The organism is Pseudofrankia coriaricola, from assembly GCF_001854805.1.
Classification (GTDB): Bacteria; Actinomycetota; Actinomycetes; order Frankiales; family Frankiaceae; genus Pseudofrankia.
This window is the reverse complement of sequence record NZ_MBLO01000033.1, coordinates 1-57,671: the sequence shown is the minus strand read 5'-3', so window position 1 is coordinate 57,671 and position 57,671 is coordinate 1. Positions and strand designations below refer to the sequence as shown.

The following is a 57,671-nucleotide window of genomic DNA, read 5'->3' as shown; positions in this document are numbered from 1 at the left end:
CCCCCACTCGCCGTGGGGGGAGTGGTGTCGATAACTCGATAGTGTTTCGGTGGTTTTGGCGGAGAGGGTACGCCCGGTCCCATTCCGAACCCGGAAGCTAAGTTCTCCAGCGCCGATGGTACTGCTCGGGAGGCCGGGTGGGAGAGTAGGTCACCGCCGAACAATCATTGACGGAAGGCCCGTCGTCCCCCAGAGAACACTCTGGCGCGGACGACGGGCCTTCCGCATATCCACACCCCCCACACCCGCGACCACACCGCCGGCCACCGGCCCACACACCTCCAGACCCGGCCCCGACACACCACCCGGCCCACCCCGACCAGCCCGCCCGGCGACCTGCGCCCACGGACCTGCCCGAACGCGCACCACCCCACAGCGCAACAGCGACCCACCCGCCTCCGGCACAGGCCGCCCCGCCACCAACCGAGGACGCCCCAGCACCCGACCGCGTACCGCGGAACCGTGTGGATCTCCGCGTTCCGCGGAACCGTGTGGATCTCGGCTTGTGTGGGCTCAACTTGGGGCTTGCGGTGGAGCTCAGCCTGGGCTTGGTCGATCAGGGGTGGCGCTGGGCGGCCAGGGAAGGTCCCATCGGCCGCCTAAACGCCACGGCTTATCCGCCAGACGATGAGTCCCGGCTCTAGTGGGCTCGGGGCTGGCCGGACGTTTCGTGCCTCTGGTGGAACCGCCGCGGTCATGCTCTCGTCCAAGACGAAGAGATCGGGCTCGACGGGTGGAGGTGGCCGATGATGGGCTCCCGAGGCCGGCGGATGGCGGCATTTCTCGTGGGAGGGGCTCCGCTCGTACTGCTCCTGACGGCGGGGTGCTCCGGAGACACAGCGGCATCGCCGGCGGGCCGTTCCGTCGCGCCGTCTGTGACAGCGACACCAGCGATACCGCCCCCGACGGTCCCGTCGACCGCCCTTTCGCCCGGCGGACCCGCTCGACCTGAGGGGACGGTCTCGTCAACACCTGCTGGCACGCCGAGTCCACCGGCTCGATCCACTCCGCGGACAGACCCGACGGGTGGTGAGTTCACGCTCGCGCCAGGCGAGACCTGGCGGGCGTCCGACGGCGGGCTGACGCTGACTTTCGTCAGCGTGAGGCAGGACAGCCGGTGCCCGGCATCGGAGCGTCTGCAGTGCGTCTGGGCGGGCGATGCGGTAGTGGCCCTTTCGGCGGCCGTTCCCGGCCAGGCGGCGATGACGATCGAGCTGCATACCCATCCGAGCTCCGCTACGACCGCTACGGTTGCCGGCTGCGAGGTCAGGCTTGTCCGACTCGGGCCTGACAACAGCGTCGAGGGGCCCGACCCGGGCGACTACCGGGCTTCCCTTCGTGTACGCCGGCCCTGAGAACGCTCTCGGCGGTCTCGGCTCTGCGTTTCTGTTCCCCGAAACGATGGGCGGAGCGGAGGTGACTTCTGGACAGCAATGACGGCGCGTGCCGCTGGCACCGTTGGACCGGGCCCCGACGCCACCCAAGTGTCGGCGCTTTCCCCGGTGCTCGATCGGGGGGTGCCGAAGGACAGCATCCCAGGTCGGCCAGTCCGGGCATCGGTGCCTCTGATCGATCATTTTGATGCTCTGCCCGCTCGTCCGCGACGGTCTCCGCGCTCCGCGGACTGCGCGCGGTGAGCAGGCGGCATCCCGCCGTCCCGCCATCCACCACTACGGGCTCAGTGCCTCTCGCCTGTCGCCCTTCGTCCCCGGTGCCCGACCTGCGCCCGACGATGATCTCCGCGTTCCGCGGAACGCGCGCGGTGAGCGGCCCGCCCTGAGGCCCGCATATTCCAGCCGGCGCGGCCCGCCTGACAGCGGTCGCAGGTGACGTGGTCGAGGCGTGACGGTGGTCCCGCGGGCGCGCGGTGTCCGGGTTGCTGTCGAAGACGGTCTCCCGTTCCGCGGAACGCATGCAGCCGGCGGGCGTTCGCACCATCGCGGATCGGCGAGCGCGGACAGGTGCGGCCCGTTCGGCTGAGGCAGCCTGCCGCACGTGACCTGGCATCCGTAGCCGGGGGCGGTGGCCTTTGCGTTGCGGGGAGACCGCGTTAGTCGCATCGCGTTGAGCCGAGCCGGCGATCGCGCGGCGCGGGCGTACCGCCTCCGAGCGGACGGGCTCGTACCATGCCGTCGCCCTGGATCCGCGAGTGCGCCTGAACGGGGCACGCAGAGGCGACGGGAGGGGGATGGTGGGAAGAGGCCGCCGCTGTGTCAACGTCACGTGGAGGAATTGATGAGCCAGCTGACCACTACGAGCACGCGGGTCTCGCCGATGACCAGGCGGGCGTCCTTCCGGGCGATGACCGAAGGCACCGTGCAGGACTGGCGAATCATCGAGGAGGCCAGCGAAGAGCTGGAACGCGGCCTGCCCGATCGGGTTATCGCCCATTTGGGGTTGTTGGGCGGCGAGCATGGCGGCTTCGCGGTGGACCGGCTGACCCACAGCCTGCAGGCGGCGACCAGGGCGGAACGGGCTGGCCGCGACGATGACTACGTGCTCTGTGCGCTCCTGCACGACATTGGCGACACCCTCGCCCCGTACAACCACGCCGACATCGCTGCCGCCATCGTGAAGCCGTTCGTGTCGCCCGAACTGCACTGGATGGTTCGGTACCACACCGAGTTCCAGGGCTACTACTACTTTCAGCATTTCGGGCTCGATCGGAACTTTCGGGACAGGCATCGCGGCAACCCGAACTTCGACCTCACCGCCGAGTTCTGCGCCGAATACGACCAGACCTCGTTCGACCCCGGCTACCCGACCAACCCGGTGGAGCACTACGAGCCGCTCATCCGCGATCTGATGGCGGCCCCGCGCCGATCCAGCTCCACGGCCGTCGACTGAGCCGGGCCGGGTCAGGGAGGCCGGGCCGTGGGGAACTCGCCCAGCCGATGGCCATCGGCCGATCGCCGACGATCGGGCGGCCCGACAACTGGACCGCTGACGGCCCGACGGCCGTCGGGCCAGGCGGCCGTCGGGCCTGACAGTCGGCCGGCTCGACAAGTTCTCGGCCGCCCGACGAGCGGTCCAGCGGTCGCGCCACGGGTTCTCGGGCGAGCCGCTCAGCGCTCGTTCGCGCCGGGTACTCGATGCGGCACGGCCTCCGCGGCCAGGCATAGGTCGTGTGACGGGTGGTCTGGCGCACGGGTGTTGGATGAACATGCGAAGGCATGTATAGAATTGCGGGCGCAGGTGCGGGTCAGGTCATAGCGTCCGGGGCGGGGCGCGGGCTGCTGGCCAGGCAGGCTGTAATCCGTCGCTTGGCCCTGGTGAGGGTCACTGAGCGGCGGGACGCCGGGAACCGCCGTCGTGATGCGGCGGAACGCGGGAGACTTGGGCATCCGGAGCCGCCGATGGCGGCCGGCCTGATGCTGGCTGGTCACGGATCCAACTGGCCCATCGGACGGGAGCGGGACGACATGGAGATCAAGGACCTCAAGGGCGAGAGCGTCGCCTTCTTCGCGTCGGGTGGGCTTGACAGCTGCACGGTCACCCACTGGCTGACCTCGCACGGTGTCAAGGTCATCTGCTTCACCGCGGACCTCGGCCAGCCGGACGAGAGCGAGGGCCTCGACGTCGTCGCCGAGCGGATGAAGGCCTGCGGCGCGGTCGAGGCTGTCGTCGTCCCGCTGCGTACCGAGATGGGCGAGGCCGGCATTCAGGCTGTCCAGGGCCTCACCCGGTATGAGGGCCGGTACTGGAACACGACCCCGCTGGGCCGGTACGTCACGATCCGCGGAATGCTTCCGCACATTCTCGAGCGTGGCATCAAGATCCTCAGTCACGGTGCGACCGGCCGGGGCAACGACCAGGCCCGGTTCCAGCTCGTCCCGAACATGCTGGCGCCCAGCGTCTCTGTCTACGCGCCCTGGCGCGACCAGGCTTTCCTCGACACCTTCGGCGGGCGCGAGGAGATGATCGACTACTGCGAGAAGCACGGCCTACCGATCCGGGCCACCCGCACGTCTCCATACTCCACCGACGCCAACCTGCTCGGCCTGACGCACGAAGCCGGCGTGCTCGAGTCGTTGACCACCGGCGCCAACTTCGTCAACCCGATCATGGGTGTCCGCCCGGTTGACGCCCCTGACCAGCCGGAACTGGTCACGGTCGTGTTCGAGAAGGGCCGTCCAGTCTCGATCGCCGGCCAGGCGATCTCGGACGCGGCGGAGGTCCTTGAGCTTGCCAACCAGATCGGTGGCCGGCACAGCGTCGGCATCAACCTGCACCTGGTTGAGAATCGTTTCGTCGGAGTGAAGTCCCGCGGTGTCTATGAGGCACCCGGCATGGAGCTGTTGGGCAGCGCCTACGAGTACCTGCTGCAGACGATCCTCGACCGCCGGGCCAGGAAGATCTTCGAGTTCGCGTCGGACTTCCTCGGCGAGCAGCTGTATCAGGCCTATGGCGAGGACCTTGGCTCGCAGCTCGCGCGCAAGGTCGTCTCCGAGGTCGCCCAGCTCGCCACCGGCTCGATCACGCTTGAGCTCTACCGGGGCACCGTCAACTTCGCCGGCGCGGCGGACATCCCGCACTCGCTCTACAGCGAAGAGGACGCGTCGATGAGCCGGGTCGGCGCCTTCGACCACAAGGACTCCGAGGGCTTTCTGCAGGTGCTCGGCGTCGGCGCGCGGACGGCGTCCCGTGCCGGCCAGGTCCAGGGACTCCTTGAGACCGAGTAGCGCGAACCCGCTCGCGTCCCGCCCAGAGGCGGAGATCGGGCGGTTTCCCGCGGAGGGTCCTCGGCCCGACGGGCTCGCCACCGTCACCCGACGCTGACCAACGATTCCTCCCCCACCGGTGCCTTGCCGCAGCCCTCCACCCCCACCAGCGCATGACGCGACTTCGGACGACGGACGTTGGAACGGCGGACCGAGCCGGAGATCCCCCTTCTCGGACCGACTGCCGAGGCGGCCCGGGGCGGACATCCCGCGACAAAGGGTGCTCTAATACCGTCTCGGGTGCTGGGCGGCTGATGGGATGGTGAGCGGTGCGCGGCTACCTGGCGGAGCCCGTCGAGATCGAGGCGGCGCTGCTCGGCGCCGAGAACGTCTCCGACGCGGTGGTGGTGACCGACCGGGCGACTGAGCCGCCCCGGCTCGTCGCCTACGTGGTGCCGGCACCCGGCGGCGAGCCGTCGCCGGCGGCCGTCCGCCGCTCGCTGCTGGCGGCCGGGCTGCCCCAGTCCGCGGTTCCGGCGACGGTCGTGGTCGTGCCCGGGCTGCCGCGCACTGTCCTGGGCGATGCCGACCGGACCGCGCTGCCGTCGGCCCCGCCGCCCCTGGCTGGCGACGAGCCGCGCAACGACTGGGAGGAGGCCGTCGCCGGGGTGTGGGCGCGGGCGCTGGGCCTGCGGACCGTGGGCATCCACGACGACTTCCGGGCGCTGGGCGGAGACGATCCGCTCGTCCAGGAGATCGCAGCGCGGATCGAGTCCGAGCTCCGGGTGCCGCTGCCGTTCTCGGCGGTCGCGCAGGCCAACACGGTCGCCGAACTCGCCCGACTGGTCGCGCAGGCCGACGCCGACATCGACACATTGCGCCACCATGACGTGCTCCCGCTGCGCACCGACGGCGCGGGCACGCCGCTGTTCTGCTTCGTGGGCGCGGGAGGCTATGCCGTCGTCATGGCGGGGATCGCGACCCATTTCGCCGGCGAGCGGCCGGTCTACGCGATGCAGGCACACGGGCTGTCGCACCGTGCCGTCCCGGACTGGTCGGTCGCGGCGATCGCGCGTCGGCACGCGCGCACGATCCGGCTCCTTCGGCCTCGCGGGCCCTACCTGTTGCTCGGGCACTCGTTCGGCGGCGTGATCGCGCTTGAGGTGGCCCAGCAGCTCACCGCGATCGGCGAGGAGGTGGCCCTGCTCACGATCGTCGACAGTTTCCCACCCACGAAGGTGAAGCTCACGTTGTCCGGGTCGTTCGTCGAGTCGCACGGCGAGGCCCCGCCCCCACCGACACCCTCGCTGGCCGCCGAGGCCGAGCCTGACGCGGATGGCGACGGCGGCGCGGCCCGGAAGCTGCGCGTCATGCTCGACCGGGCCGCACAGCTGGCCCGCCTGCCGCTGACCGGCATCGTCCAGTTGCCGGACACCTGGCACACCGACAACTTCCTCAACCAGTCCCGGTTCCTGATGATGGCCTACAAGCCGCGGCCCTACCTGGGACGCGCCCTGCTGTGGGATGCCCGCGATACCGAGACGGGCCTCCGGCCGGTCGAGGGCCCCTGGGGCGAGATCCTTACCGGCGACGCGGTGGCCCGCACCGTCGTCGGCGACCACAACAGCGTGCTGCGCGAGCCGCTCTTCGGCCGGCTGGTCGACGACATGCGCGCCATGCTCGCCAGCGCGCCGGATCGGGATCTGGCGGCCTCGCCCGGCTCGCCGACCGCTGGTTGGCGGTAGGCAGCCGGCCGGCCGGCCGGGGCTTTGCCCGGACCCCAGACAGGGATGCCGCGTCGGGTCCCAGCCTGTGCCTCGTCTGGGCGTCCTCGGCCGCCGGCACCGCCCGTCGCCGCTCCGGTCGCCGCGGTGGGTGCCCACGACACCCGTGAAGCTCGCGGATACGCCGGGCCTACGGGCGTCCGTGAGCACACTGGCCACGGCCTGCCCGAGCGGAGGACTACCGTAGAGGACAGCGCATCGCCAGCGCCGCCTGAGGTGCACTTGCCTGGGTGGGTGTCCGGCGGTGATGTGTCATATCAGCGACCCGCCCGTCAGGTGATTTCGCCTGTCAGTGCTGGTGGCCGGTCGCCGGGGCCGCCCGGGTCTCGGCATCGGCGTTTCATCCGGCACGGTGCCGGCCATGCTCACAGGCTCTCAACCGATTCACCGAGGCCCATTCTCCGAGGGCCATGCCGGTCCCGCCGATCCGCGGCGAGCCACCGGCCGCCGCCGGCCCACCGCGGCTGGCGGAGGGGCCCGTGCGGGCAGCCGCGTCGGGACCTGTGCGCCACCGCCCGCCTCCGGGTGGGATGTGTGGGCGAGGTGCCCCAGCGGGGCGCGGTCACGAAGCTAGACGAACGTAACCAGAAGTCAACAGTGGAACCCACGATGGCGTGGGCCGATCGGAAGCGATGACGATGTCGAGCTCTGCAGTCCCTCCGTCTCCCACAGGTGGGGAGCCAGCACGTCCGTCGGCTTCCCGAGGGTCCACCCCCGCCCCGCGCCGCGCTGGCCGCGCCGGTGGCGGGCACGGCGGCGCCGGTGGCTGGTCCCGCTCGGCCGGTGGCGGCGCGGGCGGGCGGCGCGCGGCCGGCGGCCAGGCGCGGGGGGCAGCGGGCGCGGGCGCCCAGCGGCCACATCGGCCCTCGGCGGCCGGTGGCCCGAACCGGGCCGGGGGATACCGGCGCGACGAGGCTCCCGGACATGGTGAGGCGACCGGATGGTCGCGCGGGCGACCTGCCGAGGCCGGAGGGCCGGGCGACGACCGGCGTCGGGATGGCTTCCGCGGTGACCGAGGCTCCGGCGGGGCGGCGGGCCGCGGCGCCGGCGGCCCGGCGACCCGATGGGGCGGCGGTGAGCGTCCCCGCGGTGGTGCCGGTGGTGCCCGGCCGGACCGGCCCGCGGCAGCGCGTGAAGGTTCCTATCGCCGCGACGGCGACGAGCGGGGCGACCGCCGGCCGTACGCGGGCGCCGGCGGTGCCGACCGGTCCGGCACGCGTGGTGGAGACGGCTTCCGCGGCGGCGACAACGCCCGTGGCGGAGCCAACGCCCGCGGCGGAGAAGGGTTCCGCGGAGGTAACCGCCCGGCCGGCGATGGTCCGTCCGGCGGACGGGGTGGCTCCGGCTGGCGCGAGCGGTCCGGTGGCGCCGGGCCGTCCGCCCGTGGCGGGCAGGGGGACCGCAGGGGAGGGCATGACGCGGCCGGTGGCCGGCCTTCTGGCGCCCGCCAGACCGGCTGGAGCACGGCGGGCCGTGCCGGCGGTGACAGCCGTGCCGAGCGTCCCGGCGGCCGGCCGGAGCGCCACTGGTCCGCGGATGCGAACGGATCGGGGGAGCGCCCGCGTCGCTTCGGCCAGGCAGCTGGTCCGGCCGATCGGGGCCACCGTCCTGGCCCGGCGCGTGACGGCCACGGCAGCGACCGTCCGGCGGGGCCGGGCCGTCCATGGCGGGAGCGCGACGAACGGGGCGGCGAGCGGAGCGATCGGCGGGACGACCGTCCGGCCAGCCGTGGCGGAAGCGGACAGGGGCACGCCGGCCGCGACGGCTCCGCCGGTCGCGGCGGTTCCGGCCGGCCTGGTCAGTCCGGTCAGTCCGGTGGCTGGGGGCGCGGAGACGGGCAGCGTTCCGAGCGTCCCGCCTGGAGCGGGCGCTCCGATCGGGCCCCGGGCGCTGGCCGGCCGGACCGGGCGGACGATCATCGGGCCGAGCGCCCCAGCCGGCCGGCCTGGTCCGACCGGCCGGGCCAGGCAGACCGGAGGGGAACAGGAACGGACCGCCCCGAGCGGCCGGACCGCGGCGGTGACCGCACAGGTGGTTCCGGCCACGGCGGTGACCGGGCGGGCGGTTCCGGCCACGGCGGTGACCGCACAGGCGGTTCCAGCTATCGGGGCGACCGCGCAGGCGGTTCGAACTATGGCGGTACTCGCACAGGCGGTTCCAGCTACGGCGGTGACCGCACAGGTGGTTCCGACCGCGGCGGTAGCCGCCCAGGCGGTTCCAGCTACAGCGGTGACCGTGCGGGTGGCTCTGGCTACCGCGGTGACCGGACGGGCGGTTCCAGCGGTAACCGTCCCAGTGGATCCGGTGGCTATCGGAATGACCGCGCGGGCGGATCCAGCGGCTCTGGTGGATCCACCGGATCCACCGGATCCGGTGGATCCGGTGGCTCTGGTGGTTACCGGGGTGACCGTGCGGCCGGTTCCAGCTACCGGAGTGACCGTCCCGGTGGTTCCGGTGGCTATCGGAGTGACCGCGCGGGTGGATCCGGCGGCTACGGCGCGGCCCGCGCCGGCGATGCCCGTGACCGGGCGGGCGACGCCCGGGATGGTCGGACGCCCCACCGCCCGCCGCGGCCCGAGCAGGGGCCTCGAGACGGCCAGCGGTACGACCGGCCAACAGGGCGCCCGGACCGCCCCGCCGGCGGGGCGGACCGTGGCCGCCGGGACGATCGTCGTCATGGGGGGGAAAGCGGGCACGGCGACAGCCGGGGCGCCCGCTACGACCGTGATCGTGGCGAGCGTCGCCCGGCCGGTCCGCCGTCCTGGGCGCTGCCGGCCGAGGGCGCGGCGCCCGTAGCCCGCGAGGCCACAGCGGTCGAGCCCGCTGCCGGCCGCACGCCGCCAGCAGGGCCGGGCACGACCGTGCTGGCGGCGTCGCCGGCCACCGCGGCCGGCCCGGCAACGGCGAGCCAGAACGACACGGCGGCGTCCGCGCCGGCCGGAGGCGGCACGGCGGGCCATGGCACCTCCGGTGAGACGGGTGGCGGCGGGGCCTCTGCCCGGCCGGCGTCCATGGACGGCCATCGCGAGGCGGGCGCCTCGCGTGGTGATGCGGCCGGTGCGGCGAGAGGGCCCAGGCGCGAGGGTGGCTGGGGGACGTCGCCGCGCGGCCAGGGTGGGCCGCGGGCCGGTGACCGGGGACCGCGAGGCGGTGCCGCGGCGCGGCCGGGTGCTCCCGGACGCGGGGCGCGCGGGCACGAGGGCGAGTCGGGCCGGCCGGTCCGGCGCGCCGGGCGGGCCACGGACCGTCGGGCCGGGCCGGGAGAGCACGGCCAGGGGCCGGCGTTGACCACCCGGCCGCGCGTCGAGGCGCCGCTGCTGCCGGACGAGGCGCAACCCGAGCTGCTCGACCTGGAGGTCCGCAAGGAGCTGCGCAGCCTGCCGACCGGTCTCGCCGAGGTGGTGGCGCGCCACCTGGTCGCCGCCGCGATGTTCCTCGACGACGACCCGGCGCTCGCTCTCGCGCACGGCCGCGCGGCCGCGAGCCTCGCGGCCCGGCTGCCCGCGACCAGGGAGGCCGCCGGCATAGCGGCCTACCACGCGGGGGAGTACGCGACGGCGCTGGTCGAGCTGCGCACGGCCCGCCGGATGGACGGCTCGCCGCGTTACCTGCCCATGATCGCGGATGCCGAGCGCGGACTTGGCCGCCCGGAGCGGGCCATCGCCTACCTCAGCGACCCGTCGATCGAGACGCTCGACCCGGCTGGGCACGCCGAGCTGCTGATGGTCGGCTCCGGCGCGCGCCGTGACCTCGGCCAACCGGAGGCCGCGGTCGTCCTGCTCCATGACGAGGCGACCCGGCCCGGCGAGCCGCGGCCGTGGACGGCCCGGCTGCGCTACGCCTACGCCGAGGCGCTGCTCGACGCGGGCCGGCCGGGGGATGCGCTGCGGGCGTTCGAGGCGGCGGCGGCGATCGACGAAGAGGACGAGACCGACGCCAACGAGCGCGCCTATGAGCTCATGACCCAGCTCGCCGCCCAGGACGCCCAGGAGGCCACATCCGCGGACGAGCCGGTCGCCGCCAGGACGCCGGCGTCCGGAGCGGCGGCCTCCTCGGCCGACGAGACTGACTCGGGTGGCGTGGCGCCCTCGGGTGACGTGGCGCCCGGCGGCGCGGGCACGCCGAGCCAGGACGCCGCCGGTGGCGACGTGGTAGCCGGTGGCCCGGACGTGGCGATCAGCGATGAGGCCTCGGCGGCGGTCAGCGGCGAGGCATCAGCGGTGGTGGGCGGTGAGCCCTCCGCGGAGGGCGACCCGGGCCCGGGCGACTCCCAGGAGGCAAACGGCGCGAAGGGCGTCGCACCGGTGCTGTTCGACGACGGGAGCTCGTCGCTCGCGCTTCTCGGCACCGGTGAGCCGGCCGCCGCTGAGGCCGAGCCGGCCCGACGCGAGGCCGCCCGTCCCGGTGGCCTGCCGGACCTGAGCGTGCTGTTCAGCGGCCTGGGACTGCGCGAGATCCCGGCCGCCGAGCGCCTGCCGCTGGGTCAGGAGGCCTCCGCCGAGGCGAAGGCCGAGGGCCCCGCCGACGACGGGCAGGTGGACGACTAGCGGACGACAGGCTGCCATCGGCATGTCTCCCGCCTGAGTAACGGGAGCCCCCGGCGCCGGCCCTCGTCGCGCTTCTGCGGGGCGGTGACGGGTGGTGCGGTGGCGGGTGGTGCGGTGGCGGGTGTGGTGGCCAGGCCGGCGGGTCTGGCCACCACACCCGCTCAGGACTCGTCGAGGAGGCGGATGAGCAGGCCGGTGCGGGGCTTGGGGGTGAAAAGGGTCGACTTGCGCGGCATGCGCTCACCGGCCCCGGCGACCGCCGTCACGCCGGCGACCGGGGTGGGGTTGAGCAGCAGCGCGGTGCCGGCGCCGCCCGCCGCCGCGGCGATCGCGGCCGGGGCGTCGTGGAAGTAGTCGACGACGCCGACCTTGTCCTCCTGGCCCCAGACGTCGCTGATCAGCGTTAGGTGCGCGACCGTGACGTCCAGGCCGCGGAAGGCCGCCGAGCGGTCCGCCGGCAGGCTGCGGGCCAGTACCTCGGCGCTTGGCTCGGTCAGCAGGTAGGCGTCGCGGCCGTCGGTGATGGCGAACGCGTGCCCGGCCTGGCCGGCCTTGGCCAGCTCGTCGAGCAGCAGCGCGACGTCGGCGGAGCCCGCCGCGCCCGCCGTGGTCAGGTGGCGCACGGCGAACGCACCTTCGGCCCGGCGAGCGGCCTCGGCGACGGACAGGCCGCGCACGGCCCGGTGGATCGGGTGCACCTGCGGGCCGGAGACGGTCGCGTCGACGAGGAAGGTCAGACCGAAGTCCCACGGGCCGGGGCCGTCGTCGGCGGCGTGCCGTTCGGCCTGGTAGTGCCGGTAGGTCGCATAGCGGTGGTGGCCGTCGGCGATCACGGCGCGGCGCGGCAGCAGGTCGGCGGCGATCGTGACGAGCGTGGCCGGCTCGGTCAGCGCCCAGATCCGGTGCGCGACACAACCTCCCGAATCGCCTTCGCCGATTTGGGAGGGATCCCGGTCATCGGTGACCGTGGCGAGCAGCGGCTCGGTGGCGACGGTCTCCGCGACAATCCGACTGGTCTCGCCGCCGCCCTCGTAGAGCAGGAAGATCGGTTCGAGGTTGGCCCGCGTCGCCTGCTGCAGCGCCAGCCGGTCGGAGACCGGGCCGGCCATGGTGTTCTCGTGCGGCAGGATGATCCCGGCGTCCGGGTCGGCGAGCGCGACGGCGCCGACGAGGCCGCGCTGGCGGTGACCGTCCTGCTCCTCCTCGTAGACATAGAGCGCCGGCGCGTCGTCGCGCGCCAGGATGCCGGAGCCCAGCCAGTCGGCCAGGGTCTCGGCCGCGCGCGCGTAGCGGCTGCCGGGCTCGCCGGCCGAGCGGTCCTTGGGCAGGATCAGCCGGACCACGTTGTGCGGGTCGGCTGCCTCCAGCGCCGTCACCCCCGCGTCATCGATCACGTCGTACGGCGGGGACGTCAGCGCCGCCAGGTTCTCGGCGGCCCCGGCGGCGGCGGTGAACCTGGCCGCGCGGAACGGCGCGAGCACCAGGCCGGCGGGGGTGGGCACGTCGGTAGCGGCGGCAGCGGCGGCGTCGTCAACCATGGCCCGCATCGTAGGGGCCGCCGGCGGCCGCGCGATCGTGGAGCTTCGCCGGCGCGGCTGTGAAGCGACCTAGGTCACATGGCCGAGGCGCCGGTGCGCCCCTGCGCGAGCCCTGTCCCCGGCGGGACCGAACGACCCCTGACGGGGCGGTTCGCGGCTGGAGGTCCCACCGTCGACGCCTGGCCGGGCCCGGTATCCCCGTCCTGCCGGAGGGGGGAGAGCGTGCGGGGAGGCGCCGGCCGCCTGACCGCCAGGCGGTCAGGACCGCCCGGGCCGAGAGCTGGGCACGGGTGGCGTGCACGGGAGCGGGGCAGGGAAGCGGGGCAGGGAAGCGGGGCACAGACGGCCAAGGCGGGTCTGGGGCATGAGAAGCGACGAAGGGACGTACGCGGCGCGTCTGAGCGGAGACACTGGACGACGGGCAAGGTCCTCCACCCGGGCCCGGGTGGAGGACCTCGGCGGGTCCGCGCTGGGCGCGGATGGGCTGACGGGCGGGTGGGCGAGGGGCGTGACCGGCGGCGGCCGGAGACGCCCACCAGGCGGATGACGGTCTACCGGTTTGGCGTTGCAGGTCTTTGGGAGGCGCTGATGTCCGAGCAGTTCGACGAGGGCGCGCGGCAGTCCGGCCCGGCGGGCTCGCCCGCCGGGAGCGTGTACGACTGGTACACCCGCGGTGTCGCGCTGCACGGAGACGGCAACGCCAACGCGGCGGTCCAGCTGCTGGCGCACGCCTGCGCCGCCGAGCCGGAGTCACGCAGCGCGCGCGAGGCGCTCGCCCGTGCCCAGTTCGATGCCGGGCAGTACGACGCGGCGCTGGAGACGTTCGCCTGGATCGTGGACCAGGACCCGACCGACGACTATGCCCAGTTCGGCCTGGGGATGGCGGCCCGCCGCACCGGCGACCTGCCTACCGCGATCGAGCACCTGGCGCTGGCCGCGGCGATGCGTCCGGAGATCCAGCACTATGGCCGGGAGCTGCGGGGGGCCCGCGCGCTCCTGAACCGGGCCCGCTCCGTATGACCGACGAGGACGGCCGCCCAGAGCGGCCATTCCGTCGCCCACCAGGACGGATGCCTCCCACCCTGACGCCGGCGGACGACGCGCGCTGGCCGGCGGCCCGCGGCGCGGCGCGGTGACCGTGGCCGGAGAGCGGACACTCACCCGTGGCCAGGGGATCGACCCGGCCTACGGGCCGCCCCTGGGCGGCTCGGCGGCCGCGCCGGCGGAGCGGTTCGACGTCGCCCTGCTCGACCTCGACGGCGTGGTCTACCGGGGAGACGGGGCCGTGCCGCACGCCGCCGAGGCGATCGCGGCGGCCGGGGGGCGCGGGATGCGTTCGGCCTACGTGACGAACAACGCGCTGCGTACCCCGGAGGGGGTCGCGGCCCGGCTCACCGCGTTTGGCGTGCCGGCCCGCCCGGATGAGGTCATCACGTCGGCGCAGGCGGCGGCGCACGTGCTCGCCGAGCGGCTGCCGGCGGGCGCGGCGGTACTGGTCGTCGGCGGGGAGGGGCTGCGCGCCGCGGTCGCGGCCGAGGGGCTCACCCCGGTGACGTCGGCGGGTGACCAGCCGCTGGCCGTCGTCCAGGGGTTCGATCCCGAGCTGACCTACCAGCGGCTGAGCGAGGCGGCGCTCGCGGTGCGCGCCGGGGCGCTGTGGGTCGCGAGCAACGCGGACCTGACCGTGCCGACGGAGCGTGGCCTCGCGCCGGGCAACGGCGCCCTGGTCGCGATGGTCCGGGCGGCGACCGGCGCCGAGCCTTTGGTGACCGGCAAACCGGAGCCGGCGATGCACGCCGAGTCGGTGCGCCGCTCCGGCGCCCGCCGGCCGGTCATCGTCGGTGACCGGCTCGACACCGACATCGAGGCCGGCGCCCGCACAGGCACGCCGACGCTGCTGGTGCTCACCGGCGTCGCGACCCCGGTTGAGCTGCTCGCGACCGGGCCCATGCACCGTCCGACCCTGCTCGCCGACGACCTGCGCGGCCTGCTGCGCCCGCACCCGCCGGCCCGTCTCACCCCCGATGGCCGTGCCCGCTGCGGCGCCTGGGAGTGCCAGGTGGACGACGCCGGCACCCTCCGCTGGCACGAGCGGGCCGCCGGCCCGTCGGGCGCGCACGGCGGCGCCCTGGAGGGCGGCGCGCGGGGTCGCGGCGCGGACACCGCCGCCGGCGGCACGCACGGCGACGCGGGGGGTGGTGACGGGGCCGATGGTCGCGCCCGCGTGCCGGATGACGGCCTGGACGCGTTGCGAGCCGCCTGCCTCGCCGCCTGGGCGGCCTCCGACGCCGGTCGCCCGCCGCGCCGAGTAGCCAGCGACCGTCCCCGTGGCTGCGCGGACCTTGCCGTCCCGGCCTGACGGCCGTCGCGCCGCCGTGGCCCGACGACCGTCCGTGGCCCGACGACCGTCCCGGGATCGACGGCTGTCCCGGGACAGCCGGCTGTCGCCGGCCAGGCGGCCGGGCCCGCGCCTGCTGGCGGCGGTCCGCGACGGTCTGGTTTCCACTGCGGGAAGGGTCCTTCCCGTCGGTGACCGGGCGAGGACGCACTGGCGCCTCGCGCGGCCGGCCTCAGAGGAGGGAACGGACGCGGAGGAGGTCGCGCACGCTGGCCTCGACCCGAAGGCGGCCGCTTGCCCAGGCCGAGGTCACCGAGAGCTGGCCATCCGTGATCGCGATCAGGTCGTCGCTGCTCAGCGTGAAGGTGATCTGGGAGGCGTGGGCGCCCTCGGCGATGCCGCGCAGGCAGCCGCCCCGCAGCTCGGCGACGTAGGACGTGCCGAGGTCGGGCAGCCGGCACATGAGCGTCCGGTTGGGCGCGCGCGGCGGGCGGCTGTCGCGCGCGGCGAGCTGGTCAAGGCGGGCGGCAAGCCCGCGCAGTGCGGTCTCGCACTGCTCCCGGTCCGCCACGGTCACCGTCCTCTCGAGCCCTGCTGGACATCCGGGTGGCCGCGCCCGGCCGGCGAAACGCGCCTCCACCGTCCTACCTGCTCAGGGCCGTCCTCGCCCGCCAGGCGCGGGTGGTGGCGGCCGTCCGGGCGCGTCGTGTCCCGGGGAGCGGCGGATCTGGGGTGTTTTGTCGGCGGCGGCCGTGGCCCGGACCTGCCGGCGCACTCCCGGCGGACCTGCCGGGCCGGCGGCCTACCAGATCGTCGATTTGCCAGGAACCGGGTCGTCAGTCCAGCAGGGTCCCGGGGCTTCGCCGATCCGGCAGGTACCCGGGTAGTCCGGGGAGCTCGAGGTGTGGCTCGGTGAACGGCGCGATGCCGCCGAGCGAGGGCGCGCCGTATGGCCGGAGCCGCGCCGTTTGGTTGGTCACGCACGGGTGGGTTTGGGGCGACACGAGTTCCGGGCGGCCGTAGGCGACACTAGTTTTAGGGACGGCCGGAGCTTTGGGGACGGCCGGACGCGGCCCGTCGATCCAGGCCCCGCGTGGACATCCCAGAACATGCCAGTGCGACCGGACATCGACCGCGGGAGGCTGGACAGGTGATCACCGAGCCGGGAACACCCGGTCCGGACCCGGCACCGCCTGACGAGACCGTGGCCGGGCGGGCCGGCGACGAGGGCGTGCGGGCGGCGTCCGCCGGGCTCGCGGCGCTGCCCGGGCTACCGGTCGCCGAGCACGTCGCCGTCTTCGAGGAGGTCAACCGGCTGCTCGTCGGCACCCTCGCCGAACTGGACGCGTCGGAGGACGCCGAGCAAGGGGGCGCCGCCTCCGCCCGCCCCGGCGGGCCGGCGCGGCCGGGCGAGCCCGCACGTCCCGGCCCGGCAGGTGCCCCGGGGCGGCCAGGCGGCCAGCCCAGGGCCATCCCCGGCGGCCTCCCACGTCCCGGCCCCCCACGTCCTGGTCCGCCGGTGCCCGGGCCCGGGCACCGGTGAGAGAGCGATAGCCGTGGCACGCAGGATGCGACTCGACGGCGAGCTCGTCCGCCGCGGCCTTGCCCGTTCACGGGAACAGGCCACCGAGGTGATCGCCGCCGGGCGCGTGCTCGTCGCCGGGCGGGTCGCGACCAAGGCGGCGACGATCGTCGACGCCACCACCTCGATCGCCGTCACCGGCGGCGACGACCCTGGCTTCGCCTCACGCGGCGCCCACAAGCTGCTTGGCGCCTTCGCCGCCTTCGGCGTCCCCCCGCTGGACGCCCCAGCACGGAACCCGACCGGCCAGGCGGCCGCGGCCCTGCCGCCCCCGGCCGCGTCGGGGCCGGCCGGGCCGGCAGCCGCCTCCGAGCGGGACGAGACCGCGCCGGGGGCCTCCGCGCCACCGCGAGGGCCGGGCGATCTGGACGGGCCGGGCGATCTGGACAGGCCGGCGGGCCGGGAGACGCCGGCCGCCACGTCGGGCCCGGGCGGGGGACCCGCGCTGCGCGTCGCCGGGCGGCGGGCGATGGACATCGGCGCGTCGACCGGCGGGTTCACCGACGTGCTGCTGCGCGCCGGGGCGGCGTCGGTGGTCGCCGTGGACGTGGGCTACGGGCAGCTCGACTGGCGGCTGCGCACCGATCCGCGCGTCCAGGTACTCGACCGGACCAACGCCCGGCACCTGACCCTTGAGGCCATCGGCGCGCCGGTAGACCTGATCGTCGGCGACCTCTCGTTCATCTCGCTGCGGCTGGTGCTGCCTGCGCTCGTCGCCTGCGCCGCCCGCGGCGCCGACTTCGTCCTGCTCGTCAAGCCGCAGTTCGAGGTCGGGCGCGAGCGGCTCGGCGCCGGCGGGGTGGTCCGCGACGTCGCGCTGCACGCCGAGGCCGTCGAGGGGATCGCCCACGCGGCTGGCGGTCTTGGGCTCGGCGTGCGGGGGGTGGTCGCGAGCCCGCTGCCAGGGCCGGCCGGCAACGTCGAGTACCTGCTGTGGCTGGCCGCCGGCGCGCCCGCGCTGAACCCGGCGGCGCTCGCCGAGGCGATCGAGGCCGGTCCGGCCGGCCAGGCCGCCCGCGCCGCCCGGGCCGCCGCCGCGGTGGGCGGGGGGACGTCGCGATGAGCCGGGAGATCCTCGTCCTCACCCACCCGCGTCGCGACGGGATGGCCCGGCGCGCCCGGTGGGTGCTCGACCGGCTCGCCGCCGCCGGGATCGCGCCCCGGATGCTCGCCGACGAGGCGGAGTTCCTGGACCTGACCCTGCCGAGCACCGTCCCACGTGACGAGAGCGCGGCGGTCGGGGTCGAGCTCGTGCTCGTGCTCGGTGGCGACGGCACGCTGCTTCGCGGCGCCGAGCTCGCCCGCTCGGCCGACATCCCGCTGCTCGGCGTCAACCTCGGCCATGTCGGCTTCCTCGCCGAAGCCGAGCCCGACGCGCTCGAGGCGGCCGTCGACGCCGTCATCCGCAAGGACTACCACGTCGATGAACGGATGACGGTCGACGTCACGGTCCGCTACCGCGGCGAGGTCGCCTACTCCGGATGGGCGCTCAACGAGATGTCCCTGGAGAAGGCCGAGCGCGCCAAGATGCTGGAGTGCGTGCTCGGCATCGACGGCCGGCCGCTGTCGCGCTGGGGCTGCGACGGGGTGATCTGCTCGACGCCGACCGGCTCCACCGCCTACGCGTTCTCCGTCGGCGGGCCGGTGATGTGGCCCGGCGTGGACGCGCTGCTGGTGGCCCCGATCAGCGCGCACGCGCTGTTCGCCCGGCCGCTGGTGCTCTCCCCGACGTCGACGGTGGCGATCGAGGTGCTGCCGCCCGTGCCGGGGGTGATCTACTGCGACGGGCGCCGCTCGGTGCCGGTGGCGCCGCACTCGCGGGTCGAGGTCGTGCGGGGGCGCCGGCCGGTCCGGCTCGCGGTCGTGCATGCCCGGCCGTTCACCGACCGGCTGGTGGCGAAGTTCCACCTGCCCGTCGAGGGCTGGCGTGGCCGTGCCGCCCGCGAGAACGGTTTGTCCGAGCCCATCGACGACTTCACACTCGACGACTAACGCCGGACCGGACACGCGGGAGACGGCTCGCTCGTGAGTGCTGAGCGCCGCTCAGCCAAGCTCTGTAGCCCACCGACGACGGGCCCGACGGTGCACCGGGACCCCGAACCACGTCGGCCGGGCGCGGAGTGTCCGGCATGCTTCTGGTGGGCCGGCTCGCTCGCTTCGCGAGCCGGCCCACCAGAAGCGACACGCGCAAGGTGTGCCCAAGATGTCCCTTCGTGCCGGGTGTCTCGCTGATGCCCTAGAGTTCGGGGCGTGCTCGAGGAGATTCGGCTGCGTGGCCTCGGGGTCATCGATGACGCTGTCCTCGATCTCGCGCCGGGCCTCACGGTGGTCACCGGTGAGACCGGCGCCGGCAAGACGATGATTGTTCAGGGTCTTGGGCTGCTCACCGGCGGACGGGCCGACTACGGCCTGATCCGCCCCGGCTATGACCGCGCCTTCGTCGAGGGCCGCCTGACCATCCCGCCGGGCTCGCCCACGGCCGCGCGGGTGCGCGACGCCGGCGGCGAGCTCGACGAGGACGGCGTCCTCGTCATCGGCCGGACGCTGATCGCCGACGGCCGGTCCCGGGTCCAGGTCGGCGGCCGCGCCGCCCCGGCGAGCCTGCTCGCCGAGCTCGCCGAGGACCTCGTCGCTGTGCACGGCCAGTCCGAGGCGCAGCGGCTGCTCAAGACGTCCACCCAGCGCGCCGCGCTCGACCGGTTCGCCGGTGAGACGGTCGCGAAGCCACTCGCCCGCTACGGCGAGCGGTACACACGCCTGGCCGCGGTGCGCGCGAAGCTCACCGACCTCACCGAGCGTTCCCGTGAGCGGGCCGCCGAGGCGGATTCGCTGCGCTCCCGGCTCGCCGACGTCGAGCGGGTCGCCCCGGCGCCCGGCGAGGACGTCGCGCTGGACGGCGAGCTGCGCCGTCTGGAGCACGCCGAGGCGCTGGTCCGCGCCGCCGAGACCGCGCACTCCGCCCTCGTCGCCGACCCGGCCGCCGGCGACGGCTCGCCGGGCGCGGTCGACCTGGTCTCCGCGGCGCGCCGGGCCGTCACCGCCGAGGCCGACGTCGACCCGGAGCTCGCCGACCTCGGTGGCCGGATCCGCGAGGCCGCGGTGCTGCTCGCCGACGTGGCCGCCGACCTCGCCTCCTACGCCGCCGGTATCGACGCCGACCCGGCGCGTCTCGCCGCCGCGCAGGAGCGCCGCGCCGACCTCGCCGCCCTCACCCGCGCGCACGGCACCGACGTCGACGGCGTGCTGGCCTGGGCCGAGCAGGCCGGCCGCCGCCTGCTGGAGCTCGACGGCGGCGCCGACTCGGCCGAGGCGCTCACCGCCGAGCGCGACGCCCTGCTCGACGAGCTCGCCGACCTCGCCGGCCAGGCGTCGGCGGCCCGCTCCCGGGCCGCGCACGAGTTCGGCGAGAAGGTCGCCGCCGAGCTCGCGGGCCTCGCCATGCCGCGTGCCCGCGTGGTCGCGGTCGTCTCTCAGCGCGACGACCCGAACGGCCTGCCGATGTTCGGCCGGAGGATCGCGTTCGGTCCCGGCGGCGTCGACGACGTCGAGCTGCGCCTCGTCCCGCACCCCGGCGCTCCCGCCCGGCCGGTGCACAGGGGCGCCTCGGGCGGTGAGCTGTCGCGGGTGATGCTCGCGATCGAGGTGGTGCTCGCCGCGGACGACGCCGGGGTGACGATGGTGTTCGACGAGGTCGACGCCGGCGTCGGGGGGCGGGCTGCGGTCGAGATCGGCCGGCGGCTCGCGAAGCTCGCCCGTACCAACCAGGTCATCTGCATCACCCACCTGCCGCAGGTCGCCGCGTTCGCCGACCGGCACCTGGTGGTCAGCAAGGCGTCCGACGGCTCGGTCACCCGCAGCGGCGTCTCCGCCCTCGACGACGCCGGCCGGGTCCGCGAGCTGTCCCGCATGCTCGCCGGCCAGGAGGACTCGACCCTGGCCCGTGGCCACGCCGAGGAGCTGCTCGCCGCCGCCGCCGCTGACAAGGCCGCCCCCTGAGACTGTGTTGATGGTTCGCTCCGTGCGGGCGGCGCGCTCCGGCCCCGTACTCGCTTCGCTCCCACGGGACCTCCGCGCGCCGTCCTCCTGCGCTCAGGGGCGCTCCGGCGACCTCGCTGCGGCCCGACCACTTCGCTTCGCTCGTGGCCGGGCCTCCGCGAGGCGCGCCTCCGCGCCCAGCGCGGTTGCTTGCCGCTGTCACGTCACCAAACCGAAACCGCGGTGCTCGTAGGGGTACTTCGCTTCGCGCGGAGGCGCACCTCGGCGGAGGCGCGCCTCCGCGCCGCACGGTCGCCCGCCGCTGAACGTCACCAATCCGCGGCCGCTTGGTTCGGAGGGGCACTTCGCGTCGCTCATGGAGTGCTGATCGGGATGGAGGCCACGGTGTGGGAGGAACGGGGCAGGTCAGCTGGCGTGTTACTGTGAAGTCCCGTGGACCGGCTGGGAAATGCCGGCTGGACATGGTCCATAGCGGATCCCACAAAGGGAGCCGGGACCCGAACCACGGGAGCGTGCGTGGCGCAGGTACGCAGCAGCAAACACATCTTCGTCACCGGTGGGGTGGCGTCCAGCCTGGGCAAGGGGTTGACGGCCTCCAGCCTTGGGCGGCTGCTCAAGGCCCGGGGCCTGCGGGTGACCATGCAGAAGCTGGACCCGTATCTCAACGTCGACCCCGGCACGATGGACCCGTTCCAGCACGGTGAGGTCTTCGTCACCGACGACGGCGCCGAGACCGACCTGGACGTCGGCCATTACGAGCGCTTCCTCGACGTCGACCTCGACGGCAGTGCCAACGTCACCACCGGGCAGGTCTACTCGGCCGTCATCGCCCGCGAGCGGCGCGGTGACTACCTGGGCCAGACCGTGCAGGTCGTCCCGCACATCACCGACGAGATCAAGGACCGGATCCGCCGGCTCGCGACCCCGGACGTCGACGTCGTCATCACCGAGGTCGGCGGCACGGTCGGCGACATCGAGTCGCTGCCGTACCTGGAGGCGATCCGCCAGGTCCGCCACGAGATCGGCCGGGACAACGCGCTGACCGTCCATGTCAGCCTCGTCCCCTATCTCGCCCCGTCGGGCGAGCTGAAGACCAAGCCGACCCAGCACTCCGTCGCCGCGCTGCGCAGCATCGGCCTGCAGCCCGACGCCCTGGTCTGCCGCTCCGACCGGCCGATGCCGGAGGCGCTGAAGAGGAAGATCGCGCTGATGTGCGACGTCGACGACGAGGCCGTCGTCGGGGCGCCGGACGCGTCGTCGATCTACATGATCCCGAAGGTGCTGCACCAGGAGGGCCTCGACGCCTACGTCGTGCGCCGGCTCGGCCTCTCGTTCCGGGACGTCGACTGGTCGGAATGGGACACCCTGCTGCGCCGGGTCAACCAGCCCACCCACCGGATCACGGTCGCGATGGTCGGCAAGTACATCGACCTGCCGGACGCCTACCTGTCGGTCACGGAGGCGCTGCGCGCCGGCGGGTTCGCGGTGGACGCCGGGGTCGACGTCCGCTGGGTCGCCTCGGACGAGTGCTCGTCACCCGAGGCCACCGCCGCGCTGCTGGACGGCATCGACGGGATGATCATCCCGGGTGGGTTCGGTGTCCGCGGCATCGAGGGGAAGATCAACGCCTTGCGGCACACGCGGGAGCACGGCATCCCGACGCTGGGGATCTGCCTGGGCCTGCAGTGCATGGTGATCGAGGCGGCCCGCGGTCTCGCGGGCCTGGACCGGGCGAACTCCACCGAGTTCGACGAGGCCACGCCGCACCCGGTGATCGCCACTATGGCCGACCAGCGCGACGTCGTCGCCGGCAAGCGCGACATGGGCGGCACGATGCGGCTCGGGCTCTACCCGTGCAAGCTCGCACCCGGCACGGTCGCGCGCCGGGAGTACGGCGTGCCCGAGGTTCCCGAGCGGCACCGCCACCGGTACGAGGTCAACAACGACTACCGGGACCGGCTCACCGCCGCCGGGCTGGTGTTCTCCGGTACCTCTCCGGACGGCCGGCTGGTCGAGGTCGTCGAGCTGCGCCCCGACGTGCACCCGTTCTACGTCGGCACCCAGGCGCACCCCGAGTTCCGCTCCCGGCCGACCAGGGCGCACCCGCTGTTCCGCGGGCTCGCCTCGGCCGCCGTCGCCTACGCCGACCGCCGCCGCGGCGTGCTGCCGGTGGACCTCGCCGCCGGGCCGGAAGGCCAGGCCCCCTCGAGCCTCGGTGGCCTCGGTGGCGGCGCCGCGCTGGTGACCTCGTGACCCCGGCCTCCCGGACGGCCGACCTCCCGGATCGGCCAAGCCGATCCGGCGGGAACCGCGCCGCCGATGCGGCGGGAGCCCCGGGGCAGGGCTCCCGCGAGGCCGCCGCCGTCGGCACGGGCGCGCACCGCTACGAGGTCGTCGAGAGCGGTACCGCCTACCAGGGACGGATCATCGCGATCCGCCGCGACCTGGTGCGGATGCCCGACGGCGACGTCTCCCAGCGCGACGTCGTCGTCCACCCCGGTGCCGTCGGCGTGGTCGCGCTCGACGACGCCGAGCGGGTCGTGATGGTCCGCCAGTACCGGCACCCGGTGCGCGGGCCGCTCTGGGAGCTGCCCGCGGGGATCCTCGACCTGCCCGGCGAGCCCGCGTCGACAGCCGCGGCGCGGGAGCTCGCCGAGGAGGCCGCGCTGCGGGCCGAGCAGTGGGCGGTGCTCGCCGACGTCTGGGCCTCGCCGGGAATGACCGACGAGGCATACCGGGTGTTCCTCGCGAGGGGCCTGTCGGAGATCCCCGCCACCGAGCGGTACGCCGGGGTGCACGAGGAGGCCGAGATGTCGGTCGCCCGGGTGCCGCTGGACGAGGCGGTGACGCGGGTACTCGAGGGCGACATCACCAACGCGATGGCCGTCGTCGGGATCCTCGCGGCCGCGCGGGCCCGCGACATCGGCTTCGCCACCCTCCGCTCACCCGACGCCCCCTGGCCCGCCCGCCCCGGAAACCAGGGGTAAGGGGCTGTCGTGCGCCTCGCCTCGCGTTGGTGACATCAAGCGGTAGGTGACCGTGCTGGGCGCGGAGGCGCGCCTCGCGGAGGCCCGGCCCCGGAGCGAAGCGATCGGGGTTGGGCCGCAGCGAGGTCGCCGGAGCGCCCGTGAGCGGAGGAGGACGCGGCGCGGAGGTCCCTTCCCGCCGCGAAGCAAGGGAAGGGGCCGGAGCGCCGCGCCCGCACGGAGCGAACCAGAAACTCAGTCGTTGCCGGTCAGGACGCCGGCGGCCTCCTCGACGTTCACCGGTGCCGTTGCCGTCAGGGTCACCGCGTCGAGGGGGAACGCCTGTGCCACGCCTGGGACGGTGAATGTGCCGTCCCAGGTGACCGTCAGCGTGATCTGGTAGGTGCCGGGGCGGCGGTACTCGTGGGTGACATAGGCGTCGGGATGGTCGCGGGGCGAGATCGCCGGGTCGTAGGGCCGGCCGGGCGAGTTCGGCCCGGTCCCGCCGTCGCCGAAGTCCCAGCGGTAGGTCGGGACGGCGCTGATCGTCGCGATGACCGGCTGGTTGACGTTGAAGGTGTACGCCGGCGGGACGGGGGTGTAGACGATCGTCGCGAGCCCGGCGATGCTGTGCCCGCTCGGCTGGACGGTCAGGAGCGGCTTCGGCAGCAGCTGTTCGCGCAGGTAGTCGGCCAGCTGGGCGCGCACGGTGGCGAGCGGGATGCCGTTGGGGTCGGCGAGCCAGGTCTGGCAGTTCGCGACCGCCTGGTTGTAGTCGGTCAGCTCCTGTGCGGTCATGTCCGGGCTCGGGCCGACGGCGAGCAGCAGGTCGCAGACGGCGGCCGGGTCGGGTGGGCAGGTCGCGCCGCAGCCGGCGCGGCCCCGCCCCGACCCGCCGATGGGGACCGGGATGAGCTGGCCGCCGCGATAGCGGTACTGGTAGCCGCCGTCGGTCGCCCGGGTGTCACAGCTGGCCCACACCACGTCCCCGCAGGGAACCGTCACGGACGGCGCCGTCGGCGTGCCCTGCGCGCCGCCCGCCGTCAGCAGCCAGGCCGCGGCCATCCAGCAGGCCATCAGGACGGCCGTGACCAGCAGGCGCGGCGCGCGCCGTCGCGGTGTCGCGAAGCGTGATCGTGGCGGCGTCATGGCTACCTCCGCGCGTAGCGGATCGTCTGGATGAGCCAGCCGCCGCCGGTGAGCGCGAGCTCCGCGGTGCCGGCGCGCGCCGGTACGCCGGCCGCCGCGTCGACCCGGCGGCCCGCCTGGTCGAGCAGGTCGACGGTCCGGGCCGTGGCGGTGAACGTCACCGTGACCACGACGCCCTGCCGTGGCTGGGCGGTGACCTCGGTGATCTCGTAGGGGTCGGCGTCGGCGCGCAGGCCGCGCTGCTGGAAGCCGCGGGTGACGCCGACGTCGAGGGCGCACGCCTGGCAGCCGGGCAGCGCCGTCGCGGTCACGTCGGCGACCCGGCTGGCCCGACTGGCGCTGTTGATCTCCGCGAAGTACGCGGTGACGACGCCGGCGGCAGCCGCCTGCGAGTCGCTCGCCGGCCCGGACGCGCCGCCGCCGGGTGATGCCGTGGCCGTCTGGCCCGGCGAGCTGGCCGGGCCACCCGCCTGGCCGGAGCCCGGGGCGGGATCGCCCCTCGCCGGCGCCGCGGCGCCGGCCGGCTCGTCGTGGGAACCGCAGCCGGTCAACGCGAGCGCGAGGCCGACGACGAGGCCCGTCACGACGCGGGGCGTCGGATTCCGGGAGGGCCCGCGGCCGGCGGCCGGCGTGTCGGCCGGCGCGAGGGCCACTCGGCGTACGGCGATCATGATGGGCCGCCTTGTCGGGCGAACGCGTGCCCCGCCGACCGGGCGCGGCGGGCGGCGGGCGCCCCCGTGGGCGGGGGCGAAGCCGTCGCTCTGGGAAGACGCCCCGGCTGGCCGCGAGGTTGCGCGCGCCGCTGCGCCTGTCGTGGAAAACCGGATGTGTGCGGCGTAACGTGACGTTACGAATGCTGTCCGCACAATCCGTCAGAATAGCGCCGGGAGAACGCTGCGCGGACTTCTCCTGTCAAGAACTGTCGGTGGCAGGTCCTACTATTCGGGTTGATGATGAAGGCCGAGGTCCGCGATCTCAACACGACCGACCCCAGCGCGTCCGGCCCCGACATGGCCGCCCTCCCGGCGGGCGGTGCCAGCGCCGTCGGTGTCCGCTCGCCCGGAGGCGGCGCCGGGCCCGGGCCCGGCCGATGGAGCGTCGGTTGGCCGTGGACGTGACCTGCCCGGCGGATCCGGGTGAGCTGGCCGCTCGCTACCTCCATCACCTGGCGGGGGAGCGCGGCCTCGCCCGCAACTCGGTGCTGGCCTACCAGCGAGACCTGCGCCGCTATCAGGAGTACCTGACCGCCCGCGGTGTGCGCTCGCTGACCGACGTCGACGAGGCGACGCTGGGCGAGTTCGCCTCGGCGCTGCGCAACGGCAGCGACGAGCACCCGCCGCTGGCGGCGGCGTCGGTCGCCCGGATGCTGGTCGCCGTCCGCTCGCTGCACCGGTTCGCGACGCGGGAGGGCGACGTCGCCGAGGACGTCTCGCAACCAATCCGCCCGCCCGCCCCGCCGAGGCGGCTGCCGAAGGCGCTCACCGTTGACCAGGTGCTGGCCGTGCTGGCCGCGGCCGCCGGCGGCGCCGCCACCGACGCGGACCGCGACGAGGAGGCCGGCGAGTCCCGCGAGTCCGGGCAGGCGCGTGGGGCCGGCGCCGACGACGGGCTGGAGGACATGGTCGCGGTCAGGGATGCCGGGGATCCCGCGGAGATGGTGCGGCGGCTGCGCTCGACGGCGCTGTTGGAGCTGCTGTACGGCACCGGGGCGCGGATCTCGGAGGCCGTCGGGCTCGACGTCGACGACCTTGACCTGGACCCGGTGGCCGCGGCGGTGCGGCTGCACGGCAAGGGCGGCCGGGACCGGGTGGTGCCACTCGGTCGGTGCGCGGTCGCGGCGCTGTCGGCCTACATCAGCCGGGGCCGGCCCACGCTGGTGACACCGGCGTCCGGCGCGGCGGTGTTCCTGTCCCGGCGCGGCGGCCGGCTGTCCCGGCAGAGCGCCTGGTCGGCCCTGCGGGCGGCGGCCGTCACCGCCGGGATCGAGGGGGTGTCGCCACATGTGCTGCGGCACTCGTTCGCGACGCACCTGCTCGACGGCGGTGCGGACGTCCGCGTCGTGCAGGAGCTGCTCGGCCACGCGTCGGTGCGCACGACGCAGATCTACACGCTGGTGACCGTGGACCGGCTGCGGGAGGTGTACGCGGCGGCGCATCCGCGGGCGCTGGACGACGGGGACCCTCGCCGCGAGGCCGCCTCGTCGGCCGTGCCGGGCGTTCGGCCGGCGCTGCCGCCCCAGTCCGGTCTCCACCATCTCGGGGCGAGCCCAGGCCAGCTGGTCTGAGCCGCTGCCCGGGGCGGCCGGCCTGCCCGCCGCCGTGCGCCGCCGGTCCGGGCGGGAGGTCGGACCGGCGGCGATCAGGCTCGCGGGGGAGGAGCGGCCGGACCGGCGGGCTCGGTGATGGCTGCCTCACAACGGGCGATCACATCGCCCGGCACAGCCGAGATGCTTGCCCGCCGACGAGGGAGGGCGCCGAGGACGACGCCCCCGGCCGCAATCGTCATGCCGAGGGGGCCTCCCCAGGAATCGGCATGCAGAGCTTCCTGGACCCTGCCGCGACGATCACGAGGCGTCGCGCGGCGGCCAGGAGGCTCGAGGGTTGTCAGGACGGCGAGTACGGGCCGAGACTCGGCATGCCGTTCGCGGACTGCGGCGAAGGCACGACGCCACCCACTCCCGGCGGTCCGCTGCGCTCGGCCAAGGTCTCGCCGACCTTGCGTGCGATCGCCTCCATCAGGCGTAGCGCCTGCGGAAGCGACAGGTTGAGGACCACTTCGCTGTCGTTTGTCATCGCGAAGCGAACCGACACGTCCGCCATTGCCCGACCTCTCCCGCCTGATTCCGAAGATCCAGTTGGTGTATGTGAACCCGAACGGTACGGCCCATCTTCACCCGCCGCGCGCGGGGGGTTGGACGCGATACGCGGCATGTCACGTATCGTTATCGCCCCGCTGCTGACGGTCGCCCTTCCCGGCAGGATCGCTTCGCGCTCCCGCCGGGTCCCCTGGGGTGTCGACGGAAACGTGATCGTCACTGACTGTCACTCCTCTGTGCGGGCTCGTCCGGTCGCCGAGGCCCGTGAAACCCGCCCGACACGCGCGAAAGAACGCTGTTCAACGGCGTAGCTGTTGTGTTGATGCTGCTATGTTCGCTCATCGGACTTTGCCGCCGGTAGCCGGGTCCCCCGCGTCCGCCGGTTGGCCGGTGGAGGCGCGCCGCGCGCTCCCGTGCTCGGTGACCACACGTCGGCGGCCCCAGCCGGGGCGCACGGAGGCAGCACGGCGTGGGCGGTGACGGGGCGTGACGTCGGTCGCTTCGCTTCGCCTCGCCGTGTCGGCGGCCTCGGCGACTTGCCGAGCGTCCGCGGCGACGATCCACGGGACCGCGCGCGGGCCGTGCCACGCGGGGATCGGACTTGGTCCCACCCGGTGGCACAGTCCACACTGGCTGGCCAGCGGGCCTGGGGCACGTGCGAGCTGGTTCGGGCACGATGGGTTCGTGAGCGCATCCGAAGACGTGCAGGACCTCTCTTCCCTGTCCATCGGGATCCTCGGTGGCTCCGGGCCGCAGGGCGGCGGCCTGGCCATTCGGTTCGCCGCGGCCGGCCACAAGGTGGTCATCGGCTCGCGGTCCGCCGAGCGGGGCGAGGAGGCGGCCGCCAAGCTGTCCACGCCCGGCCGGACGGTCGAGGGCACCGACAACGCGAGCACCGCCGGGCAGGCGGACATCGTGATCGTGGCGGTGCCCTGGGAGGGCCACGGCGACCTGCTCGCGAGCCTGCGCAAGGAGCTCGCCGGCAAGATCGTGATCGACTGTGTGAACCCGCTCGGCTTCGACAAGGGCGGCGCCTACCCGCTGCCGGTCGCCGAGGGCAGCGCCGCGCAGCAGGCCGCCGCGCTGCTGCCCGACAGCACCGTCGTCGCAGCCTTCCACCACGTCTCCGCGGTGCTGCTGGCCGACGAGTCGATCGCCGAGGTCGACACCGACATCCTCGTGCTCGGCGACGACCGCGCGGCCACCGACCTGGTCCAGGCTCTCGCCGAACGCATCCCGGGCATGCGTGGCATCTACGCCGGCAAGCTGCGCAACGCCGGCCAGGTCGAGGCGTTCACCGCGAACCTCATCTCCATGAACCGCCGGTACAAGGCCCACGCCGGCATCCGCATCACCGACGTCTGACGCGCGGCCCGGTCGCTGCGACTGACGCGCGGCCCGGTCGCTTCGCGCCCGTCCGCTGCGTCAGTCTGTCGGGCGCTGAGCGCCCTCCTGGGTGGTTCCGGGTTCAGGCATATGACGGTGGCCGGCCTGGGGACGGGCCGACGACGTGGTTACGTTGGCGCTGCGCTGATGCGCTGTCACGGTGTGTGGTTGGGTTGTGTGCATTGCCCGCTAGAAGGGCATCACGCGCACCGCGCGGCTTGACGCCGAGGCGTCGGAGCTGCGCTGTCACGGTGTGTGGTTGGGTTGTGTGTATTGCTCGCGAGAAGGGCATCACGCGTACCGCGTGGCTTGACGCCGAGGCGCCTGGGCGGGCTGGCGGGCGCCGAGTGAGAGCTGGTGAGGCCGTGGCCGAGACGGTGCTGGACGACCTGGGACTGGCGGTGGCGGTGCCGGCGCGGGTCGAGCGGGTGGTGTCGCTCGTGCCGAGCCTCACCGAGTCGATCGCCGCCAGCGCCGCCGGCCTGCTCGTCGGGGCGACGAACTGGTGCACGCACCCGGGTGATCTCGACGTCACCCGGGTGCGCGGCACCAAGAACCCTGACCTCGACGCCATCATCCGCCTCGCCCCCGACCTGGTGGTGGCCAACGCCGAGGAGAACCGCGAGCGCGACCTGACCGCGCTGCGCGCCGCTGGGCTCGCCGTGTGGGTGACGGCGCCGACGACCGTCCCCGCGGCCCTGGACAGCCTCGACCGGCTGTTGCGGCTTGGCTGCGGACTCGCGCGGCCGTCCTGGCTGGCGGAGGCCGCCGCGGTCTGGCGGGAGCCGTGGCGCGAGCCGGCCGACGGGCCTCGGCGACGGGCCGTCATCCCGATCTGGCGGCGGCCCTGGATGGCCGTGGGCCGTGACACCTTCACCGGCGACGTGCTCGCCCGGCTCGGCGTCGACAACGTCCTGGCGGACCACGCGGAGCGCTACCCGCGCGTCACCATCGCCGGCCTTCCGCCACACGACCTGGTCGTGCTCCCTGACGAGCCCTACGCATTCAGCCCCGAGGACGGCCCGGAGTCCTTCGACGCCCCCGCGGCATGCGTCTCGGGCCGTCACCTCACCTGGTACGGCCCGTCCCTGGCGGAGGCGCCGTCGGTGCTCAGAAGCCAGCTCGCGCTGTGACATTGGTTCGCTCCGTCCGGGCGGCGCGCTCCGGCCCCGTACTCGCTTCGCTCCCACGGGACCTCCGCGCGCCGTCCTCCTCCGCTCACGGGCGCTCCGGCGACCTCCGCTGCGGCCCAACCACGTTCGCTTCGCTCCGTGGCCGGGCCTCCGCGGAGGTGCGCCTCCGCGCCGCACGGTCACCACCCGCTTGAACGTCACGAGACCACAACACGCCGGCGCCTGGCCACGTCCCTGCGCTCGTGGGCAGCCGTCGTACCTGACCGGCGGCTCCCACAAAAGAATCTGGTTTCGGATCAGGCCGGTCTTGGACTCGTACCGTTCAAGCGGCACGCAATCGCGCTGGCGCGAAGGCGCACCTCCGCGCCGCACGGTCACCCACCGCTGACGCAGCCACGATGGGCACGACGGCGGCGGCCCGCTGGCAGGAACCAGCGGGCCGCCGGGGGAGCACTCGCCAGCCGGCCACGACTGGCGAATACTCAGCGTCACTCAGCCACGACAGCGTCACTCGGCCGCAACTAGTGACGGCGCATCGGCGCTGTGTAAACGCGACCACGTCGTCGGCCCGGAACCAGGCCGGCCACCGTCATATGGCTGAACCCAGAGCCACCCAGGAGGGCGCTCAGCGCCCGACAGACTGACGCAGCGGACGGGCGCGCAGCGACCGGGCCGCGCGTCAGTCGTACGAGTACTCGACGGTTGGGTAGTGGCCGTCACGGACGTCGTCGACGTAGGTGTGCACGGCGTCGAGCAGCGTCGAGCGCAGGTCGGCGAAGCGGCGCACGAAGCGCGGTGCCCGTCCGGCCGACAGGCCGGCCATGTCCTGCCAGACCAGCACCTGGGCGTCGCAGTCGGAGCCGGCGCCGATGCCCACGGTCGGGATCGTCAGCGCCTTGCTGATCCGGGCGGCGACGTCCGAGGGCACGACCTCCAGCACGACGGCGAAGGCCCCGGCCGCCTCGAGCGCCAGCGCGTCGGCCAGCAGCGCCGCGCCGGCGTCCTCGCGGCCCTGCACCCGGTAGCCGCCGAGCGTGTTGATGCTCTGCGGGGTCAGGCCCAGATGGCCCATCACGGGCACCCCGGCCGACACCAGCAGCTCGACCTGGGGGGCGACGCGGGCGCCGCCCTCCAGCTTGATCGCCTGCGCACCGCCGTCCTTGAGGAACCGCGCGGCCGTCTCCAGCGCCTGCGCCGGGCTGGCCTGGTAGGAGCCGAACGGCAGGTCGGCGATGACCATCGCGTGCGGCGCGCCGCGGACGACGGCGCGCACCAGCGGGAGCAGCTCGTCGATGCTGACCGGCACGGTCGTGTCGTAGCCGTAGACGACGTTCGCCGCCGAGTCGCCGACGAGCAGCACCGGCACCTCGGCCTCGTCGAAGACCGACGCGGTGGTGTAGTCGTAGGCGGTGAGCATCGCCCACTTCTCGCCGCGGTCCTTGTGGGCCGCGAGGTCGCGCACCGTCGTGCGCCGGCGCGGGCGGGCCGCGGGCCGCTGCTCGGCCCCCTGAGGAGCGGGCCCGGCCGGTGTCGCGGCGGTGGTCGGCGCGCCGTAGAGCGTCGCCGCCTCCGGGGTTCCTGCCGGATCCGGGGTTCCTGCCGGATCGACGGAGCTTGCGGAGCCGATCTGGGAGGTCCGGGAGCTGATCTGGGAGGTTCGGGGTGTGGCCGTCGCGCCCGAACGGGCGACTGCTGCGGGCGGGGCCGAGGGAGAAGTGGGGCGGTAGTGAGTAGCGGAGTTGCTCATGGAGCCTCCTCTGCGTCGTCCGGGCGCGTCGCGCGTCCCGGCGTCGGTCAACATGCTGCCACCGCCGACCGCTCCGCCGAAAGTGGTGCGTGGATCACATGGCCGGCCGGCCCCGCTTGCCAGCTCGGCATGTGCCTGTCGCTGACCTGCGCATATGGCCATCGCGTCGCTGGGTCAACCGGATGCGCCACATACGGGCTCGCCGTACGCTCCGATCTTGAAAGAATGGGGAGTGCCGGTGGCATGGGCGATCGCACAGCGTGGCCGTCGTGGGCGGGGTGCGATCGGCCGGGGGTTCACCGTGCCTGCCAGCACGAGAGCGCTCTCGTGGGCGGTCCTCCGTTGGTTCGCCATGTCTGCCCGGGCGGCCCTTCTCGGCGGCGGGGGTCGCTTCACCGGGGTGCGGCGGTGAACGGCTGACCAAGGGCGACCGGCGAGTGAGGGAGACCGGTGACAGCGACATCCAGCGGGCGGCGTCGCGCGGGCTGGCTCGGCGTGGCGCCCGTGAGCCCGGCATGGGCGGACGGCCGGTGACGACCGCGGAGGTGGGGCGGCCCGGGCCGCGCGGGCGGCCAGACCGCCCGCCCTCCGGCGTCCGCCCGCCGGGCCGGCCGCGCGACGCGCGCGCCGACGGCGCGATCATCGAGGCGACCCTGCAGACACTGGCGACGGCCGGGTTCACGGGGCTGTCGATGGAGGCCGTCGCCGCGCGGGCCAAGGTGGGCAAGGCGACCCTTTACCGGCGCTGGTCGACGAAGAACACACTCGTGGCCGACGCGCTGGCGACGCTGGTGGAGACGGCCGAACCGGTCGACACCGGGTCGCTGCGCGACGACCTCGTCGCCTGGCTGAACACCGTGCGCCGGCACAACCTGCAGACGCTGGCCGGCCGGATCATGCCGCGGCTGCTGGCCGAGCGGGAGGCCCACCCGGAGCTGTTCGAGACCTACCGCCAGCAGGTGATGGAGCCGTTCCGCCAGCAGGCCGAGAAGGTGCTGGCCAGGGGGGTCGCGGCCGGCGAGCTGCCGATCGACCTCGACATCAACCTGATCACCGACATGCTGGTCGGGCCGGTCGCCTATCGGCAGTACACCAGCGGATACAACGAGGTAAGCGGCACACGGATCGCCCAGGTCGTCGACACCGTGCTCGGGGGCATCCTGACCCGCCCACCGGCGAGGCCCGCGGACGCCGGCGCCGCGGGTCTCGGCGTACCCGAGATCGCCGGCGCCGGCCCGGCGGAGGCCTCGGACGAGGTCGCCGGCGCCGAGAACCGCCGCGTCGAGGTGGAGCGCACCGCCGTCTGAGCCCCCGAGGCCGACTTGTCCAGCCGACGAGGGGACGCACGGTATCACCCTGCGTAGTCATGTCGGCGGAGGGTGGCGCGCCGGCCGGAGTAGCATCGGCGAGCGGGGCGAAACTGCCGAGACAGGCACCCGAGACAGGCGCGACACTCTCGCGCGACGGGCGAAACTGTTCCCTCGAGTCCTCAAGCTCCGACCGACCCCCCACGCCGACCCGGGCAAGGGCCCCGGGCGCCAGACCAGGAGAAACCGGTGTCCGACCTCCGTGTGACCGTCCAGCATGCCGAGCAGCGGGATGATCGGGTGGTCACCATCGGGACGACGGCGGCGGACCTGTTCGCGGCCGACCGGTCGGTGATCGCCGCGCGGGTCGGCGGCAGGCAGCGTGACCTTGCCTACGTCCTGGCCGACGGCGACGTCGTCGAGCCGATCACCGTCGGCTCTCCGGACGGCCGGGCGATCGTGCGGCACTCGACCGCGCACGTCGTCGCCCAGGCGGTGCAGGACCTGTTCCCGAAGGCGAAGCTGGGGATCGGCCCGCCCATCCAGAACGGCTTCTACTACGACTTCGACGTCGAGAAGCCGTTCGCCGCCGAGGACCTCAAGGCGATCGAGAAGCGCGCCCGCGAGATCGTCAAGGCCGGCCAGAAGTTCTCCCGCCGGGTCGTCAGCGATGACGAGGCGCGCGCCGAGCTCGCCGACGAGCCCTACAAGCTGGAGCTCATCGGGCTGAAGTCCGGGTCCGGCACGGGTGACGGGGCCGACGCATCCGATGCGTCCGTCGAGGTGGGCGAGGGCGAGCTCACCATCTACGACAACCTGGACGCCAAGACCGGCGAGCTGTGCTGGAAGGATCTCTGTCGCGGCCCGCACGTGCCGACCACCCGGCACATCCCGGCCTTCGCGGTCCAGCGGTCCGCCGCGGCCTACTGGCGGGGCAGCGAGAAGAATCCGCAGCTGCAGCGCATCTACGGCACCGCCTGGGAGTCGAAGGAGGCGCTGGCCGAGCACCAGCACATGCTGGCCGAGGCGGAGAAGCGCGACCACCGTCGCCTGGGCGCCGAGCTGGACCTGTTCTCCTTCCCGACCGAGCTGGGCCCCGGCCTCGCGGTCTTCCACCCCAAGGGCGGCGCGATCCGCACCGTGATGGAGGACTACTCCCGCCGCCGGCACATCGAGGCGGGGTACGAGTTCGTCAACACGCCGCACATCACCAAGTCGACCCTTTACGAGATCTCCGGGCACCTCGACTGGTTCGCCGACGGCATGTACCCGCCCATGTCGCTCGACGGCGGCACGGACTACTACCTCAAGCCGATGAACTGCCCCATGCACATCCTGATCTTCAAGTCGCGTGGGCGGTCCTACCGGGAGCTGCCGCTGCGGCTGTTCGAGTTCGGCACCGTCTATCGGTACGAGAAGTCCGGCGTCGTGCACGGCCTCACCCGCGTGCGCGGGCTCACCCAGGACGACGCCCATCTGTTCTGTGCCCGCGACCAGCTCCCGGACGAGCTCGACAACACCCTGAAGTTCGTGCTCGGCCTGCTGCGCGACTACGGCCTCACCGACTTCTACCTGGAGCTGTCGACCCGCCCCGAGGGCAAGGCGATCGGCACCGACGAGGAGTGGGTGGAAGCCACCCAGCTGCTGCGCGAGGCCGCCGAGAAGCAGGGCCTCGAGCTGGTCATGGACCCGGGTGGCGGCGCCTTCTACGGCCCGAAGATCTCCGTTCAGGCGAAGGACGCGATCGGGCGGACCTGGCAGCTGTCGACCATCCAGGTCGATTTCCAGATGCCCCAGCGGTTCGAGATGGAGTACCAGGCCGCCGACGGCACCCGCCAGCGCCCCTTCATGATCCACCGGGCGTTGTTCGGCACCATCGAGCGGTTCTTCGCGATCCTGCTGGAGCACTATGCCGGCGCCATGCCGCCATGGCTCGCCCCGGTCCAGGCCGTCGGCATCCCCATCACCGACGACCACGTCCCCTACCTGAAGGACATCGCCGCGAAGCTGTCGGCGAAGGGCATCCGGGCCGAGGTCGACTCCTCCGACAACCGGATGCAGAAGAAGATCCGCGACGCGCAGAAGCAGAAGGTCCCGTACATGCTCATCGCCGGCGACGACGACGTCGCCAAGGGCGCGGTCTCCTTCCGCTACCGCGACGGCTCCCAGCGCAACGGCGTCCCCGTCGACGAGGCCGTCGCCGAGATCGTCGACGCCGTGGACCGTCGCATCCAGGTCTGACCGCACTCCGGCGCCACGATGCCGCCGCCTCCAGATATGGAGACGGCGGCATCGCTTTTTTTCTGCGTTTTCCTTTCGAGCGCTCGACGAGCGCTTGATTAATCTTTCTCGGCCAATCGAAGGCGGCCGAGCGCTCGGATGGCGCTATTCCGTGGACGCATGAATGCGCGTCATGTTGTGGTGAAGAAAATCCTTTGCGAAGGCGCAAACGAGATATACCCTGAAACGCGACAAGGCCCCTCGCGGAAGGTGGCGCTGATGACAGTGCTGGAAGAGGTAAGACCGGTGACGTTGTGGGACGTCGCCGCTATCATCGAGACCATGGCGGGCGAGACGCGGCGGTACTCGATCATGATGCCCGACGACCTTGCTGAGGCCGTACGGGAGCTGGGCGGCGAGGACGGGCTGTCGGCCTATGTGGTGGCAGCGGTTCGGCGGCAGGTGCAGCATGACAGGCTCGCCAGCCTCGTCGCGGCGGCCGAGGATGAGATCGGTCCGATCACGGACGAGGAGATCCACGCCAAGTGGTTGCAGCTTTCCCGTGCCGAGCGAGGCACGTTCGGGACAGAAGCCGAATGAAGCCTCCTGCGACCGGCCGAGCCGGAACGTTCGTCCTTGACAGTGAAGGGCTCTCTCGTGCGGTACGGCGCGACCGTGACATGATTGGCTGGTTGGGGCTCGCCGTCGTCAGAAAGGTCCCGGTCGTCACGACGGCGATGACCCTGGTGGAAGCGGTTGCTCCCGGCACTAACCGGGCCGCGCTCCGCTGGACACTGTCCCACGTGACAGTGGAGCCAGTAACCGAAGTGCTTTCCATGGCGGCGACCGACCTACTGCACGGTGTGGGCCTGCACGGGCACCGGCATGCGATCGACGCTGTGGTGGCAGCGACCGCGCATGCCGTCGACGGGCCGGTAAGCATCCTGACGTCGGACCCGGAGGATCTGAAGAGGTTGTGCATGCCCCGGGTGAAGATCATCAAGGTCTGAGAATGCGCGAGACCGAGAACTCTCTCGTTCCTTCTGCGGTGTGGTTGACCGCCTTCCTGGATTTTCCCGCTGAGCGGTTCGAGCGGGGGGTGGCGTTCTGGCGGGCGGTGACGGCGACGACGCTGTCGCCGCCGCGCGGGGAGGCCGGCGAGTTCGCGACGCTGGTGCCGCCGGACGGGGACGCGTTCCTGCGGGTGCAGCGACTGGGGGACGGGCCGGCGCGGGTGCACCTCGACGTACACCGCGTCGGCCAGGACTTCGCGATCCGCCGGTCACCGGGTGGGTTCGTGTTCTGCGAGGTGCACGAGGGCGAGTCCGCCCGGCCTAAGCCGGTGGCGTGGCCCGGGGGTCCTGCCGGATCGCGCGGCGATTCGGCAGGTTCGGGGCACACCTCGCTCGTCGACCAGGTCTGCCTGGACATCCCGGCGGGCCGGTTCGATGAGGAGTGCGCGTTCTGGGCAGGGCAGACCGGCTGGGAGGTGCGCACCGGCAGCCGCCCGGAGTTCCGCGTCCTGGCCCGCCCGGCCGGCATCCCGCTGCGGATCCTGCTCCAGCGCCTCGACGAGCCGGACGGCCCGATGCGCGCCCACCTGGACCTGGCCACCACCGACCGCGCCGCCGAGACCCGCCGCCACCAGGACCTCGGTGCGACCGTCCACTCCCACGGCCCGGCCTGGACCACCCTGCGCGACCCCACCGGCCTGCCCTACTGCATCACGGACCGCGACCCAGGCACCGGGCTGCTGCCATAGGACGAGCGCGCCGTCCGCCGTCCGCCGTCCGCCTGTCGCCGCCGGGTCTGACCATGCCCGACCAGCCGCCGCCACACGCCCGTCGGGCTCACAGTCGGGAAGACGACGGCTTCGCCCGCTGTACGAGCCTTGTCGGCACATCTCCCTGTGCCGTTATGATCACGGCACTATGGTCCGGGCTGGGAGAAACGTCCGGTTTGCTGCCCGGGCGACGGGCGCTGAGAGGCTGACGGCGTGATCGTCGACCGGCAGACGGTGGCCGCGGCGCTCCCCGGATTCGACATCGGCGAGCGGCTGGGTGCCGGTGCCTTCGGCCTCGTGCTCGCCGGTCGCCAGCGCAGCCTCAATCGCGAGGTAGCCATCAAGGTGCTGCCCGCGGCCCAGGAGGGCAATTCCGGTTTCGGCGCCGAGGCACAGCTGCTCGCCCGTCTGGACCATCCGCACATCGTCCGGGTCTACGACTACATCGAGACCGCCGAGCTGAGCCTGGTCGTGATGGAACTCCTCGCCGGCGGCACCCTGGCCCGCCGCCGAATGGCGGGGATCACCGCCGAGACCGCCTGTGGGGTGGGCCTGGCCGTCGCCTCCGGTCTCGCCTACGCCCACGACGCGGGCGTGCTGCACCGCGACATCAAGTCGGACAACGTCATGTTCGACGCGGCCGGAGTCGTCAAGGTCACCGACTTCGGCATCGCGAAGCTGCTGGAGAGCTCGGCGGCCACCGCGAGCGCCCAGGTCGGAACGCCGCTGTACATGGCGCCGGAACAGATCATCGGCGGCCGGCTCGGACCGCCGACCGACGTCTACGCCCTCGGTGTCCTGCTCTACCAGCTGCTCGCCGGCGTCCCGCCGTTCCCCGCCAACCTGCCGCTCGCGGTGCTCTGGCAGCACCACCTGACCGCGGCGCCCGCGCCCCCGGCGGGCGTGCCCCTGCGGCTCACGACCGTGCTGCTGCGTGCCCTGGCCAAGGATCCGGGTTGGCGTCACCCGACCGCGCACGCGTTCGCGCTCGACCTGGCGGCGGCCGCCACCACGGCCTATGGGCCCGGCTGGCTGGGCCGCTCGGGCCTGCGCCTCTGGCTGGACGATGAGGTGCGCCGCGCGGCCGTGCCGCCGTGGGCGGCGATGCCCGGACCTCCGGCTGCCGCGATTCCGGGCGCCGGGCCCGTCATCCCCGGCCCGCCGCCCGTGGGTCCGCCGCCCGTGGGACCGGCACCCTTCGGGCTGGCGGGTGCCGCGCCGGCACGCGGTGGCCACGCGGCTGCCGGGCCCGGACCCACCGGCCCGGCTGCCCAGCCCGGACACCCGCCCGGGCAGCCCGGGCAGGCGATGCCGGGGCTCGGCGCCGCCTCGACACCGGGCGGTCCCGCCCCGTCCTACTGGGGGGACGCCCGGCAGCCGGTGGACGATCAGGCGGCCACCCGCCTCGCCGGCGGGCCCGCGCCGTCCGGCGGGAACCCGTGGGCGGCGCCCTACGACGCCCGCCGGTCGCGTCCGCGACGGCGTGGCTCCCGGCGCGTCTGGGGATGGGCCGGCGGCGGCGCGGCGGTCGCCGGCGTGCTCGCGCTGGTCCTCGTCCTGCTCCTGCTGCCCGGTTCGAAGCCCGGCCGCGACGCGCGGGGCGCGACAGCGTCGCCGGCGACCTCCGCGACGCGGGGTCTGCTCGACCCGGCGGTGACCTCGGCGCGGGTGCTGCATCCGTCGACCAGGAAGGGCGGCACGCTGCGGGTGCTCGCCGACTCCGACTGCGACTACTGGGATCCCCAGCGCACCTACTACGGCAACTGCTGGTCGCAGCTGCGCTGGTTCTCCCGTCAGCTGCTGACCTACACCCGGGCGCCGATGTCGACCGAGCTGGTCGGCGACCTCGCGACCGCGCCCGCGCGGTCGACCGACCGCAGGACGTGGACATACACCCTCAGGGAGGGGATTCGGTTCGAGGACGGGACGCCGATCACCTCCAGGGACATCAAGTACGCCGTCGAGCGGGTGTTCGCGACCGACGTCGTCAGCGGCGGCCCGACCTATGTCATCGACTACCTGCAGACCAACCCGCCGTATGGCGGTCCATACACGGACACCTCGCCGGAGAAGCTGGGCCTGACGTCGGTCGAGACCCCGGACGACAGGACGATCGTCTTCCACCTGAACAAGCCGTTCGGCGACTGGAACCGCGTCATGGCCATGCCGACGACGACCCCGGTGCCGCGCGCCCGCGACACCGCCGCCAGGTACACCGACCACCCGGTCTCGTCCGGCCCGTACAAGATCGAGTCCTACGAGGTCGGTAAGAAACTCGTCCTGGTGCGCAACGACCAGTGGAACCCGGCGACCGACCCGGTGAACAAGGCGCTGCCCGACCGGATCGAGGAGACGATGGGCCTCGACCTCGACGCCATCGACAGCCGGATCCTGGCCGGTGACGGCGACGTCGTCGCGGCCCAGAACGGCGTTCAGGAGGCGGCGCGGGCGCGGCTGGTGGCCGACCCGACACTGCGCTCGTCGCGGACCAGCCTCGACCACAACGGTTTTCTGCGCTATCTGAGCGTCACCATGACGGTGAAGCCGTTCGACAACATCCACTGCCGAAAGGCGGTCGCCTGGGCCGTGGACAGGCAGGCCCAGATCGAGGCGCGCGGCGGCTCGACCGCCGGCGATGTGGCGACGACGATGCTGCCGCCGACGCTGCGGTACTACCAGCCCTTCGACCTCTACCCGTCGACGGACGGCCGGGGCTCGGTCGCGAAGGCCAGGGAGGAGCTGGCCGCGTGCGGCCACCCGGACGGGTTCGCCACGACCCTGGTCACCCAGGACGCGGCCAAGTACAAGGCACAGGCCGACGCGCTGACGGCCTCGTTGAAGCGGGTCGGGATCAGCGTCACCGTCAAGGCGTTCCCCGCCGACCGGTACTACTCGGCCGAGCTCGGTGTACCGGCGACGATGCAGAGGAACGGCTACGGGCTCGCGATCGCCGTCTGGGGGTCGGACTGGCCGTCCGCCTCCGGCTTCCTCGGCCCGATCGTGGACGGGCGCAAGATCTTTCCCGCGGGGAACAGCAACTACGCGGAGCTCGACTCGAAGACGGTGAACGACGGGATCGACGCCGGCCTGGCCGCCTCCGACGACGGCGTCGCGCAGCGTGCCTGGACGGCGGTCGACCGGGCGGTCGTCGACTCGGCGGCCTACATCCCGCTGATCTACGACAAGGCGTTCAACGTCTACAGCGACCGAGTGACGAACATCGTCTATTCCCCGGCCTACAACGTGATCGACTTCGCCTCGCTCGGCGTGACCGGCTAAGTGCGCCCGCGACGCCGGAACCGCCGATCGGTGGCGGTCACCTTGCCGTCGAGCTAGTCCCCGATCCGCCCTATGAGGGTGGCCCGTTCCGGCCAAGCCTCTGATGGTGGCCGCCGTCGACGCGGCGCTGCCTGGGCACCGCTCATCCTCATACCGGCGATGACGGGGTTTGAGGCGACCTAGCCGACGGCACGCGGATGGTCGGCCTACCATCGGCGCATTATGTGTTGGGTTCGCGGGGTTCGGGTGCTTCTGGCTGGGCATGGGCATGCCGCGGGCGGGCATCGTGATCGTTGACCGGGAGTCGGTGGCCGCCGCGCTGCCGGGGCTGGAGATCGGGGGCCGGCTGGGCTCGGGTGCCTACGGCCTGGTGCTCGCCGGCCAACACCGGCACCTGCGGCACAACGTCGCCATCAAGGTGCTGCCGGCCCGCCCGCCGGCCCACGGCGGCGGCCCGGACGGCGCGTCCGAGGGCCAGCTGCTGGGCCGCATGGACCATCCCCACATCGTGCGGGTCTACGACTATGTCGAGACCGCGGACCTCTGCCTGATCGTGATGGAGCAGCTGGTCGGCGGCACGCTGGCCCGGCGGCGGGAGGACACGCGGCCGGAGGCGGGCTGCGCCGTGGGGCTCGCGGTCGCCTCCGCGCTCGGCTATGCCCACGACCGGGGCGTGCTGCACCGCGACATCAAGCCGGACAACGTGCTGTTCACGGCCGCCGGCGCCGCGAAGGTCACCGACTTCGGCGTCGCGAAGATGCTGGAGGGAACGGTCGCGACCGCCAGCGCACAGGTCGGCACCCCGCTGTACATGGCTCCCGAGCAGATCACCAGCGGGCAGCTGGGCCCGGCGACCGACATCTACGCCCTGGGCGTCGTGCTGTACCAGCTTCTGTCCGGCGCGCCCCCGATCGACCGGGCACTGCCGGTGCAGCTGCTCTGGCAGCGCCGCCTGACCGCCCCGCCACCGCGGCCACCGGGCGTCCCGGCACCGGTCGCGAACGTCGTGCTGCGCGCCCTCGCCCCGGACCCGGCGATGCGCTATCCCAGCGCCCGGGCGTTCGGCCTGGACTTCGCCGCGGCCGCCGCCGCCGTGCTGGGCCGTGGCTGGCTCACCCGGTCGGACCTGCAGGTCCAGCTCGACGACGACGTGCGCGCCGCGGCCGACGGCCCGTCGACCGGTTCCCGGCCCACCGCCGGCCCGCACCCGGCCGCGCACCCGGCCGCGCACCCGGGCACGTCGGCCGCCGGCATGGCGACGGGCGGGAGCGCGGGCGCTTCCGACGGCCCGACCATCCCGCTCGGCGGCGGCCCTCAGCCGACCGCGGGGGCCGGGCCAGCCCCGTCGCCCACCGCCCCGTCGCCCTCGTCGCCCGTCCAGCGGCAGCCCGCCGCGGGGTGGCCCGTGCCTGGGCCCGTGCCCATGCCCGCGCCACCGGCCGGCCCGCTGACTCCGCCCAGCCGGCCCGGTCCGGCCAGGCCAGGCCCCGCCGGTCCGGAGGTCCCCACCGGGCAGCCGACTCTGGTCGGGGCGTCGTCCGCCCCCCGCCCGGCCGCGCAGGTCTCGAAGCGGTCCGCAGCCGCCTCGGCGGCCCGCGGGTCGTCCAGGCACCGGCGGCGGTGGTGGATGCTGATCGCCGGCGCGGTGGGCGCGCTCGCCGTCGTCCTTCCCCTGGTGCTGATCCCACGCGCCGACGGCCCGAACGAGGGCGGCGGCCCTGGCCATTCGACGGCGGCGGCGGCCACGGAGAGCGCCACGCCGCCGCTCGCGGTCGTGGGCCCTGTCCTGAGCCCGTCCACCGCCAGGGGCGGGACCCTGCGGGTGGCCGCCACGGCCGACTGCGACTCCTGGGACCCGCAGCGCAGCAACGCCGACAGCTGCTGGGCCCAGCAGCGCTGGTACTCCCGGCAGCTGCTGACCTACAAGCCGGGCACGACCGACCTGATCGGCGATCTCGCCACCGCCGTCCCGACGTCCACCGATGCGGCCACCTGGCGGTACACCCTGCGCGCCGGCCTCAAGTTCGAGGATGGGACGCCGATCAGGTCCAGGGACATCAAGTACGGGATCGAGCGACTGTTCGACACCCAGCTCGTCACCGCCGGCCTGAAGGGACTCACCCGGTACCTGGACGACCCCAACAACCGTTATCCAGGGCCCTATCAGGACCCGAGCCCGGACAAGCTCGGCCTGAAATCAATCGACACTCCGGACGACCAGACGATCGTCTTTCACCTGACCAGGCCGTTCGGAGACTGGAACTATCTGATGGCGACGCCCGCGTCCACGCCGGTGCCCCAGGCGAAGGACGGCGAAGCCCAGTACGCCGACCGCCCGGTCTCGTCGGGCCCCTACAAGTTCGCGTTCTACCAACGGGGCCAGTCGCTGACGCTGGTCCGTAACTCCGAGTGGGACCCGGCGACCGACCTGGTGAACACGGCGTTGCCGGACCGGATCCAGGTGACCATGCGGCTTCCTCTGGAGACCATCGACGAGCAGATCCTCTCCGGGCACACGGACGTGTTCGCCGGGCAGACGGGCGCCTCGCAGGCCACCCTGCAGACGCCACTGACGGGCTCGGCGATGCGGGACAACCAGCGCCTGACCGTCACTATCGGCGTCTTGCGTCTGCTGAGCGTCACCACCACCTTGACGCCCTTCGACAACGTCCACTGCCGTAAGGCGATCGCCTGGGCAATCGACCGGCAGGCGCAGGTCACGGCCCGTGGAGGCCCGGAGCGTGCCGTCGCCGCGCCGACGCTGGTCCCCCCGCCGCTGCGGTACCACTCGACGTTCGACCTCTACCCGAGCGCCGGCTCGGGCGACGTCGTCCAGGCGAAGCAGGAGCTCGCGGCCTGCGGGCGGCCGGACGGCTTCCCAGTCAAGATCGTGGTTTTCGAGGACAGCAGGTCCAAGAGCCAGGCGGAGGCCCTCAAGAAATCTCTGGCCGGAATCGGCGTCAACCTCCAGATCTCGGCGCTCGGTTCGGACGACTACGACGCCCTGATCTTCTCGCCGCGGAAGATGCGTGACCAGGGCGTCGGCCTGGCGCTCCTCGGCTACAACGCCGGCTGGCCGACGCCCGCCGGCATTTTCACCAACCTGGCCGACGGCCGCAGGATTACCGACACGGACAACCGGAACATCGCGGAACTCAGCGACCCCGCGGTGAACACCGCCATGGACGACGCCTTCGTGGCGGACATGTCGGACAGCGCCGTCGCCGCCGACCCGTCCGGGACCGCCGCGGCCCGGTGGGCCGCCGTCGAGCGGAGGGTGCTCGACACGGCGGCCTACATACCGGTGACGTACGACAAGGTCACGAACATCTACAGTTCCAACCTCACCAACGTCTATTACCAGCCCGCGTACGACTCGGTCGACTTCTCCGCCCTCGGCGTCCGCTGACACCGGCCCGGCGGCCCGCCACGCAGTCCCGCGGCGGCGCGAGACGTAATCGTGCCTGGTTGGTGGCGGGCCTGGATCCGCTTTCTGGCGGGCTGGTCAGGGCCGTTCGCGGGCGAAGACCTGGTTGGCGACGCGACGGGCCGCGATCGCGGCGCGGCGGTGGTCGTCGAGGACGTCGGTGACCTGCTCCAGGGGGTAGCCGAGGACCCCGGCGACGCGGTCGAGGGCCGGGGTGGTGCGGGGGATGAGGTCGCCGGGTGTGCCGCGGGCAAGCATGATCGCGTTGCGGATCCGGGAGGCCGACAGCCAGGCGGCGTTCAGCGCCGCGGCCTCGGCGCCGTCGAGCAGGCCGGCGTTGACGAGCTCGCGCAGCGCGGTGAGGGTGCTGGTGGTGCGCAGCGCCGGGTTCTCGTGGGCATAGCGGAGCTGGAGGATCTGGACCGTCCATTCGACGTCGGTCAGCCCGCCCGGCCCGAACTTGACGTGCAGGGTCCGGTCGGCGCCGCGCGGGACCCGCTCGGCGGCCATCCGGTCCCGCAGCCGCTCGACCTCGGCGATGGCTCCGCCCGGCAGTGCCGCCGGATAGCGGAACTCGTCGGCCAGGTCGCGGAACCGCGCCGCCAGCTCCGGGTCGCCGGCGAGCGGCCGGGCGCGCAGCAGCGCCTGCGCCTCCCAGCCGAGCGCCCAGCGCCGGTAGTAGGCTGCGTAGCCGTCCAGGTCGCGGGTGACCGAGCCGCCCCGCCCCTCGGGCCGCAGCCCCAGGTCCAGGCGCAGCGCCGGGTCGGGCCCCGGCTGCCCCAGCAGCCGGACAAGCTCCTCGACTACCGCCGCGGCGTACTCGCCGGCCGGGCGCGCGCCGACGCCGGGCCTGGGCTCATGGACGAACAGCACGTCCGCGTCGCTGCCGTAGGACATCTCGGCGCCGCCGAGCCGGCCCATCGCGATCACCGCGATCCGGGCCGGCTCTCCGGCCAATGCTCCTGAGAACGATGTCCGCCGGGCGTGCGAAGGAAGATCATTTTCGCACGCCCTTTGGCCGTTTGGGTCGTCCGCGGGCTCGCCGACGTCCGCGAACCGGTCCGCCGCCGGCCGGCCGGCGGCGAGCCGGCGGTTCACGGTGCGCCGGGCGACCAACAGGGAGGCCTCGATCGTCGCGGCGGCCGCCGCGGCCAGCGCCTCGCCGACGGCGGCCGCGTCGAGCAGGCCGAGCAGGTCCGCGCAGGCGACCCGGACCAGCTCGACCCGGCGGATCGCGCGCGCCCGCGCGGCCGCGTCGCCCGCGTCCTGGTTGCGCCGCGCGACGGCGAGCAGCGTGCGGGCAAGCTCGTCGCGGCCGACAGGGCGCAGGTCCTCCTCGGTGCGCAGCAGCCGCACCGACTCGGGCGCGGCGCGCATCAGCGCCGCGACGTAGCCGCTGGCCGCGAGCACCCTGGCCAGCCGGTCGGCGGCGCCGGCCGAGTCGCGCAGCAGCCGCAGGTACCAGGGGACGCGGCCGAGCGCCTCGCTGACCTGCCGATAGGCGAGCAGGCCGGCGTCCGGGTCGGCGGCGTCGGCGAACGCCGGCAGCATCGTCGGCAGCAGATGCCGCTGGATCGTGGCGGTCCGGCTCACGCCGGCGGTGAGCGCCTCGATGTGCTTCAACGACCGGTTCGGATAGGCGAACCCGAGAGCGGCGAGCCGATCGGCGGCCTCGCCGGGCGTGAGGCGCACCTCCTCGGCGGACAGCCGGGCGACCGCCTCCAGCAGCGGCTGGTAGAAGAGCTGCTCGTGTAGCCGCCGTACCGACCGGGCGATATGCGCGTGCTCGGCGGTGAACTCCTCCGCGCCGAGCATCCCCAGCGAGCGGCCGAGCCAGCGCAGCTCGTCCGGGTCGCGCGGCAGGACGTGCGTCCGCCGCAGGCCGCGCAGCTGGAGCCGATGCTCGACGGCACGCAGGAACCGGTAGGCGTCGGCGAGGGTGGTCGCGTCGCGGCGGCCCACGTAACCCCCGCGCGCCAGGCCGTCGATCGCGGGGAGGGTCGCGCGGGCGTGCAGCTTCGGATCGATACGGCCGTGCACGAGCTGCAGCAGCTGGACGGCGAACTCGACGTCGCGCAGCCCACCGGGGCCGAGCTTGATGTTGCGGTCGGCCTCCCGCCTCGACAGAGACGCCTCCACTCGCCGGCGCATCGCCCGGATGTCGGCGACGAAACGGGGCCGGGACGCCGCCGACCAGACCAGCGGCCCCACCATCGAGCAGAACTCGGCGCCGAGCGCGAGGTCGCCGGCGACTGGCCGGGCCTTGAGCAGCGCCTGGAACTCCCAGGTGCGCGCCCAGCGCTGGTAGTAGGCGCGGTGGCTGGCGAGCGTGCGGACCAGCGCGCCGTCGCGGCCCTCCGGGCGCAGGCCGACGTCGACCTGGAAGAGCGATCCTTCGCTGGTGCGCGCGCCACAGGCCCGTACCAGCCCCTCGGCCAGCCGGGTCGCGGCCCGCAGCGCCGCCTCCTCGGCCGGTTCGGCGGCGTCGGTGGCCCTCGCGGTCCCGGTGGTCCCGGTGGTTTCAGCGGTCCCAGCGGCCCCGCCCATGCCGTCGGGGAGTGAGGTCGTGGCCGGCTCGGCGACGAAGACGACGTCGACGTCGCTGACGTAGTTGAGCTCGCGCCCGCCGCACTTGCCCATCCCGACGACACCCAGGCGCACCGGCGGCGAGGTCGGCGCGAGGCCGGCGCGCGCGACCGAGAGGCCCGCGTCGAGCGCCGCGGCGGCGAGGTCGGCGAGCTCGGCCGTCGCGTCCTCGACCGTCACCGTGTCCGTCAGGTCGCGGGCGGCGAGCACCAGCAGCGCTCGCCGGTAGGCGACCCGCAACGCGTCCAGTACCTCCGGCCCGTCGCCGCGTGCTCGCGGCCGCTCGGCGGCCGGGTCCGCGCCGACCGCGGCGAACAGCCGGGCACGGTGGGTCGCCGCGTCGGGCGCGGCGGCGGCCGCCTCGTCGTCGGCGAGGATCCGCCAGTCGGCCGGGTGCGCGGCGAGGTGGTCGGCGAGCGCGAGGCTCGCGCCGAGGACGGCGATCACACGCCGGCGAGAGCCCGGCCGGGTGGCCAACACGGCTCGCAGCTCGGCGGACGACCGGGCGGAGCCCGCCGGGTGCGCCGGGTGCGCCGGGGCCGCCGGGTGTGCCGGGTGTGCCGGGCCCGGCGGGTGCGCCGGCCCGGGGGTGGCGCCTGGCGGGCCGGGCGCGTCAAGCGGGTCGAGTGCGTCGAGTGCGTCGATCAGTCGGTCTAGCCCGGCCAGGGCGCGGTCGGGGTCGGCGGCGTGGGCGAGCTCGGCGACCACCGGGCTGTTGGTGAGCGGCAGCCCGTCGGGCGGGCCGAAGCCGAGACGGTGCAGCGTGGCCGCGACCCGGTCGACGTCGGTGAAGCCTAGCCGGGCGAGCTGGGCCGCGGCGGAGCTGCCCCGCGGGTGCCCGACGCCTCCGGGCGGGGGCATGGTCGCCGCACTGGCGGCGGCCGGCTCGCTCGTCGTCCGGTCAGCGGAGGCGTGGTCCGCGGACGGGGGCTCCGCTGGCGAGGTCTGCTCCGCCGGCCAGCCGTCGCGCTGTGCCAGCGGGGCGCGTGCCCGCGAGGCCCCCTGCGCCCGCGCTGGGCCCGACCGTCCGGCGCTCGCCATCATGTTTCCATCTTGTTGCAGATGTGGCGTGCGCGTTACAGGAGTGGCAGGTAGCGGTTGATCTCGAACTGGGTGACCTGGCGGCGGTAGGAGGTCCACTCGGCGCGCTTGTTGCGCAGGAAGAACTCGAACAGCTCGTTGCCGAGCGTCTCCCGGACCAGCGACGACGTCTCCATCACCGCGATCGCCTCGGACAGGGATCCGGGAAGAGCCCGGATCCCGCGCTCCCGGCGCTGCGCCTCGGTAAGCGACCAGATGTCGTCGCCGGCGGGCGGCGGCAGGTCGTAGCCGCCCTGGATGCCGCGCAGCCCGGCCGCGAGCATCAGCGCGAACGTCAGGTACGGGTTGCAGGCGCTGTCCGGCAGCCGGAACTCCACCCGTGCCGTGTTCGCCTTGCCCCGCTTGTAGAGCGGCACCCTGACCAGGGCGGAGCGGATGTTGTGCCCCCAGCAGGCGTAGGCCGGCGCCTCCAGCAGCTCGGCGCCCTCGCCTTCGGCCGAGTCGCTGATGAGCCGCTTGTAGGAGTTGACCCACTGGTTGGTCACGGCGGTGATCTCGGGCGCGTGCGCCAGCAGCCCGGCGATGAACGCCTTGGCGACCTTGGAGAGCCGGTACTCGTCGGTCGGGTCGTAGAAGGCGTTGCGGTCGCCCTCGAAGAGGCTCATATGGGTGTGCATGCCGGAGCCGGCATGCTCGGTGAACGGCTTCGGCATGAAGGTCGCGTAGCTGCCCTGCCGCAGCGCCACCTCCTTGACGACCTGGCGCAGCGTCATGACGTTGTCGGCGATCGTGAGCGCGTCGGCGTAGCGCAGGTCGATCTCCTGCTGGCCCGGCGCCACCTCGTGATGGCTGAACTCGACGGAGATGCCGAGCCGCTCCAGCATGCCGATCACCTGCTGGCGGAAGTCATGGCTGATGTCGTTGGGCGTGACGTCGAAGTACCCGGACTCGTCCACCGGCTGCGGCACCGGCTGGCCGCGCCGCGGCGGCTCCTTGAGCAGGAAGAACTCGATCTCCGGGTGGGTGTAGAAGGTGAACCCGGCCTCGGCGGCGGCCGCGAGCGCGCGGCGCAGCACCCAGCGTGAGTCGGCTACGGCGGGCAGGCCGTCGGGAGTGACGACATCGCAGAACATCCGCGCCGTGAGCGTTCCCTCGCCGCGTCCCGGCAGCACCTGGAAGGTGGACGGGTCGGGGCGGGCGAGCATGTCCGCCTCGTGCAGGCGCGCGAACCCCTCGATCGCCGAGCCGTCGAAGCCGATGCCCTCCAGGAGCGCGCCTTCGGCCTCCGCCGGAGCGATCTCCACGGACTTCAGCACGCCCAGCACGTCGGTGAACCAGAGCCGGACGAAGCGGATGTCCCGCTCCTCCAGCGTTCTGAGCACGAACTCCTGCTGCTTGTCCATGAACCCTCCACGTTGAGGTGTGGACTCGACCTCAGGCTACGTCGTCCGGATCCAGCCGCCTTGCCTCTCGACCGGCGGAAGCATGGCTCGTCCATCGCCACGCGCCCGCGGCCGGCCTCCCCGACGAGACCCGGCCTGGCAACGCCGGGCCGTCCGCGGTGCCCGCCCCCACCGTTCGGGCACCCGGCCGGCGCCAGGGCAGGCGGCCCGGCACCGACGCGTCCTACCCGGCGCCGGGCACCGGCATCCTTGGCCGATGCCCTGTCCTGGTCGGGGGACATGTCGGCCAGGACGAGGTATCCCGAGTGCCTCCCGGATCGGCGACGGGGTTCCTGCCGGATCGCCGAAGGCGATCTGGGAGGTCCGCCGTCGGGGATCTCCGACACTAGCGACTGCAGGACCGAGATGCCCACGTCGTTGCCAGCTCGCAACGAACCTGGCGACTTGCCGTAACCGGACGGCGGCTCGGCAGCGTCCCCACGGCCGGAACCGTCATGGCGCAGGCTCACATGCGTGGCGTCGGCCGTTCCGACCGTGATGTTCGACCGTGATGCCAGCCTGTGCCAACAGGTCTCGCCACACCTGATCGGTCATATGCGAGTTTGTAGGAATTTCCCTGGAACCAGCATAGTCGATCATGATGGTGCCCGCGGCTCGGTCAGGTGGGCAGGGCGCGGACCTCGAGGTCGTCGGACAGCACGGTCGAGCCGTTTCCGACGAAACCGATCCCGCCCTGCTGGCTGAGCTTGCCGGTCGCGTCCTGGTACTGGACGACTGTCGTCCCGTCGACGGCGATGGTGTAGGTGCCACCCCGCGCGGTGACGGTCATGCTGTACCACCTGTCGTGGGCGACGGAGAAATCCCGCTGCGCCACCGAGGCACCTTGACCGCGACGTCTCGGTTCAGGGCGCGGTGACGGCCGGCTAGCACCAGCCCAAACGCGCCGGCACCGATCTGGCCGCCGATCTCGATGCCCGGCAGTGCCGCGGCGACGGCGGCCCGATCAACGATCACGCTCGGTGCCGTGACCCGCGGTGGGCCGGAGGGGGCCGCCAGGCGAACCGCGCTTCCCTCATCGTCATGACAAAGAGATCGTATGAGACGAAGCGTCGGCGTTCGGCGGCATTCGCGCTCTTGCTACGAGGCACAAGCTACAGGCGGCTGTCCCGCCGGCGCGGGCAGCGGGGTGACGGACCGAGACGATCAGGAGACCGGGTCGACGGAGGTAAGGGCGCCGGCGCGGGCCTGGTAGATGAAGATTCTGCGGAGGTGCCACCGCCGATCAGCGTCCGCTCGACGACGCCGGACAGGTCGGCGCCGTAAGCGGACCCGTCCCCCACCGAGAACACCTTGCTCGGCTTGAGAACGCTGGTGATGTAGGTCGCCGCCGGCTCCCTGCTGGGAGCCGGCGGCGCCGGGTGCTGCTGGTGCCGCCCGCCGGGGCGGGTCAGCGGGCCGGGTGACGCGCGGTTATGCCACCGTGCGGTCTCTCGGCCCGCGGTTCGGACCCTCGGTCAGACGGTCGCGGGCTGCGCCGCGGTGGCCTGGGAGGGGACGAACAGGATCGGCTTGTCGCCGGCCAGCGCGCTGCAGGTGGTGTCGATCATCAGCGCGGAGACCACGTACGGGTCCATGTTCGCGTTCGGGCGGCGGTCCTCGAGCCAGCCCTTGCGGGCCTTCGAGACGGCCCACGGGATGCGGATCGACGCGCCGCGGTCCGAGTCACCCCAGGAGAACTTGTTCCACGGGGCGGTCTCGTGCTTGCCGGTGAGGCGGTCCTGGATGCCGTAGCCGTAGTTGGTCACGTGCTCCATGACCCGGGTGCCGAGCGCCTCGCAGCAGGTGACGATCGCGTCCCAGCTCTCCATCGTCTGCTTGGTGGAGAAGTTGGTGTGCGCGCCCGCGCCGTTCCAGTCGCCGGGGACCGGCTTGGCGGCGAAGGAGACCGACGCGCCGAAGTCCTCGGCGATGCGGTGCAGCAGCCAGCGGGCGACCCAGATCTGGTCACCGATGGCCGGCGCCGGCAGCACGCCGATCTGGAACTCCCACTGGCCCATCATGACCTCGGCGTTGGTGCCCTCGATCGCGAGGCCGGCGTCCATGCACGCCTGGGTGTGCTTCTCGACGATGTCCCGGCCGGGCATCTTCTCGCCGCCGACGCCGCAGTAGTACGGGCCCTGCGGCTCCGGGAAGCCCACGGCCGGCCAGCCCAGCGGGCGGCCGTTCTGGAAGAACGTGTACTCCTGCTCGATGCCGAAGTGCGGGGCGAAGTCGGCGTACTTCTCCGCCAGCTCTCGCGCCTTGGCGCGGGTGTTGGTCGGGTGCGGGGTGAAGTCGGTCAGCTCCACCTCGCACATCACCAGGATGTTGTCGCCGCCACGAATCGGGTCCGGGCAGGTGAAGACCGGGCGCAGGACGCAGTCCGAGTTGGAGCCGGGCGCCTGGTTCGTGCTGGAGCCGTCGAAGCCCCAGATCTCCGGCTCCTTGCCGTCCTTGATGATCCGGGTCTTGCTGCGCAGCAGCGGCTCCGGCTCGGTGCCGTCGATCCAGATGTACTCGGCCTGAAAGCTCACTCAATACTCCCCGTGATCGGCAGGTCCTAGACACGCGACGATGGGGCCGGCCGGGGGAGGGCCGACGCTAGCCGCGACTGACGGGAGGGTCCGACTGGAGCCTTACCGGGTCCCGTTACCGATCAGTTCCCCGATTGTTAAATCTGCGTCTCAGGGCGCGCTGTTGACGCTCGGTCGGCGCGCGCGACGGTTACGGCTCCCGAAACGGGGCCGGAAAACAGCCCGAAATGTGCTCGCCGACACACCACGATGGCCGCACACCTCAGTAGATGAACCCACCCTGTGCGGGCATCCGGGCGTTGTGTGACGGCTCGCCGGTAGCCGGCCTCATAGACCGGCCGGGAGCTCTCGGGCGGCCCGGTGGGGCCGTATCCCCATGGGCGGCGCGTTCTTCCCGCCGGCGGACGAACCTCGATGGGGGCCGCGGCCCGCCGAGTCGCGACGGCGTGGCCCGTTCTGCGGCCCGGATGCCCACTGAGTCGGCACCGCCGTTTTCCCATCTTTTCTCACATGGCGGCACTGGCCGCGAATGGCGATTTCCCGCGCAGGTCACACCGTGCTGCGCACGTTCGGTTGGACGTATGAGGAGCTGGGCATCCGCGCTCTCGTGCCCCCGCTCGCGTGATGTCGCCCGCGACCCCGCGCCCACCCGACACGTCGATGACGACCGCTCCTGGGGCCGTCCGCCCGTAAAAGGCCTCGCCGTCCAAAACGGACGGCGAGGCCCGGGCAAAAAAGCCACCCCTGGTGACGCTGCCTCAGATGTCGTAGTAGAGGTCGAACTCGAAGGGGTGGGGACGCAGGCGGATGGCGTCCACCTCATGGGTGCGCTTGTAGTCCAGCCAGGTCTCGATGAGGTCCGGAGTGAACACGTCCCCGGCGGTGAGGAACTCGTTGTCGGCCTCGAGGTGGTCGAGCACGGCCTCCAGCGACCCGGGCACCTGCGGGACGGCGGCGAGCTCGTCCGGCGGGAGCTCGTAGAGGTCCTTGTCGATCGGGTCCGGCGGCTCGATCTTGTTCTTGATGCCGTCGAGCCCGGCCATCAGCATCGCCGAGAACGCCAGGTACGGGTTGCAGCTCGGGTCGGGCACGCGGAACTCGATCCGCTTGGCCTTCGGCGAGTCGCCGCCCAGCGGGATCCGGCAGCAGGCCGAGCGGTTGCGGGCCGAGTAGACCAGGTTGACCGGCGCCTCGTAGCCGGGCACCAGCCGCCGGTAGGAGTTCGTCGTCGGGTTGGTGAACGCCAGCAGCGCCGGGGCGTGGTGCAGCAGCCCGCCGATGTAGTGCCGGGCGGTCTCGGACAGGCCGCCGTAGCCCTCGGCGCTGTAGAACAGCGGGCCGTCGTCCTTCCAGAGGCTCTGGTGGCAGTGCATGCCGGAGCCGTTGTCCTGGAAGAGCGGCTTGGGCATGAAGGTGACGGTGCGGCCGCGAGAACGGGCGACGTTCTTGATCACGTACTTGTAGAGCATCAGGTTGTCGGCGGTCTTCAGTAGCGTGTCGAAGCGGAAGTCGATCTCCGCCTGGCCGGCGGTGCCGACCTCGTGGTGCTGCATCTCGACGGTTATGCCGACCTTGATCAGCGTCTTGACCATCTCCGAGCGAAGGTCGGTGAAGTGGTCGGTCGGCGGCACGGGGAAGTATCCGCCCTTGAATCTCGGCTTGTAGCCGAGGTTGCCGCCCTCCTCCTTGCGTGCGCTGTTCCACGCGGCCTCGACCGAGTCGACCTGGTGCATCGAGCCGTGCGGCGTGTACTCGTACCGGATGTCGTCGAAGATGTAGAACTCGGCCTCGGGCCCGAAGTACGCCGTGTCCGCGATCCCGGAGCCGCGCAGGTATGCCTCCGCCTTGCGCGCCACGTTGCGCGGGTCGCGGGAGTACTCCTCCTTGGTGATCGGGTCGTGGATGAAGAAGGTCATCGCCAGCGTGGAGTGCTCACGGAACGGGTCTTGGAACGCGGTCCGCGGGTCCGGCAGCAGCAGCATGTCCGACTCGTGGATGGCCTGGAAGCCACGGATGGAGGAGCCGTCGAACATGAGGCCGTCGGTGAAGACCGACTCCGTGAAGACCTGCGTCGGAATCGTGAAGTGCTGCATGACGCCCGGGAGGTCACAGAAACGCACGTCGATGAACTCGACATTTTCGTCCCGGATGTATCGGAGCACTTCGTCGGCGTTCGCGAACATTCACCCTCCACCCGCGTGGCACGCTGTCTGGCCCAATAGGATACCCATATCCGGACGCGGTGCGTAACCCCGCGGTGTGAAGTGAGCATGGCTAGCATGTTTCGTCTGTGTTGCGAGGACGAAGTTCGTCACGGTGTGTGACGGTTCCCTGGCGCGATCCGGATACGGATAAGCTTGCGCCGTGCGACGTGAGCTCGGACGCTGGCTGGAAGGCCCCGGCCTGCCACCCACTGCTGGTACCCCCGGGGATCGGCTCGGCCTGCCGGCCGCCGGCCCGGGTTCGCTGGCCAGCTACGGCGCCCGGTTCGGGGGCTACGTCGTCGACGCGGTGCTGGCCAACCTGCTGGCCGGCGTGCCCGTGCTGTTCGGCGCCACATACGACGCCTCGACGCGCGGCCTGATCGTACTCGTGATCTTCTTGCTCGAAGAGCTCGTGCTGGTGAGCCTCACCGGCCAGACCGTCGGCATGCGGCTGTTCGGCTTCGGCGTGGTGAAGGTCCCCGGCGGTGGCCGGGCGCGCTTCCCGCTCGTGCTCGTCCGGACACTGCTGCTGGCCCTGCTGATCCCGGTGTTCCTCGTCGACCGCGACATGCGCGGCCTGCATGACCGCGCCGCGGGCACCGCCCCCGTCAGGGCGGCCCGGCGCGCGTAGACCGAGGCGCCAACCCCGTTCTGGTGAGGCGTCAGCTCAACCTGGCCACCGATGGCGACGGCGTATTGGCGCACCGCCAACGCAACCACTATCCCGACCCCGATCCAGACCAGCCCCGGTCGTACGCGTCGACACCAGAACCAGGCTGGGAGGGCGCCCTGGCGCCCGACAGGCGCCGCGGCGAGCGGTCGCGCCAGCGACCTTCTCGCCAGCGGCGCTCTAGCGCGGGCGGCCGCCGCGGGGGATGTTGCGGGGAACCGGGCCCTTCGGAATCGGAAGTGATGGACCGGTGCCGGCGACGGCCTTCAGCCGCCGGTCGAGCTGGTCGATCTGGCGGCGGCGCAGCGTGCGGCGCATCCGCATCAGGGTCGGCTGCAGCTTGGGCAACGGGACCTCGCCCTCGCCGTTGCCGATGATGATGTCGGTGATCGGCACGTCGCCGGCGACGCGGCGGATCCGGCGTACCTCGGTGGCGAGCAGGTCGCGGGCGCCCCTGCCTCGCCCCTCGGCGATGATCACAACGCCCGCGCGGCTGACGACGCGGTGCACGACATCCTGGTTCCTGTTCACCTGAACGGCGGGAGTGAGCCGCCAGTCGCCCCTCATCCGCTCGATGATGCCGGCGGCGGCGCCAGGCTTCCCCTCCAGCTCGGCATAGGCACTGCGCTGCACCCGGCGGCTGAACAGGTTGACCGCGACGAGTAGGCCCAGCAGCACGCCAAGGGGCGTCCACAGCCAGATCGGCCCCACGAAGAGGCCCAGCACGAGAAGCACGGCCAGCGGGACCACGAAGCCCAGCAGCATGATCCAGACGACGTTCGGGTCACGCTCCCGCGTGACCTTGAAGACGAGCCGGATCTGCGTGAGCCGGTTGGGACCGCCTGCCTCCTGTCCGGACGCGGCGCCACCCGGCTTCGCCGGGCCCTTCGTGCCGCGTGCCGGGGGCGTAGCCGGAGCGGCCGCGGCTGCCGCCGGCTTCTTCCTCAGTGCCATGCCCGCGAGCCTACGGCCTGTGGGGCGGGGCGCGGCCACGACCATGGTGGTAACGCCGCGCGAGCGGGACGACGGTGCGCCGACGACCGGCCCGGCCCCGGTTTCCGCCCCCGCTTTGGGTGCCGCGCCACCTGGGGCTGAGCTACCAGTCGGGCCGGAGCGCCCGCCGGGCCGCGGAGCCGTCGGGCCCGCCGGGCCGGGTCAGCGGTGGGCAGCGACTGGGCGGCGCGGCCGGGCCGCGGCGAACGCAGGCCGCACGGCCGCCGACCCGATCGAGATGACGGGGCCGGCCGAGCCGACGGAGCCGACCGGGGAGCCGGGCCCGACGCCCTCAGCCCACCGGTAACCGGAGGTGACGTGCAGATCGGTGGCGGCGCGCCAGGCGTTGCGACGGGCGGTGCGCTGACCGCCGTGTGGCAGGACCAGCAGGGTCAGTTCTTCCAGGGTGGAGAGCAACGAGCGGAACACAGCGGGTCTGACCTCCCGACACGGTGGTCGTTCTCCCACCCACGCTCGACGCCCCGCCGGCGCGCGCCGCCGCCCACCAGCGCCGCGCGGGGCCGGGTACGGGTGGTGGGCTTGCAGGAGTATGGGTCGGGCTACCGGGAACGGACGTGGACGGGTGGTGGTGGGCGTCGCCAGTCCATGACGGCGGCGAGCAGCCCTGTTGACGCGTACTTAGTCAGCGAGTGACTCGCGGTGGTGACCGCCAGGTGACGCTACGCCGAAGCCTATCCCCGTACTCGCCCCGTCACCAGTCGCATCCGCTTACGGGCGTGCGTGTTCTAGCACACAAAGAGAACTATCGATGCACAACCAGTTGGCAGACGGGTGAGCCGGGTGAGATTGCGGGGTCACCGCCATGGGTCCGGCTCGTCGGGTCATGACTGGGCATCGGCTCGCCGCGCGCCCGCGAGTCACCGGCCGGCCGGATGCGGCCGAGCCGGCCGGTGCGACAGGATGGCCTGGTGAGGATCATCGTCACCGGGGCGTCCGGGCTGCTGGGCTCGAAGCTGGTGCCCGCGTTGCGGGCGGATGGCCACGACGTGGTCACCCTCGTGCGCCGCGAGCCGCGAGGCCCCGGCGAGTTCCGGTGGGACCCGGAGCGGGGCGAGCTCGACGCCGCCGCTCTCGCCGGCGTCGACGCGGCCGTGCACCTCGCGGGGGCCGGCGTCGGCGACCGCCGGTGGACCGCGGACTACCGCCGGACCATCCTTGACAGCCGGGTCCAGGGCACCCGGCTGCTGGCCGGGGCTCTCGCGGCGGGCGCGAGCCCGGACGCCCCGGTGGAGGGCCCCGCGCAGGGGCGCGGGCCGGCCGTGCTGCTGTCCGCGAGCGGCGTGGGCTGGTACGGGACCGCCGCCGGCGGCCCGGTCGACGAGACGGCACCCGCGGGCGGTGGTTTCCTCGCGGACGTCGTGCGCGCTTGGGAGGAGGCGGCCCAGGCCGCCGCCTCCGCCGGCCTGCGGGTGTGCCTGCTGCGCACCGGGCCGGTCCTCGCGCGCGGCGGCGGGGTGCTCGCCCGCCAGCTGCCGCTGTTCCGGGCGGGGCTTGGCGGGCCGCTCGGCTCCGGGCGGCAGTGGGTGTCCTGGATCGGGATCGACGACTGGGTGGCGGCCGTCCGCTTCCTGCTCGCCGCCGACGGGCAGGCGCCCGACAACGGGCCCCCGCCAGCCGATCTTCCGGCGGGGGAAGCCCCGCCGGTGTCGCCGTCGGGACCCCCGGAGGCCGGCGTCAGCCGACCTCCGGTGCGGCGCGCCGCACCGAGGGTCACGGGGCCGGTGAACCTGGTCTCGCCGAACCCGGTCACAGGGTCGGAGTTCGCCCGGACGCTCGGTGGGGTGCTGCGTCGCCCGGCCCTGCTGCCCGTGCCCAGGCTCGCGCTGCGCGCTGTCGTCGGCGGCTTCACCGACGAGGGAGTCCTCGCTTCTCAGCGGGTCGTCCCGCGAGTGCTTCTGGACGCGGGCTTCCGCTTCCAGTACCCCGACCTCGCGAGCGCCCTGCGTGCCACCCTGACCAGCCAGCGGTCCTGAACCCGGCCGAGGCCGCCCAGGTCCCCGGCCCGGAACTACGTGGGGAGGGCGCTCAGCGCCCGACAGGCATCCCGTGGGCTCGGATGTCCAGCCAGAGCTGGTGACGGCGCATTGGCGCAGTACCTATCCGGCCACCTCGTCAGCCCGGTCCCAGCTCTACCACCGCCATCTGCCAGGGCCCGGAACCACGCGGGGAGGGCGCCCAGCGCCCGACACGGGGCGAGCGCGCCCAGCGCCTCGCCCCGACAGGCGGGGGCGCCCCGGCGCCCCCGCCCCAACCCGCGTCCTATTCGAGGTAGTCGCGCAGCTTCTGGGAGCGCGACGGGTGACGCAGCTTCGAGAGAGTCTTCGACTCGATCTGCCGGATCCGCTCCCGCGTCACCCCGAACTCCCGACCGACCTCCTCCAACGTCCGAGGATGCCCATCCGTCAACCCGAACCGCAGCTGGATGACCTTCTTCTCCCGATCCGACAACGTGTGCAACACCGAGTCCAGCTGCTCCTGCAACAACAGGAAACTCGCCGCGTCCACCGGCACCACGGCGTCGG

At 73.3% G+C, this 57,671-nt stretch carries 38 protein-coding genes and 1 rRNA gene; 25 read left to right on the top strand and 14 right to left on the bottom strand.

The genetic code is table 11. From position 1 onward, the window contains the following. Positions 1-45: 45 nt before the first annotated feature. From rrf to BCD48_RS05785, 5 genes are all read left to right on the top strand, one after another. Positions 46-162: ribosomal RNA gene (gene rrf / locus BCD48_RS05810) — 5S ribosomal RNA — on the top strand. 2,073 nt (positions 163-2,235) lie between these two features. Next, positions 2,236-2,847, top strand: coding sequence for an HD domain-containing protein (locus BCD48_RS05805; protein WP_198543104.1), 612 nt, complete (start codon positions 2,236-2,238; stop codon positions 2,845-2,847). 509 nt (positions 2,848-3,356) lie between these two features. After that, positions 3,357-4,682, top strand: a complete 1,326-nt coding sequence (gene argG / locus BCD48_RS05800; protein WP_241841536.1) for an argininosuccinate synthase — start codon at positions 3,357-3,359, stop codon at positions 4,680-4,682. A gap of 308 nt (positions 4,683-4,990) precedes the next feature. After that, positions 4,991-6,406 carry a thioesterase domain-containing protein gene (locus BCD48_RS05795; protein WP_071047259.1) on the top strand — a complete coding sequence of 472 codons (1,416 nt, stop codon included), beginning with the start codon at positions 4,991-4,993 and terminating at the stop codon, positions 6,404-6,406. Positions 6,407-9,729: 3,323 nt separating this feature from the next. Beyond that, on the top strand, positions 9,730-10,992 hold the full coding sequence (locus tag BCD48_RS05785; protein WP_198543103.1) for a tetratricopeptide repeat protein: 1,263 nt from the start codon (positions 9,730-9,732) through the stop codon (positions 10,990-10,992). Positions 10,993-11,153: 161 nt separating this feature from the next. Here the strand turns inward: BCD48_RS05785 and BCD48_RS05780 are convergent, their stop codons facing one another. After that, the gene (locus tag BCD48_RS05780) at positions 11,154-12,539 is read right to left on the bottom strand and encodes a DUF1015 family protein (RefSeq protein ID WP_071047257.1); all 1,386 of its coding nucleotides are present in this window, start codon (positions 12,537-12,539) and stop codon (positions 11,154-11,156) included. 579 nt (positions 12,540-13,118) lie between these two features. Here BCD48_RS05780 and BCD48_RS05775 point away from each other — a divergent pair. Next, positions 13,119-13,550, top strand: coding sequence for a tetratricopeptide repeat protein (locus tag BCD48_RS05775; RefSeq protein ID WP_071047256.1), 432 nt, complete (start codon positions 13,119-13,121; stop codon positions 13,548-13,550). A gap of 118 nt (positions 13,551-13,668) precedes the next feature. Beyond that, entirely contained in the window at positions 13,669-14,889 is a 1,221-nt protein-coding gene (locus BCD48_RS05770) for an HAD-IIA family hydrolase (protein WP_083418231.1), read from the top strand. Between the two features lie 211 nt (positions 14,890-15,100). On the opposite strand, the gene BCD48_RS05765 is transcribed toward BCD48_RS05770, so the two are convergent. Then, entirely contained in the window at positions 15,101-15,439 is a 339-nt protein-coding gene (locus BCD48_RS05765) for an SCP2 sterol-binding domain-containing protein (RefSeq protein WP_071047268.1), read from the bottom strand. Between the two features lie 579 nt (positions 15,440-16,018). On the opposite strand from BCD48_RS05765, the gene BCD48_RS05760 reads away from it, so the two are divergent. From BCD48_RS05760 to BCD48_RS05735, 6 genes are all read left to right on the top strand, one after another. Next, the gene (locus tag BCD48_RS05760) at positions 16,019-16,411 is read left to right on the top strand and encodes a hypothetical protein (protein ID WP_071047255.1); all 393 of its coding nucleotides are present in this window, start codon (positions 16,019-16,021) and stop codon (positions 16,409-16,411) included. A 13-nt stretch (positions 16,412-16,424) separates the two neighbouring features. Beyond that, positions 16,425-17,513 carry a TlyA family RNA methyltransferase gene (locus tag BCD48_RS05755; protein WP_071047254.1) on the top strand — a complete coding sequence of 363 codons (1,089 nt, stop codon included), beginning with the start codon at positions 16,425-16,427 and terminating at the stop codon, positions 17,511-17,513. Continuing rightward, positions 17,510-18,442: an NAD kinase gene (locus tag BCD48_RS05750; RefSeq protein WP_071047253.1), complete on the top strand. Its 933-nt coding sequence runs from the start codon at positions 17,510-17,512 to the stop codon at positions 18,440-18,442. Before BCD48_RS05755 ends, BCD48_RS05750 begins: the two co-directional genes overlap by 4 nt. A 258-nt stretch (positions 18,443-18,700) precedes the next feature. Beyond that, positions 18,701-20,446, top strand: a complete 1,746-nt coding sequence (gene recN / locus BCD48_RS05745; RefSeq protein WP_071047252.1) for a DNA repair protein RecN — start codon at positions 18,701-18,703, stop codon at positions 20,444-20,446. Between the two features lie 516 nt (positions 20,447-20,962). Beyond that, complete coding sequence (gene pyrG / locus BCD48_RS05740) at positions 20,963-22,699, top strand: CTP synthase (protein ID WP_071047251.1); 1,737 nt, start codon at positions 20,963-20,965, stop codon at positions 22,697-22,699. 170 nt (positions 22,700-22,869) lie between these two features. Further along, a complete protein-coding gene (locus BCD48_RS05735; protein ID WP_071047267.1) occupies positions 22,870-23,433 on the top strand; it encodes an NUDIX domain-containing protein in 564 nt (187 codons plus the stop codon). Between the two features lie 234 nt (positions 23,434-23,667). Here BCD48_RS05735 and BCD48_RS05730 read toward each other — a convergent pair whose 3' ends face one another. Both BCD48_RS05730 and BCD48_RS05725 read right to left on the bottom strand, forming a co-directional pair. Continuing rightward, a complete protein-coding gene (locus tag BCD48_RS05730; protein WP_071047250.1) occupies positions 23,668-24,561 on the bottom strand; it encodes a PKD domain-containing protein in 894 nt (297 codons plus the stop codon). Positions 24,562-24,563: 2 nt separating this feature from the next. After that, positions 24,564-25,232 (bottom strand): hypothetical protein, encoded by a 669-nt coding sequence (locus BCD48_RS05725; RefSeq protein ID WP_071047249.1) that lies wholly within the window; start codon positions 25,230-25,232, stop codon positions 24,564-24,566. A gap of 419 nt (positions 25,233-25,651) precedes the next feature. Here BCD48_RS05725 and BCD48_RS05720 point away from each other — a divergent pair, with 419 nt between their 5' ends. Next, positions 25,652-26,845 (top strand): tyrosine recombinase, encoded by a 1,194-nt coding sequence (locus BCD48_RS05720; RefSeq protein ID WP_071047248.1) that lies wholly within the window; start codon positions 25,652-25,654, stop codon positions 26,843-26,845. 319 nt (positions 26,846-27,164) lie between these two features. On the opposite strand, the gene BCD48_RS05715 is transcribed toward BCD48_RS05720, so the two are convergent. After that, positions 27,165-27,380, bottom strand: coding sequence for a hypothetical protein (locus tag BCD48_RS05715; RefSeq protein WP_071047247.1), 216 nt, complete (start codon positions 27,378-27,380; stop codon positions 27,165-27,167). A gap of 680 nt (positions 27,381-28,060) precedes the next feature. Between BCD48_RS05715 and npdG the strand changes: the two genes are divergently transcribed. Both npdG and BCD48_RS05705 read left to right on the top strand, forming a co-directional pair. Next, positions 28,061-28,741: an NADPH-dependent F420 reductase gene (gene npdG / locus BCD48_RS05710; protein ID WP_071047246.1), complete on the top strand. Its 681-nt coding sequence runs from the start codon at positions 28,061-28,063 to the stop codon at positions 28,739-28,741. Positions 28,742-29,127: 386 nt separating this feature from the next. Beyond that, complete coding sequence (locus BCD48_RS05705) at positions 29,128-29,895, top strand: helical backbone metal receptor (protein ID WP_116271435.1); 768 nt, start codon at positions 29,128-29,130, stop codon at positions 29,893-29,895. 679 nt (positions 29,896-30,574) lie between these two features. Here the strand turns inward: BCD48_RS05705 and panB are convergent. After that, positions 30,575-31,642: a 3-methyl-2-oxobutanoate hydroxymethyltransferase gene (gene panB / locus BCD48_RS05700; protein WP_241841535.1), complete on the bottom strand. Its 1,068-nt coding sequence runs from the start codon at positions 31,640-31,642 to the stop codon at positions 30,575-30,577. A gap of 437 nt (positions 31,643-32,079) precedes the next feature. On the opposite strand from panB, the gene BCD48_RS05695 reads away from it, so the two are divergent. The 7 genes from BCD48_RS05695 to BCD48_RS45585 all read left to right on the top strand — a co-directional run bounded on the left by BCD48_RS05695 (position 32,080) and on the right by BCD48_RS45585 (position 43,640). Then, positions 32,080-32,949: a TetR/AcrR family transcriptional regulator gene (locus tag BCD48_RS05695; protein ID WP_274536497.1), complete on the top strand. Its 870-nt coding sequence runs from the start codon at positions 32,080-32,082 to the stop codon at positions 32,947-32,949. Positions 32,950-33,198: 249 nt separating this feature from the next. After that, positions 33,199-35,190, top strand: coding sequence for a threonine--tRNA ligase (thrS, locus tag BCD48_RS05690; protein WP_071047244.1), 1,992 nt, complete (start codon positions 33,199-33,201; stop codon positions 35,188-35,190). Between the two features lie 258 nt (positions 35,191-35,448). Further along, positions 35,449-35,769, top strand: coding sequence for a hypothetical protein (locus BCD48_RS05685; protein ID WP_198543102.1), 321 nt, complete (start codon positions 35,449-35,451; stop codon positions 35,767-35,769). A 92-nt stretch (positions 35,770-35,861) separates the two neighbouring features. Next, positions 35,862-36,179 carry a DNA-binding protein gene (locus tag BCD48_RS05680; RefSeq protein ID WP_198543101.1) on the top strand — a complete coding sequence of 106 codons (318 nt, stop codon included), beginning with the start codon at positions 35,862-35,864 and terminating at the stop codon, positions 36,177-36,179. Between the two features lie 2 nt (positions 36,180-36,181). Then, positions 36,182-36,931, top strand: coding sequence for a VOC family protein (locus tag BCD48_RS05675; RefSeq protein WP_071047242.1), 750 nt, complete (start codon positions 36,182-36,184; stop codon positions 36,929-36,931). Positions 36,932-37,165: 234 nt separating this feature from the next. After that, entirely contained in the window at positions 37,166-40,231 is a 3,066-nt protein-coding gene (locus BCD48_RS53230; protein ID WP_083418229.1) for an ABC transporter substrate-binding protein, read from the top strand. A gap of 262 nt (positions 40,232-40,493) precedes the next feature. Further along, positions 40,494-43,640, top strand: coding sequence for an ABC transporter substrate-binding protein (locus BCD48_RS45585; RefSeq protein ID WP_083418228.1), 3,147 nt, complete (start codon positions 40,494-40,496; stop codon positions 43,638-43,640). A gap of 96 nt (positions 43,641-43,736) precedes the next feature. On the opposite strand, the gene BCD48_RS05660 is transcribed toward BCD48_RS45585, so the two are convergent. The 5 genes from BCD48_RS05660 to glnA form a co-directional block, all read right to left on the bottom strand. Further along, complete coding sequence (locus BCD48_RS05660) at positions 43,737-47,105, bottom strand: bifunctional [glutamine synthetase] adenylyltransferase/[glutamine synthetase]-adenylyl-L-tyrosine phosphorylase (protein WP_071047262.1); 3,369 nt, start codon at positions 47,103-47,105, stop codon at positions 43,737-43,739. A 215-nt stretch (positions 47,106-47,320) separates the two neighbouring features. Next, a complete protein-coding gene (locus BCD48_RS05655; protein WP_071047241.1) occupies positions 47,321-48,688 on the bottom strand; it encodes a glutamine synthetase family protein in 1,368 nt (455 codons plus the stop codon). A gap of 658 nt (positions 48,689-49,346) precedes the next feature. Beyond that, the gene (locus BCD48_RS51075; protein ID WP_071047240.1) at positions 49,347-49,562 is read right to left on the bottom strand and encodes a 3-keto-alpha-glucoside-1,2-lyase-like domain-containing protein; all 216 of its coding nucleotides are present in this window, start codon (positions 49,560-49,562) and stop codon (positions 49,347-49,349) included. Positions 49,563-50,202: 640 nt separating this feature from the next. Next, the gene (gene glnII, locus BCD48_RS05645) at positions 50,203-51,261 is read right to left on the bottom strand and encodes a glutamine synthetase GlnII (RefSeq protein WP_071047239.1); all 1,059 of its coding nucleotides are present in this window, start codon (positions 51,259-51,261) and stop codon (positions 50,203-50,205) included. 758 nt (positions 51,262-52,019) lie between these two features. Next, positions 52,020-53,444: a type I glutamate--ammonia ligase gene (glnA, locus tag BCD48_RS05640; RefSeq protein WP_071047238.1), complete on the bottom strand. Its 1,425-nt coding sequence runs from the start codon at positions 53,442-53,444 to the stop codon at positions 52,020-52,022. A 181-nt stretch (positions 53,445-53,625) separates the two neighbouring features. Here glnA and BCD48_RS05635 point away from each other — a divergent pair, with 181 nt between their 5' ends. Beyond that, positions 53,626-54,096 carry an RDD family protein gene (locus BCD48_RS05635; RefSeq protein WP_083418225.1) on the top strand — a complete coding sequence of 157 codons (471 nt, stop codon included), beginning with the start codon at positions 53,626-53,628 and terminating at the stop codon, positions 54,094-54,096. A gap of 219 nt (positions 54,097-54,315) precedes the next feature. On the opposite strand, the gene BCD48_RS05630 is transcribed toward BCD48_RS05635, so the two are convergent. Both BCD48_RS05630 and BCD48_RS05625 read right to left on the bottom strand, forming a co-directional pair. Further along, a complete protein-coding gene (locus BCD48_RS05630) occupies positions 54,316-55,089 on the bottom strand; it encodes a DUF4191 domain-containing protein (RefSeq protein ID WP_083418224.1) in 774 nt (257 codons plus the stop codon). A gap of 201 nt (positions 55,090-55,290) precedes the next feature. Further along, the gene (locus BCD48_RS05625; RefSeq protein ID WP_071047237.1) at positions 55,291-55,557 is read right to left on the bottom strand and encodes a hypothetical protein; all 267 of its coding nucleotides are present in this window, start codon (positions 55,555-55,557) and stop codon (positions 55,291-55,293) included. A 500-nt stretch (positions 55,558-56,057) separates the two neighbouring features. Between BCD48_RS05625 and BCD48_RS05620 the strand changes: the two genes are divergently transcribed. Further along, entirely contained in the window at positions 56,058-57,122 is a 1,065-nt protein-coding gene (locus BCD48_RS05620; RefSeq protein WP_071047236.1) for an epimerase, read from the top strand. A gap of 286 nt (positions 57,123-57,408) precedes the next feature. On the opposite strand, the gene BCD48_RS05615 is transcribed toward BCD48_RS05620, so the two are convergent. Further along, positions 57,409-57,671, bottom strand: a 263-nt coding sequence (locus tag BCD48_RS05615) for a sigma-70 family RNA polymerase sigma factor (RefSeq protein ID WP_116271434.1), incomplete at its 5' end; no start/stop codon positions are given.

What these genes read in the sequence shown, in the direction of transcription:
- BCD48_RS05805 (WP_198543104.1), top strand. Translation starts at nt 2,236, where the DNA reads ATGAGCCAGCTGACCACTACGAGCACGCGGGTCTCGCCGATGACCAGG.
- argG (WP_241841536.1), top strand. Translation starts at nt 3,357, where the DNA reads ATGGCGGCCGGCCTGATGCTGGCTGGTCACGGATCCAACTGGCCCATC.
- BCD48_RS05780 (WP_071047257.1), bottom strand. Translation starts at nt 12,539, where the DNA reads ATGCGGGCCATGGTTGACGACGCCGCCGCTGCCGCCGCTACCGACGTG.
- BCD48_RS05775 (WP_071047256.1), top strand. Translation starts at nt 13,119, where the DNA reads ATGTCCGAGCAGTTCGACGAGGGCGCGCGGCAGTCCGGCCCGGCGGGC.
- BCD48_RS05750 (WP_071047253.1), top strand. Translation starts at nt 17,510, where the DNA reads ATGAGCCGGGAGATCCTCGTCCTCACCCACCCGCGTCGCGACGGGATG.
- BCD48_RS05730 (WP_071047250.1), bottom strand. Translation starts at nt 24,561, where the DNA reads ATGACGCCGCCACGATCACGCTTCGCGACACCGCGACGGCGCGCGCCG.
- BCD48_RS05725 (WP_071047249.1), bottom strand. Translation starts at nt 25,232, where the DNA reads ATGATCGCCGTACGCCGAGTGGCCCTCGCGCCGGCCGACACGCCGGCC.
- BCD48_RS05720 (WP_071047248.1), top strand. Translation starts at nt 25,652, where the DNA reads ATGGAGCGTCGGTTGGCCGTGGACGTGACCTGCCCGGCGGATCCGGGT.
- BCD48_RS05715 (WP_071047247.1), bottom strand. Translation starts at nt 27,380, where the DNA reads ATGGCGGACGTGTCGGTTCGCTTCGCGATGACAAACGACAGCGAAGTG.
- panB (WP_241841535.1), bottom strand. Translation starts at nt 31,642, where the DNA reads ATGAGCAACTCCGCTACTCACTACCGCCCCACTTCTCCCTCGGCCCCG.
- BCD48_RS05685 (WP_198543102.1), top strand. Translation starts at nt 35,449, where the DNA reads ATGACAGTGCTGGAAGAGGTAAGACCGGTGACGTTGTGGGACGTCGCC.
- BCD48_RS05675 (WP_071047242.1), top strand. Translation starts at nt 36,182, where the DNA reads ATGCGCGAGACCGAGAACTCTCTCGTTCCTTCTGCGGTGTGGTTGACC.
- BCD48_RS45585 (WP_083418228.1), top strand. Translation starts at nt 40,494, where the DNA reads ATGGGCATGCCGCGGGCGGGCATCGTGATCGTTGACCGGGAGTCGGTG.
- BCD48_RS05660 (WP_071047262.1), bottom strand. Translation starts at nt 47,105, where the DNA reads ATGCCCCCGCCCGGAGGCGTCGGGCACCCGCGGGGCAGCTCCGCCGCG.
- BCD48_RS05655 (WP_071047241.1), bottom strand. Translation starts at nt 48,688, where the DNA reads ATGGACAAGCAGCAGGAGTTCGTGCTCAGAACGCTGGAGGAGCGGGAC.
- glnA (WP_071047238.1), bottom strand. Translation starts at nt 53,444, where the DNA reads ATGTTCGCGAACGCCGACGAAGTGCTCCGATACATCCGGGACGAAAAT.
- BCD48_RS05630 (WP_083418224.1), bottom strand. Translation starts at nt 55,089, where the DNA reads ATGGCACTGAGGAAGAAGCCGGCGGCAGCCGCGGCCGCTCCGGCTACG.